At 71.2% G+C, this 57160-nt stretch carries 48 protein-coding genes (1 of these 48 cut by a window edge); 34 read left to right on the top strand and 14 right to left on the bottom strand.

Annotated elements, in window-relative coordinates; genetic code table 11:
- From HNQ09_RS06630 to HNQ09_RS06620, 3 genes are all read left to right on the top strand, one after another.
- Nucleotides 1-525 carry the 3' portion of a DUF1175 family protein gene (locus HNQ09_RS06630; RefSeq protein ID WP_184027068.1) on the top strand. 180 nt of this gene lie to the left of the window's left edge, so the window shows 525 of its 705 coding nt (coding positions 181-705); its start codon lies off the left edge, out of view; it ends in the stop codon at nucleotides 523-525.
- 83 nt (nucleotides 526-608) lie between these two features.
- Nucleotides 609-4997: an MG2 domain-containing protein gene (locus tag HNQ09_RS06625; protein WP_184027066.1), complete on the top strand. Its 4389-nt coding sequence runs from the start codon at nucleotides 609-611 to the stop codon at nucleotides 4995-4997.
- Nucleotides 4994-5596, top strand: coding sequence for a hypothetical protein (locus HNQ09_RS06620; protein ID WP_184027064.1), 603 nt, complete (start codon nucleotides 4994-4996; stop codon nucleotides 5594-5596). The genes HNQ09_RS06625 and HNQ09_RS06620 overlap by 4 nt, the downstream gene beginning before the upstream one ends.
- Before the next feature lie 163 nt (nucleotides 5597-5759).
- Here HNQ09_RS06620 and HNQ09_RS06615 read toward each other — a convergent pair whose 3' ends face one another.
- Together HNQ09_RS06615 and HNQ09_RS06610 are read right to left on the bottom strand one after the other, a co-directional pair.
- On the bottom strand, nucleotides 5760-6674 hold the full coding sequence (locus HNQ09_RS06615; protein WP_184027062.1) for a haloalkane dehalogenase: 915 nt from the start codon (nucleotides 6672-6674) through the stop codon (nucleotides 5760-5762).
- Nucleotides 6675-6684: 10 nt separating this feature from the next.
- Nucleotides 6685-8073, bottom strand: coding sequence for an MFS transporter (locus HNQ09_RS06610; RefSeq protein WP_184027060.1), 1389 nt, complete (start codon nucleotides 8071-8073; stop codon nucleotides 6685-6687).
- A 174-nt stretch (nucleotides 8074-8247) separates the two neighbouring features.
- Here HNQ09_RS06610 and HNQ09_RS06605 point away from each other — a divergent pair, with 174 nt between their 5' ends.
- Nucleotides 8248-8934, top strand: coding sequence for a hypothetical protein (locus HNQ09_RS06605; RefSeq protein ID WP_184027058.1), 687 nt, complete (start codon nucleotides 8248-8250; stop codon nucleotides 8932-8934).
- A gap of 41 nt (nucleotides 8935-8975) precedes the next feature.
- On the opposite strand, the gene HNQ09_RS06600 is transcribed toward HNQ09_RS06605, so the two are convergent.
- Genes HNQ09_RS06600 through HNQ09_RS06585 form a run of 4 tightly spaced genes read right to left on the bottom strand, consistent with a single transcriptional unit; the run spans nucleotide 8976 to nucleotide 12902 of the window.
- Nucleotides 8976-9986 carry a serine hydrolase domain-containing protein gene (locus tag HNQ09_RS06600; protein WP_184027055.1) on the bottom strand — a complete coding sequence of 337 codons (1011 nt, stop codon included), beginning with the start codon at nucleotides 9984-9986 and terminating at the stop codon, nucleotides 8976-8978.
- Nucleotides 9983-10927 (bottom strand): N-acetylmuramic acid 6-phosphate etherase, encoded by a 945-nt coding sequence (murQ, locus tag HNQ09_RS06595; protein ID WP_184027053.1) that lies wholly within the window; start codon nucleotides 10925-10927, stop codon nucleotides 9983-9985. Before murQ ends, HNQ09_RS06600 begins: the two co-directional genes overlap by 4 nt.
- A complete protein-coding gene (locus HNQ09_RS06590) occupies nucleotides 10924-12120 on the bottom strand; it encodes an anhydro-N-acetylmuramic acid kinase (protein ID WP_343057637.1) in 1197 nt (398 codons plus the stop codon). Before HNQ09_RS06590 ends, murQ begins: the two co-directional genes overlap by 4 nt.
- Nucleotides 12117-12902, bottom strand: a complete 786-nt coding sequence (locus HNQ09_RS06585; protein WP_184027050.1) for a GntR family transcriptional regulator — start codon at nucleotides 12900-12902, stop codon at nucleotides 12117-12119. The genes HNQ09_RS06590 and HNQ09_RS06585 overlap by 4 nt, the downstream gene beginning before the upstream one ends.
- Before the next feature lie 117 nt (nucleotides 12903-13019).
- On the opposite strand from HNQ09_RS06585, the gene HNQ09_RS06580 reads away from it, so the two are divergent.
- The 5 genes from HNQ09_RS06580 to HNQ09_RS06560 all read left to right on the top strand — a co-directional run bounded on the left by HNQ09_RS06580 (nucleotide 13020) and on the right by HNQ09_RS06560 (nucleotide 19538).
- Nucleotides 13020-14795, top strand: a complete 1776-nt coding sequence (locus HNQ09_RS06580; protein WP_184027047.1) for an ABC transporter substrate-binding protein — start codon at nucleotides 13020-13022, stop codon at nucleotides 14793-14795.
- A gap of 157 nt (nucleotides 14796-14952) precedes the next feature.
- Nucleotides 14953-15924: an ABC transporter permease gene (locus HNQ09_RS06575; RefSeq protein ID WP_184027045.1), complete on the top strand. Its 972-nt coding sequence runs from the start codon at nucleotides 14953-14955 to the stop codon at nucleotides 15922-15924.
- On the top strand, nucleotides 15921-17039 hold the full coding sequence (locus HNQ09_RS06570; RefSeq protein ID WP_184027042.1) for an ABC transporter permease: 1119 nt from the start codon (nucleotides 15921-15923) through the stop codon (nucleotides 17037-17039). The genes HNQ09_RS06575 and HNQ09_RS06570 overlap by 4 nt, the downstream gene beginning before the upstream one ends.
- A gap of 58 nt (nucleotides 17040-17097) precedes the next feature.
- Nucleotides 17098-18606, top strand: coding sequence for a family 10 glycosylhydrolase (locus HNQ09_RS06565; protein ID WP_184027039.1), 1509 nt, complete (start codon nucleotides 17098-17100; stop codon nucleotides 18604-18606).
- Nucleotides 18607-18647: 41 nt separating this feature from the next.
- Nucleotides 18648-19538 (top strand): BadF/BadG/BcrA/BcrD ATPase family protein, encoded by an 891-nt coding sequence (locus HNQ09_RS06560; protein WP_184027036.1) that lies wholly within the window; start codon nucleotides 18648-18650, stop codon nucleotides 19536-19538.
- 35 nt (nucleotides 19539-19573) lie between these two features.
- On the opposite strand, the gene HNQ09_RS06555 is transcribed toward HNQ09_RS06560, so the two are convergent.
- From HNQ09_RS06555 to HNQ09_RS06545, 3 genes are read right to left on the bottom strand one after another with little or no spacing between them, the layout of a single operon-like run.
- Entirely contained in the window at nucleotides 19574-20164 is a 591-nt protein-coding gene (locus tag HNQ09_RS06555) for a hypothetical protein (protein WP_184027033.1), read from the bottom strand.
- Complete coding sequence (locus HNQ09_RS06550) at nucleotides 20161-20673, bottom strand: GNAT family N-acetyltransferase (RefSeq protein ID WP_184027030.1); 513 nt, start codon at nucleotides 20671-20673, stop codon at nucleotides 20161-20163. The genes HNQ09_RS06555 and HNQ09_RS06550 overlap by 4 nt, the downstream gene beginning before the upstream one ends.
- Before the next feature lie 44 nt (nucleotides 20674-20717).
- Nucleotides 20718-21623 (bottom strand): C39 family peptidase, encoded by a 906-nt coding sequence (locus HNQ09_RS06545; protein ID WP_184027027.1) that lies wholly within the window; start codon nucleotides 21621-21623, stop codon nucleotides 20718-20720.
- Between the two features lie 198 nt (nucleotides 21624-21821).
- On the opposite strand from HNQ09_RS06545, the gene HNQ09_RS06540 reads away from it, so the two are divergent.
- The 12 genes from HNQ09_RS06540 (at nucleotide 21822) to HNQ09_RS06485 (ending at nucleotide 30496) form a co-directional block, all read left to right on the top strand.
- Complete coding sequence (locus tag HNQ09_RS06540; RefSeq protein ID WP_184027024.1) at nucleotides 21822-22598, top strand: SDR family oxidoreductase; 777 nt, start codon at nucleotides 21822-21824, stop codon at nucleotides 22596-22598.
- A 24-nt stretch (nucleotides 22599-22622) separates the two neighbouring features.
- Nucleotides 22623-23072: a MaoC family dehydratase gene (locus tag HNQ09_RS06535; RefSeq protein WP_184027021.1), complete on the top strand. Its 450-nt coding sequence runs from the start codon at nucleotides 22623-22625 to the stop codon at nucleotides 23070-23072.
- Complete coding sequence (locus HNQ09_RS06530; protein ID WP_184027018.1) at nucleotides 23069-23515, top strand: hotdog fold thioesterase; 447 nt, start codon at nucleotides 23069-23071, stop codon at nucleotides 23513-23515. Before HNQ09_RS06535 ends, HNQ09_RS06530 begins: the two co-directional genes overlap by 4 nt.
- Entirely contained in the window at nucleotides 23512-24600 is a 1089-nt protein-coding gene (locus tag HNQ09_RS06525) for an SMP-30/gluconolactonase/LRE family protein (RefSeq protein ID WP_184027016.1), read from the top strand. The genes HNQ09_RS06530 and HNQ09_RS06525 overlap by 4 nt, the downstream gene beginning before the upstream one ends.
- A complete protein-coding gene (locus tag HNQ09_RS06520; RefSeq protein WP_184027014.1) occupies nucleotides 24597-25031 on the top strand; it encodes a PaaI family thioesterase in 435 nt (144 codons plus the stop codon). The genes HNQ09_RS06525 and HNQ09_RS06520 overlap by 4 nt, the downstream gene beginning before the upstream one ends.
- Entirely contained in the window at nucleotides 25028-25363 is a 336-nt protein-coding gene (locus HNQ09_RS06515; protein WP_343057636.1) for a hypothetical protein, read from the top strand. Before HNQ09_RS06520 ends, HNQ09_RS06515 begins: the two co-directional genes overlap by 4 nt.
- Nucleotides 25360-26598, top strand: coding sequence for an acyl-CoA dehydrogenase family protein (locus tag HNQ09_RS06510; protein WP_184027012.1), 1239 nt, complete (start codon nucleotides 25360-25362; stop codon nucleotides 26596-26598). Before HNQ09_RS06515 ends, HNQ09_RS06510 begins: the two co-directional genes overlap by 4 nt.
- Nucleotides 26599-26745: 147 nt before the next feature.
- Nucleotides 26746-27300: a CbrC family protein gene (locus tag HNQ09_RS06505; protein ID WP_184027010.1), complete on the top strand. Its 555-nt coding sequence runs from the start codon at nucleotides 26746-26748 to the stop codon at nucleotides 27298-27300.
- Nucleotides 27301-27313: 13 nt separating this feature from the next.
- Nucleotides 27314-28117, top strand: coding sequence for an SDR family oxidoreductase (locus HNQ09_RS06500; RefSeq protein ID WP_184027008.1), 804 nt, complete (start codon nucleotides 27314-27316; stop codon nucleotides 28115-28117).
- The gene (locus tag HNQ09_RS06495) at nucleotides 28114-29208 is read left to right on the top strand and encodes a phosphotransferase family protein (RefSeq protein ID WP_184027006.1); all 1095 of its coding nucleotides are present in this window, start codon (nucleotides 28114-28116) and stop codon (nucleotides 29206-29208) included. The genes HNQ09_RS06500 and HNQ09_RS06495 overlap by 4 nt, the downstream gene beginning before the upstream one ends.
- Before the next feature lie 66 nt (nucleotides 29209-29274).
- Nucleotides 29275-29772, top strand: a complete 498-nt coding sequence (locus tag HNQ09_RS06490) for a DUF421 domain-containing protein (RefSeq protein ID WP_184027003.1) — start codon at nucleotides 29275-29277, stop codon at nucleotides 29770-29772.
- Between the two features lie 19 nt (nucleotides 29773-29791).
- A complete protein-coding gene (locus HNQ09_RS06485; protein ID WP_184027001.1) occupies nucleotides 29792-30496 on the top strand; it encodes a histidine phosphatase family protein in 705 nt (234 codons plus the stop codon).
- Between the two features lie 42 nt (nucleotides 30497-30538).
- Here the strand turns inward: HNQ09_RS06485 and HNQ09_RS06480 are convergent, their stop codons facing one another.
- The 3 genes from HNQ09_RS06480 to HNQ09_RS06470 all read right to left on the bottom strand — a co-directional run bounded on the left by HNQ09_RS06480 (nucleotide 30539) and on the right by HNQ09_RS06470 (nucleotide 36300).
- A complete protein-coding gene (locus HNQ09_RS06480) occupies nucleotides 30539-33475 on the bottom strand; it encodes a GAF domain-containing protein (protein ID WP_184026999.1) in 2937 nt (978 codons plus the stop codon).
- Nucleotides 33476-33593: 118 nt separating this feature from the next.
- Complete coding sequence (locus tag HNQ09_RS06475) at nucleotides 33594-35156, bottom strand: P-loop NTPase family protein (RefSeq protein ID WP_184026997.1); 1563 nt, start codon at nucleotides 35154-35156, stop codon at nucleotides 33594-33596.
- 79 nt (nucleotides 35157-35235) lie between these two features.
- Nucleotides 35236-36300, bottom strand: coding sequence for a glucose-1-phosphate thymidylyltransferase (locus HNQ09_RS06470; protein ID WP_184026995.1), 1065 nt, complete (start codon nucleotides 36298-36300; stop codon nucleotides 35236-35238).
- A 590-nt stretch (nucleotides 36301-36890) separates the two neighbouring features.
- On the opposite strand from HNQ09_RS06470, the gene HNQ09_RS06465 reads away from it, so the two are divergent.
- Nucleotides 36891-38702: an NPCBM/NEW2 domain-containing protein gene (locus HNQ09_RS06465; RefSeq protein ID WP_184026993.1), complete on the top strand. Its 1812-nt coding sequence runs from the start codon at nucleotides 36891-36893 to the stop codon at nucleotides 38700-38702.
- 139 nt (nucleotides 38703-38841) lie between these two features.
- Here the strand turns inward: HNQ09_RS06465 and HNQ09_RS06460 are convergent, their stop codons facing one another.
- Nucleotides 38842-41328, bottom strand: coding sequence for an AAA family ATPase (locus HNQ09_RS06460; RefSeq protein ID WP_184026991.1), 2487 nt, complete (start codon nucleotides 41326-41328; stop codon nucleotides 38842-38844).
- Nucleotides 41329-42177: 849 nt separating this feature from the next.
- Between HNQ09_RS06460 and HNQ09_RS06455 the strand changes: the two genes are divergently transcribed.
- From HNQ09_RS06455 to HNQ09_RS06400, 12 genes are all read left to right on the top strand, one after another.
- Nucleotides 42178-43245 carry an NAD-dependent epimerase/dehydratase family protein gene (locus HNQ09_RS06455; RefSeq protein ID WP_184026989.1) on the top strand — a complete coding sequence of 356 codons (1068 nt, stop codon included), beginning with the start codon at nucleotides 42178-42180 and terminating at the stop codon, nucleotides 43243-43245.
- On the top strand, nucleotides 43242-44060 hold the full coding sequence (locus HNQ09_RS06450) for a WecB/TagA/CpsF family glycosyltransferase (protein WP_343057635.1): 819 nt from the start codon (nucleotides 43242-43244) through the stop codon (nucleotides 44058-44060). Before HNQ09_RS06455 ends, HNQ09_RS06450 begins: the two co-directional genes overlap by 4 nt.
- A 97-nt stretch (nucleotides 44061-44157) precedes the next feature.
- The gene (locus HNQ09_RS06445) at nucleotides 44158-45102 is read left to right on the top strand and encodes an NAD-dependent epimerase/dehydratase family protein (protein WP_184026987.1); all 945 of its coding nucleotides are present in this window, start codon (nucleotides 44158-44160) and stop codon (nucleotides 45100-45102) included.
- A 216-nt stretch (nucleotides 45103-45318) separates the two neighbouring features.
- Nucleotides 45319-46716, top strand: a complete 1398-nt coding sequence (locus HNQ09_RS06440; protein ID WP_184027463.1) for a UDP-glucose dehydrogenase family protein — start codon at nucleotides 45319-45321, stop codon at nucleotides 46714-46716.
- Entirely contained in the window at nucleotides 46713-47705 is a 993-nt protein-coding gene (locus HNQ09_RS06435; protein WP_184026984.1) for a UDP-glucuronic acid decarboxylase family protein, read from the top strand. The genes HNQ09_RS06440 and HNQ09_RS06435 overlap by 4 nt, the downstream gene beginning before the upstream one ends.
- Complete coding sequence (locus tag HNQ09_RS06430; protein ID WP_184026981.1) at nucleotides 47702-48706, top strand: glycosyltransferase; 1005 nt, start codon at nucleotides 47702-47704, stop codon at nucleotides 48704-48706. The genes HNQ09_RS06435 and HNQ09_RS06430 overlap by 4 nt, the downstream gene beginning before the upstream one ends.
- 38 nt (nucleotides 48707-48744) lie before the next feature.
- Nucleotides 48745-49920 carry a glycosyltransferase family 4 protein gene (locus HNQ09_RS06425; RefSeq protein ID WP_184026979.1) on the top strand — a complete coding sequence of 392 codons (1176 nt, stop codon included), beginning with the start codon at nucleotides 48745-48747 and terminating at the stop codon, nucleotides 49918-49920.
- Nucleotides 49921-50049: 129 nt separating this feature from the next.
- Entirely contained in the window at nucleotides 50050-51000 is a 951-nt protein-coding gene (locus tag HNQ09_RS06420) for an NAD-dependent epimerase/dehydratase family protein (RefSeq protein ID WP_184026977.1), read from the top strand.
- Between the two features lie 225 nt (nucleotides 51001-51225).
- The gene (locus HNQ09_RS06415) at nucleotides 51226-52719 is read left to right on the top strand and encodes an oligosaccharide flippase family protein (protein WP_184026975.1); all 1494 of its coding nucleotides are present in this window, start codon (nucleotides 51226-51228) and stop codon (nucleotides 52717-52719) included.
- 38 nt (nucleotides 52720-52757) lie between these two features.
- Entirely contained in the window at nucleotides 52758-53342 is a 585-nt protein-coding gene (locus HNQ09_RS06410; RefSeq protein ID WP_184026973.1) for a hypothetical protein, read from the top strand.
- Nucleotides 53339-54364: a glycosyltransferase gene (locus tag HNQ09_RS06405; RefSeq protein ID WP_184026971.1), complete on the top strand. Its 1026-nt coding sequence runs from the start codon at nucleotides 53339-53341 to the stop codon at nucleotides 54362-54364. The genes HNQ09_RS06410 and HNQ09_RS06405 overlap by 4 nt, the downstream gene beginning before the upstream one ends.
- 114 nt (nucleotides 54365-54478) lie before the next feature.
- Nucleotides 54479-55732: a hypothetical protein gene (locus HNQ09_RS06400; RefSeq protein ID WP_184026969.1), complete on the top strand. Its 1254-nt coding sequence runs from the start codon at nucleotides 54479-54481 to the stop codon at nucleotides 55730-55732.
- Between the two features lie 75 nt (nucleotides 55733-55807).
- On the opposite strand, the gene HNQ09_RS06395 is transcribed toward HNQ09_RS06400, so the two are convergent.
- The coding region (locus HNQ09_RS06395) for a Kelch repeat-containing protein (RefSeq protein ID WP_184026967.1) at nucleotides 55808-57160 on the bottom strand (1353 nt) is incomplete at its 5' end.

Raw genomic sequence — 57160 nt, 5'->3', positions numbered from 1 at the left:
TGGAAGCGGGAGGATCAGGACTGCGCGGGGCTGGTGCGCTACGCCTTCGTGCAGGCGCTCTCCAGGCACGACGCGGCGTGGTGGGCCAAGTTCGCCTTTCTGCCCCGTCCGCGTCTGCCGGAGGTCCGGGGCCTCACGTACCCGGCCCCGCTGGTGTCCCGCTCGGTGTTCCGGGTGGCGCCCGGCCCCTACCGCGCGGGGGACGTGGACGCCGGGCGGCTGGTGGGGCGCACCTCGGCGCAGTTTCTGGCAAACCACTCGGCGGCCCGCGTCTCGCGCGATCCGGCGCGGGCGCAGCGCGGCGACCTGCTGTTCTTCCTGCGGCCGGGCCTGGGGGCGTACCACTCCATGGTCTTCCTGGGGGGCGGGCGCGTGGTGTACCACACGGGCGCGCGGCCCGGGGAAGGCGGCGAGGTCCGGCTGGTGACCCTCGCCACGCTGCGGCGTCACCCCGACCCGGCCTTTCACCCCACGCCCGGCAATCCGAATTTTCTCGGCGTGTACCGCTGGCAGATTCTGCGGTAGGGCTGGGCGGCAAGGCTCGGGGGCAAGGCGGGGCAGCCGGAGGGGTACGCTGAAGGGGTTCAGCTCCCCTGGAGGAACCCCCTGTGCGACCCCTTGCCCGTGCCGGTCTGCTCGCCGTCCTGCTCGCTGCCAGCCTCGCGCCCGCCCAGCCGCCCGTGGGGCTGTACGGCGGCGTCTTTCGTCCGGGACAGCCGGTCCGCGTCGGCGTCACGGCTCCGCCGCGCACGCCGCTGCGGCTGGAACGGGTGGTGGACCCGCTCGAGGTGTTGCGGGCCGCGCCCGATCCCCACCAGCCCCGCCTGCCGCCCGGCACCCGCACCACCCTGGCGCGGACGCTGAGCACCGGGGCCAGGAGTTACGGGGAGGTCAACCTCGGCCCCCTGCCCGCCGGGCTGTACGTGCTGCGCGCAGGCAGGGTGGGCACGCTGGTGCTGGTCACCGACCTGGGGCTGGTCGTGAAGCGTGACTCCGGCACGGCGGTGGTGTACGCGGCAGACCGGGAGACCGGGCAGACGCGGGCGGCCCGCATCTGGCGGCTGGGAGCAAGCGGCGCGGCCCCCACCCTCGCCAACCCGGACGGCCTCGCCAAGTTCACGGCCCCGGCGCGGGAGGGCGAATACTTTCTGGCCCGCTACGGCGAGGGATGGGCGATCTCGGGCGCGAATTGGAACGCCTACGCCCAGCCGCGCGTGAAGGGTTTCGTCTACACCGACCGCCCGGTCTACCGCCCCGGTCAGCGGGTCGAGTTCCAGGGCACCCTGCGCAGCGGCCAGACCCTGAAGCCCCTGGTGCGGCAGGCGGTGCGGGTGACCGTGTTCTCGCCCTTTGGGGAGAGCGTCTTCGCGCGCCGCCTGACCACCAACGGCTACGGCTCCTTCAGCGCGGGCTTCGACCTGCCCGCCGGGGCCAAGCCCGGGGAATACCGTTTCGAGGCGCGGGCGGCGGGGGGCGGCGACACAGCATCGGTCCCCGGCAGCTTCGCGGTCGAGGCGTACCAGAAGCCGGAATACGCGGTCACGGTCACGCCGGGCCGGGCGCGGGCCGTGCAGGGCGACAAGCTCAGCGTGACCGTCAGCGCCCGCTACCTCTTCGGCGGGGGGGTGGGCGGGGCGCGGGTGACCTACAACGTGACCCGCGCACCGTACTACCCGCCGGGCTTCGACGCCGAGGCGGACCTGCCGCCCGACCCCGGGGGCCGCGAGTACGGCTCGGACCTGGTGGTGCGCGAGGAGACCCGGCTGAATGCCTCGGGCGACCTCGACCTCACGCTGCCGCTGGAGCGGGACGCGAATGGCCGCCCGGTGAGCTACCGCATCGAGGCCGAGGTCGAGGACGAGGCCCGCCGCCCGGTCAGCGGCTTTGCCCGCGTGATCGCCTTTCCCGCCGCCCTGAACGTGGAGGCCAGCACCGACGCCTACGTCTACGGCGCCGGAAAACCTATTCAGGTGACCCTGGAGACCCGCGACCTGAACGGGGCGGGCCGCGCGGCGCCCGTGACCCTTGACCTGGTGCGCCAGGAGTGGGTGGGGGCGCGCGGGCGGGAGACGCTGCGCGAGACGCGGGTCGCCCGTGTGCCCGTCCGCACGAACGCGCGGGGGGTCGGGAGCGCGGTCCTCACCGCCACGCGGGGCGGCGGCTACCTGATCCGGGCGCGGGTGCGCGACCCGCAGGGCCGGGTCTCCACCTTCGAGAACTTCGTCTGGATTCTCAAAACCGGCGAGGACTGGGGCTGGACCTACCGCGACCTCACCGTGCGGCCGGACCGGCGTCTCTATGCGCCCGGCGACACCGCGACCGTGCTGGTCGGCAACCCCAACCCCGGCTCCCCGGTGCTGGTCACGCTGGAGGGCGACCGCCTGCGCCGTTCGGCGGTGCTGCGGGGGCGCGGGGCGGCGCTGACCTACTCGTTCCCGGTGACGCCCGACATGCGGGGCGACGTGTTCGTGGGGGCGGCGGCGCTGGGGGAGGGGAACTTCTACTCCAACGCCGCGCGGGTGCGGGTGCCAGTGCAGGACGCCGAATTGAAGGTGCAGGTCACGCCCGCCAAAGCGAAGTACCGCCCCGGCGAGACGGGCCGCCTGACCGTGCAGGTGCGCGACGCGGCGGGGCGCGGGGTGCCCGCCGAGCTGAGCCTGGGTGTGGTGGACGGGGCGATCTACCTGATCCGGCCCGACACCAGCCCGTCCATGCTGAACGTCTTCCACGCCCCGCGTGAGAACGCCGTGGGCACCGAGACCAGCGTGTATTTCTACTTCGAGACCGGCCGCCTGCCCGCCCCCACCGCCGCGATGACCGAGGCCGCTTTCGGGCAGGGCAAGGGGGAGGGCGTGGCCCAGGGGGACGCCCCGCGCGAGGACTTCCGCGACACGATCCTCTGGGTGCCCCAGCTGGTGACCGACGGCTCGGGCCGCGCCGAGGTCGGCGTGCGCTTTCCCGACAACCTCACGACCTGGGTGGCGACCGCCCGCGCCCAGACCGTCTCGCCGCGCTTCGGGCAGGCGGTGGCGACCACCATGACCACCCAGGACGTGATCGCCCGCCTGAGCGTCCCGCCCTTCCTGGTGCGCGGCGACAGGGTCACGCTCGCGGGCGTGGTGAACAACACGCTGGGGCGCCCACTGGAGGCAAACGCGACCGCGCGCCTGTCGGGCCTCACGGGGCTGGGATCGCCGCTGCTGGGACCTTCCGGCGCCCCGCTGAGGGTACCCGCCGGGAGCCGCGTTCGGCAGGACTTCGCGGTGCGGGCGGACGCGCCCGGCCTCGCCCGCGTGACTTTCGGCGCCCGCAGCCCGGCGGCGGGCGACAGCCTGCGGCTTCCCATTCCCGTCAAGGCGCGCGGTTACGAGAGCAGCGTCACGGCGGTGGGCACGGCGGGCCAGAGCGTGCCGCTGCGGCTGCCCCCGGAGGCGAACCTCAGCACGGCCCGGCTGCGCGTTTTCGTCACGCCGTCGCTGCTGGACGCCGTGGCTCCGGCGCTGGAGTACCTCGTGGGCTACCCCTACGGCTGCACCGAGCAGACCATGAGCCGCTTCCTGCCCGCCCTGCTCGCCCGCGAGGCGCTAGGGGAGGGGGCGCTTCCCGCCGAGGTACGCCGCGAACTGCCCCGCATCACCGACCTCGGCGTGGCCCGCCTGACCGAATTTCAGCATGAGGACGGCGGCTGGGGCTTCTGGCAGTTCGACGACTCCACCCTGGAGATGACCGCCTACGTGACGCGCGGCCTGCTGCGGGCCAAGGCGCTGGGGGTACGGGTGGAGAACCGCGTGCTCGACCGGGGGCTGGCCTACCTCGCGCGGCAGGTGGAGAGGGCGGGAGAACCCCAGGGCGCCCGCGCGACCGCCTACCGGGCGCTGGCGGAGGCGGGGCGGGCCAGTGCAGGAGCCGGGGCCGACCGCCTGGCCGCCTTCGCCCGCCGGGGCGACCTCGCGCCGTATGCGCTGGCACACACGGCGCTGGCGCTCGACCGGGCCGGGCAGCGGGGGGCGGCGGCGGACCTGCTCGACCGCCTGAAGGCCAAGCGGGTCGGCGTGCGCGGCGGCGCCCTGGTGCGCTGGGACGCCCCGCAGCGCGCGGCCTGGCAGTGGTACTGGGAAGACAATGACGTTCAGACCACCGCCGCCGCCCTGGAGGCCCTGGCGCGGCTGGAGCCGGGGAGTCCGCTGATTCCCCGCGCGAGCCAGTGGCTGCTGGCGAACCGCCGGGGGCCGCGCTGGGTCAGCACCCAGGACACCACCAGCGTGGTGCTGGCCGCGCTGGCGCTGGGGCCGGGGCAGAGCGGGCCTGCCGCCGCCGCCGCCGTTCGCCTCAACGGGCAGCGGGTCGGGGAGGTCCGGGGGGCGGGCGAGTTCACCCTCGCGGGCGAGCGGCTCTCGGCCCTGCTGCGCGGCACCAACGAGCTGCGGGTGGACGGACCGCGCGGCGCCTCCTTCTCCGCCGAACTGAACTTCGCCCGCGAACCGCGCGCCCTCTCCGGCGTCACGCGCGGCTTTCAGCTCACCCGCACCTACGAGCGGTTAGAGCCGAGTTGGGACAGGAAGGGCAAGCGGTACACCTTCCGCCGGGTGCCGCTGCTGCGGGGCGGACAGCTCCAGCCGGTCACGACCGGCGACCTGATTCTGGTCACCCTGACCGTGCGGCCCGGGCAGAAGGGCGCCCGCTACCTCATCGTCAGCGATCCCATTCCGGCGGGAACGCGGGCGCTGGACGACCGCTCGCTGGCGATCAGCGGTCTGCGAAGCGGCGAGGACGGTGAGGGGTGGAACGAGTGGTACGCGGGCCGCGACCTGCTCGACGACCGGGTGGACCTCTACGCCGACTTCATCTCCGGGCCGCAGAAGATGACCTACGTGCTGCGCGTCCAGACGCCCGGCACCTTCACGGCGCTGCCCACCCACGCCTTTTTGATGTACGACCCCGACGTGGAGGGCTACGCGCCCGCCGCCACGCTGACCGTGCGGGGACGCGGCGAATGAGGCGCGTCCTGGCCGTCCTGCTGGCGCTGGGCCTGGGGTCCGCCCCGGCCCTCACCGTGCGCGAGGGGCGGCTGAGCGTGACCGTCGGTGACCCGCGCGACCGCGCGCACCTCGGCGCCGTGTTCGGGGCGTGGCGCGGGGCCGAACGCGACCTGCGGGGGCTGGGCCTGACCGTGCCCGCAGTGCGGCTGGAGGCCTCGGCCAGCGCGGCAGAGTTCGCCCGCCGCACCGGGGAGGGGTGGCTCGTCGCGGCGACAACCCGGGGCACGGTGATCCACACCCAGCGCCTCGGCGCGCTGGCGGCGCGCGGCCTCCTGCCCCTGACCGTTCGCCACGAGGCCTTTCACGCGGCCCAGCCGGCGGCCCTCCCGCGCGGGCTGGCCGAGGGGCTGGCGCGGCTGTTCAGCGGGGAAGCGGCGCGCGATCCGGCGGGGCCGACCGGGCTGGAGGAGGTGCCGGACGCCAGACTCGGCGCCCTGCTGGCCGCGCGGTCCCCGGCGGGGCTAGAGCTGGACGCCGTCTACCGCGAGGCCACCCGCCGCGCCCGGCAACTCGTGGCGGCGCGGGGCTGGCGGGGGGCGCTGGCAATCCGCCGGTAAGGAGCGCCCCAGGGGGCCGGCAGGCCGTGAGGGGCCGTGACCCGGCGCCCGGTCGGTTCAGGGCAGGCCGGGATTTGCCCGAGTGCGCCCCCGACCCCCACCGGCAGAGGGGGCCAGCCTGGCTGGGGAAAGGGGCGGACCCTGTCTGCCGGGGGGGGCCGGGTCAGCCGCCAGCGGCGAGGCCGAAAGCCCGCAGGGCCGCCGCGGCGATGGCCTCGCCCGCGTCCTCCTGCACGAAGTGACCGCCGCGCGCGACCTCCAGCGGGGGCGGGCAGCCCCGGATCTGCTCACGCAGCTGCCGCATCGGCCCCGCGCCCAGGATGGGGTCGCGCATCCCGACCGCCATGAAACTCTGCATATGCAGTTGCAGCGCCCACCACTCGCGCGCCCGGCGGGAGACCCCGGCGCCCGGCGCGCCTGGGCGGGTGGGCACCAGCCGGGGAAAGGCGCGCACCCCGGCCTTGTAGCGCGCGTCCGGAAAGGGTGCCTCGTAGGCGCGGGCTTCCTGCGGCGTCACGCGGGCCGAGGCGCGGCGCAGCAGGGCGGCCACGTCCAGGTTCGGGTGGGCGTCCGAGTACGCCCGCCAGGCGTAAAAGGCGGGGCCAGGCCGCACGTCCCCGGTGGCGAGGGCCGTGTTCATGACCAGCAGGCGCGAGAATCTGCCCGGCATCTCCAGCGGCAGGGTCAGGCCCAGCAGCCCGCCCCAGTCCTGCACGACCAGGGTAATGTTGCGCAGGTCCAGCCGCTCGATCAGCCGCAGCAGCGACCCACGGTGGAAGTCGAAGGTGTACGCCCGGTCCTGCGCGGGCTTGTCCGAGCGCCCGAAGCCGAACAGGTCGGGGGCGATCACCCGGCCCCCGGCCCCCGTGAACACCGGGATCATCCGGCGGTAGAGGTAGCTCCAAGTGGGCTGGCCGTGCAGGCACAGGAACGTCTCGGCGGCGCCGCGCGGCCCCTCGTCGAGGTGGTGCATCCGCAGGCCGCCGTACCCCGGCAGGTCGGCGACGTACTGCGGCGCGAAGGGGTAGCCCGGCAGGCCCCCAAAGCGGTGGTCGGGGGTGCGGAGGATGTCAGGCATGGGGGTCCTTTCAGTCGGCGGGGCCGGAGGCGGCCGCCCCCGCCGCGAGCTGCGCGCGGGCCTGGGCGTGGTTCTGGCGGGTGATCGGGTAGCGCCACGCGCACACCAGGGCCGCGAGGTACAGCGCCGCCGGAACCGGACCCATCATCAGCGCGATGCCCCGCACCGTGTCGCTGCTCTGCACGGCGCTGCCCGCCACGTAGCCCAGCCCGCCCGTGACCAGGGCGTTGGAGAACACCCCCAGCGACCCGGCCGCCTTGAGACCCAGCAGCAGCAGCGCGTACAGCAGGCCCTCGCGCCGCAGGCCGCTGCGCAGCTCGTCGAATTCCAGCACGTCGGGCAACATCGCCCAGGGAAAGAGCGACACCGCCGCCAGCCCCAGGCCGTTGATCACGATGGTCCCGATCAGGAGGGGCGAGACCCCCCCGCGCGGCACGGCGTACACGTACAGCAGCAGGCTCAGCACCATCAGCGCCGAGCCGAGCATCACGCCCGCCCGCTTGCCGATTCGCCCCGAGAGCCAGCTCCACAGCCCGAACCCCAGGATGGCGACCGCGAACAGGCCGCCCAGCAGCGGGGCCTGAAGGCTGCCCGGCAGCCGCAGCACCGATTCCAGGAAGAAGGGCAGGATGGAGTTGGTGACCATCAGCGCGACCGTGATCAGCAGGAAGACACCCAGCAGCGGTCCCAGGCCGAAGGTGCCCAGCAACTCGCGCACCGCGCGCCACCTGAGGGGCGGGTGGGCTGCGCCGCTCAGGTGGCGCAGCGGTTCACGCACGCCCAGGCCCGTCACCAGCAGGGCGGCCGTGGCGGCCACGGCGGAGACGACGCCGACCACCAGCCATCCGGCGGGCGGACTCGAAGCGAGGTCGCGCGCGCCCGTCACCCCCAGCACGATCAGGGGCGGCAGCGCCACGCCGACCAGGGTCGCGAGCATCGAGAAGGCGAGGCGGTAGGAGTTCAGGCGGGTGCGCTCGTCGTAGTCGCGGGTGAGTTCGGGTCCCAGCGCGAGGTAGGGGATGGTCGCCAGCGAGTACAGCACCGAGAGCGTCATGAAGCCCAGGCAGGCCAGCAGAAAGCGGCCCGGGGTCCCGTCCACGTAGGGCACCAGCCACAGCGCCCCGAACACCAGCCCGGCGGGCAGGGCAAAGACCCGGGTAAACCACAGGCGGCCGCGCCTCACCCGCAGGCGGTCGGAAAGCGCCCCGATGGCCGGGTCCACCAGCGCGTCGAACAGCCGCCCGGCCAGAAAGGCCAGGCCCGCCAGCAGCGGCGGCAGCCCGGCGACATTGACGAAGTAGTACAGCAGCCAGGTGTTGCCCACCACCCCCACGAGGTTGCCCCCGAAGTCGGCCGGGCCGTACAGCAGCTTGTCGCGGGTCCGCAGGTGGGGCGTCATCGGGAACCTCCGGGGGCGCGGGGGTGGGCAGGCGGGCCAGCCGCAGGTGGGCCGGACCCCGGGGTGCCCACGGCGCTCGCAGGCACGTCTACCTCTGTCGCTGGGCACTTCGGTCTTCCAGGTTCTCGGGTCTTCCAGGTTCTTGCGGCCGAGCATAGGGGTAGAGTGCTTGAAATGGACAGGCCGGTTTTGATCAACGGTGTGCTGCATCACCTTGATCCGCAGAGGGCGCCCCGCCTGATCGACGGCTGGGAGATGCGCTATCTGGGGCCGTTCCTGGGCCGCGAGGCGACCCTGAGTGCGGCGGCCCGGCAACTCGGCGTGAGCCTGTCACGGCTGCACTACCAGGTTGGGCGGCTGCAAGAGGAGGGCCTGCTGGAGGTGACGCGCCTGGAGCGGCGGGGGCGGCGCGAACTCAAGGTGTACCGGGCGGTGGCGGACGTGGTGTTCGTTCCCTTCGAGCTGCTGCCGCTCGAGACGGTGGAGGTGGCGCTCGCGCGGGCCGACGCTCCCTGGCTGACCTTTTTCCTGCGGAGTCTGGCGCGGGTCTGGCGCGAGCATCCCGGTCAGTGGGGGATGCGTGTGGAGGGCACCGGGGACGGCGGGGTCCGGGCCAGCATCGTCGCGCACCCGGAGCGGGCCGTGGACCTCGCGGACGCCGGGATGCCCGCCGTGCATCTGGGCGGCTGGGTGACCGACCTGAGGCTCGACTTTCAGGAGGCCAAGGCCCTCCAGCACGAGCTGGGCGAGGTGCTCGCGCGGTACGTGGGGCGCCGGGGCGCCGAACGCTACCTGCTGCAAGTGCGCCTCGCGCCCCTGCTGGAAGACCCCGGCCGGGTCCCGAACGTGACCGTGCGCTGAGGCCGTGACGGCCACCCCCTTTGCGGGGAGTCCGGGAGGTTTTAGCTCCCGGCCCGCTGCGCCGCCAGCAGGGTGTTGCCCACCGCGCGGCGCAGCGCCTGGATATCGAGCGGCCCGTGGCGGCTGGGATGCACCCGGTGGGTCAGCAGCACCCAGGCCAGGCCGCGCGCCGGGTCCACCCACAGCCCCGTCCCGGTAAAGCCGGTGTGCCCGAAGGCCGCCGCGCTGCACAGGCTGCCGCCGCTCCAGCCCGGCTGCGCGGCCACAAAGGCGAGGGTGCGGCCCGGAGCGGCCGGGGCGAGGGCCGCCGCCTGCCCCGCCGGGGAGAGCCAGCCTCCGCGCAGCAGCTGCCCGGCCTGCGCCAGCACGCCCGCCAGGGTGCCGAACAGCCCGGCGTGGCCGGACACGCCGCCCAGCGCCCAGGCGTTCTCGTCGTGGGTCTCGCCGCGCAGCACCCGCCCGCGCCAGGGGCAGCGCTCGGTGGCGGCGGTGCGGGCGGGATCGGGCGCAAAGGTCAGCCCGGGGTCCAGGGCAAAGTCGCGCAGGGGCTGCCCCCGCACCCGCTCCAGCACGCTGCCCAGCAGCAGGTAACCCAGGTCGCTGTACAGCACCTCGCCGGGGTCGGCCAGCGGCCAGGGTTCCTGAAGCAGCCGCGCGCGGATGGTCGCCGCGTCTCCCCAGGTGTAGAGCGGCGCCCAGGCCGGAAGGCCCGCCGTGTGGGTCAGGAGCTGGCGCAGCGTGCGCGTCTGGAGGGCCGCGTCCTGCATCCAGGCCAGCTCGGGCAGGTGCGCTGCCAGGGGATCGTCGAGGTCGAGCAGGCCGTCTTCTGCGCCGCGCAGCACCTCGCGGGCGGTCAGCAGCGGCTTGGTGAGGCTGGCGAGGTCCCAGGCGAAATCCTCCTCCAGCGGCACGGGTTCGGGGTCGAGGGCGGCGTGGCCCAGCACCAGGGTCGCCTGCTCGCCCGCCGCGCTGACCACGCCCAACGCAGCGCCAGGAAGGTCGCCGCCCTCCACGGCCCGCGTGAGCAGCTCGCGGGTGCGCGCGGGAATCATCCCTCCTCCAGACCCTCGCCCAGCGCCGTCCGGGCGTGGCCGCCCGCCGCCGCGAGGCGGGCCTCGGCCTCGGGGGCGCCCAGGTCCAGGCGCAGCATCACCAGGGCCGTCTTGACGTGGCCGCCCGCCGCGTCCAGGGCGGCGCGGGCCTCGGCCTCCCCGGCGCCGGTCGCGTGGCGGGTCAGATGCAGGGCGCGGGCCGCGAGCTTGCTGTTGCTGGCCCGCACGTCCACCATCAGGTTGCCGTAGACCTTGCCCAGCCGCACCATCAGGGCGCTCGACAGCGTGTTCAGCGCGATTTTCTGGGCGGTCCCGGCCTTCAGGCGGGTGCTCCCGCTGATCACCTCCGGCCCGGTGTCCAGCAGGACCGGGCACTCGCAGGCGGCCAGCAGCGGCGTGCCGGGATTGTTCGCCAGCCCCACGGTCAGCGCGCCCGCCGCCCGCGCCGCGCGGGCGGCGCCCAGCACGTAGGGGGTGGTGCCGCTCGCCGCGACCGCGATCACCACGTCGCCCGGCCCCACCCCCACCGCGCGCAGGTCGGCCTCGCCCAGCGCGGGATCGTCCTCGGCGCCCTCGACCGCCTGGCGAATCGCGCCTTCGCCCCCGGCGATTAGCCCCAGGGCGCGCTCGGGCGGCCAGGAGAAGGTCGGCGTCAGCTCGGTCGCGTCGAGAATGCCCAGCCGCCCGCTGGTTCCGGCGCCCAGGTAGACCAGCCGCCCGCCGTCCGCGAGCCGGGGCAGCGCCGCCTCCACCGCCCGGGCCAGCGCCGGGGCCGCCGCGCGCACCGCCTCCACCGCCGCGCGCTGGTCGTCGGCCAGCACCTGCACCAGCGCCTGCACCCCCAGCCGGTCGAGGTCGGCGTGCCCCGGGTCAACGGCCTCGGTGCGGCGGGGGTCGGCGGGCAGGGCAGAGGGGCCAGGGACAGCGGGGGGCAGGGTCATGCGGGCGTCTCCGGAAGGGGGCAAGCGAGAAGTTTTCCGGCGCAGGCGGCGTGCCGGGCGCCCGTGGTCTGCGGGAGCGTGTTGGGCCAGCCCTGCGCCCGCGCGTAGCCCAGCAGCGCGAAGGCCGCCGCCTCGCGGGTGGCGTCGGTCAGGCCGTACTCGGCCCACCCCACCTCCCCGAAGGTCCGCACCGGCAGGGGCGCCAGGGCCGATCTGAGCGCCGCCATCAGGGTGGGATTGCGCGCCCCGCCCCCCGCCACCACGATCTCGTCCAGCCCGCGCGGCACGACCCAGCGGGCGTAGGCGTCCGCGACCGTGCGGGCGGTGAAGGCGGTGGCGGTCGCCGCGAGGTCGGGCACGCTGAGGGAGGCGGGGGAGGGGAGGCGCTCCAGCGTCCAGACCTCGCGCCCGCTGGCTTTGGGCGGAGTGATCTGCAACTCGGGGTGGGCCAGCCACGCGGCCAGCGTGGGCAGGTGGACCGTGCCCGCCGCCGCCAGCCGCCCGTCCTCGTCGCAGCTCTGCCCGGCCAGGGCGGCGACCTCGTCGAGCAGGCAGTTGCCGGGGCCGGTGTCGAAGGCGAGCACGTCCTCCCGGGCTGCACCCGGCAGGAAGGTCAGGTTGCTGATCCCGCCGAGGTTGTGAATCGCCCGCCGCACCCCCGCCTGCGCGTACAGCGCCCAGTCTGCGAAGGGCACCAGGGGCGCCCCCAGTCCCCCCGCTGCCAGGTCCGCCGGGCGGAAATCGGCCACGACGGGCTTTCCGGTTCGGGCCGCGATCACGGCCGCTTCTCCCAGTTGCAGGGTCGCGGGCCGCGCCCAGCCGCGCGCCGCATCCGGCCGGGGGTGGTGCTGCACGGTCTGTCCGTGCGAGGCGATCAGGTCGGCGGCCCCGGCCAGCGGGGCCGCCGCCCCCGCCAGCGCCTCGCCCAGCCCCCAGTGGAGCTGGGTCAGGTCCGGGGTCGTGGCCTCGCCCCGCATCGCCCGCAGCACCGCCGCACGCAGCCCCGGCGGGTAGGGGGTAAAAAGGTGCCCCACCACCCGGCCACGCGGCACGCCCCCCGGCAAGCCTGGAAAGCCCCCGCCCGTCCCCAGTGCGGGCCAGCCCGGCAGCTCCAGCAGCGCGGCGTCAATGCCGTCGGCGCTGGTCCCGCTCATCAGGCCCAGGACGCGGGGGGCGCGGGGGGGCAGGGTCACGCGCCCGCCTCGCCGTGCAGCTCCATCACGAAGTCGTAGCGGTCGCCCCGGTAGTGGGCGCGGGCGTGCTCGACCGGGCGCCCACCCTCCGCCCACGACACCCGCTCGGTGGCGAGCAGCGCCGCGCCGGGGGGCACGCCCAGCCAGCCCGAGAGGGGCGCCTCGGCATTCACCGCCCGCAGGTGCCGCACCGCCCGCACCGGGCTGAGGCCCCGCGCCGCCAGCAGGGCGTACAGGCTCGCGTCGGTCACGTCGGCCGCCGAGAGGGGTCCCACCGGCCCGGCGGGCAGGGTGCTTTCCTCGACCGCCAGCGGTTCCCCGTCGGCGGTTCTCAGGCGGCGCAGGCGGTAGACCCGGTCTTGCGGCGAGAGCGCCAGCGTCATCGCCTCCTGCGGCGTCGGGCGCCCCTGCTCGAAACTCAGGACCCGCGCGCCGGGCGTGCCCCCGCGCGAGCGCACGTCGTCGGAAAAGCCGGTGAGCAGCCCCAGCGGGCGCGGCGGGCGGGCCGGGTCGGCGGCGGGGTCCTGAGTGTTCACGAACGTCCCGCTGCCGTGGCGCCGGGTCAGCAGGCCCTGGCGCGCCAGCAGGGCGAGCGCCTGGCGCACCGTGACCCGCGACAGCCCCAGCGTTCCGGCCAGGTCGCGCTCGGCGGGCAGCGCGGTCCCGCCCTCCAGCGCGCCGCTCTCGATGCGGGCGGCCAGGCCCTGCGCCACCTGCAGGTAGGCGGGCGTGGCGCTCGCAGGGTCCAGCGGAATGACCCAGGGAGGAGAGGAGGCGGACATCGGCCCTACCGTACCACTTCCGGACCACTGGGCCGCAAGGCTTGCAGAGGTCTGCGATTGGTCTTATGCTGAGGCGTCATCTCAGCCACAATTCGCCCCGTTCCCGGGAGGTTTTCCATGCTCAAACGCGTCTCCACCCTCCGAACGACCGGCCTGCTCGGTCTGGTCACGCTGGCCCTGCTGGGCACCGCCGCCGCCGCCCCCAAGAAAGTCACCGGCTACGCCAGCCTGGGCGTGACCGAGGGCAAGCCCGGCGGCACCTACACGCTCGCCCTGGGCGACAGCCCCCAGAGCCTCTTTTATTACGGTGTGATCGACAACAACCTCGGGCTGGTCTCGCAGCAGCTGTTCGACGGGCTGGTCGAGTTCAACTACGCGACCTACAAGGTCGAGCCTGCGCTGGCCGAAAGCTGGACCGTCAGCCCCGACGGCCGCACCTACACCTTCAAGTTGCGTCAGGGCGTCAAGTGGAGCGACGGCCAGGCCTTTGACGCCGACGACGTGGTCTTTACCTACAGCCAGATCATCATGAACCCCGAGGCGCGGGCGGGAGACGCCGCGTCGTTCAAGCTCGACGGCAAGCAGGTCGAGGTCCGCAAGGTGAACGCGACCACCGTGCAGTTCGTGCTGCCGCGCCCCAGCCCAGCTTTCTTGCTCCAGATGCGCTCTTTCATCATGCCCAAGCACAAGCTGCTGAAGTTTTCGCAGGAAGGCGGCGCCAAGCCCGCCGACATCAACGGGGCGTGGCCCAGCAACGTCAAGGAGTCCGAGGTCGTGGGCACCGGGCCTTTTCGCCTGAGCAACTACACCGCCGGGCAGAAGGTCTCGCTGGTGAAAAACCCCAACTACTGGAAGGTGGACGCGCGCGGCACCAAGCTGCCCTACCTGGCCGGGTTGGACTTTTTGATCATCCGCGATCCGCAGGCGCAGGTCGCGCAGTTCCTGGCCGGAAACATCGACCAGCTCAACATCACGGGCGCCCAGTTCCCGGACCTCAAGCAGAGGGAAGTGGCGGGCGCGCCCTTCAAGGTCTTCCGCTCGACCGCCCTGTTCGGCAGCCCGCCCTTCGTCGCCTACAACTTCGACGCCAAGGACCCGGCGCTCGCCAAGGTCTTCAGCGACGTGCGCTTTCGCCGCGCGATGCAGGGCGCCCTGAACCGCGAGCGCATCATCGACACCGTCTACAACGGGCTGGCGGGCCTGCCGGGGCACGGGGTGGCGCCGGTCAACCGCGACTGGTACGCCAACACCCGCAGCCAGCTGGGCAGCTTCAACCTCGCGGCGGCGGGGCAGGCGCTCGACGCCCTGGGCATCCGCGACACCAACCGCGACGGCGTCCGCAACCTGCCCGGCGGCAAGAATCTGGAATTCGACCTGACCTACGGCACCGACTCCAGCGTCTACCCGGCCATCGCCACGATCATCCAGAACGACTTCAAGGCGCTGGGTGTCAAGGTCAACCTGCGCGGCATTCTCAGCTCCAAGCTGCTCTCGACCGGCCAGAGCGGCGACTGGGAGATGATCCTGCACGCTTTCGGGGACCAGCCCGACCCCGAACTGCGCAAGCCCATCTGGCAGCCGGGGGGTGCTTTGTACTACTGGCACCGCAGCCTCCAGCCCGCCCAGGACGGCGCCCGGCCCAACGTGGCCCGCATGGCCCCGTGGGAGCGCCAGATCTACGAGATCTTCGAGGACGCCGCCGTGACCACCAGCCGCAGCCAGCGCAAGGCGCTGTACACCCGCTGGCAACTGCTGTTCGCCCAGAACCTGCCAGTCACGCCCATCGCCAAGCCCGAGAACATCGGGGCCGTGAACAACCGCTACGGCAACTACATCTACAACCTCGGCGTGATTCCCGGCTACAACCCGGTGCCGCTGATCTACCAGAAGTAAGGGGCCGTGAGTGGGGAGTGGTCAGTGGTGAGTGGAGGTTGCCTGCCTCCCCGCAGCGCCTGACCCTTCCCCCTTTTTCCCCCTCCGCCTGACCCCACAGGGAGCCGCTGACCTTGTTTTTTCCCACTTCCCCCTCCCCACGCCCCACGCCCTCCCCATGCTGACCTACGCCCTGCGCCGCATCCTGGGCATGGTGCCCACGCTGCTGCTGATCTCGGTCGTGTGCTTCGTGGTGATTCGCCTGCAACCCGGCTCCTTCCTCGACCAGTACCTCGAAGACCCCCGGGTGACGCGCGAGACGGTCGAATCCATCACCCGGCAACTGGGTCTGGACCAGCCCGCCTACGTGCAGTACCTGACCTGGATCCGGGGCATCGTGACCGAGGGGGACTTCGGGTTCTCGTTCGTGAACGGGCGCCCGGTGAGTTCCCTGATCTGGGAGCGCCTGGGCTGGACCGTGTTCCTGGCGCTCTTGACCCTGCTGGTGAGCTGGGCCATCGCCATTCCGCTGGGCATCTACACGGCGCTCAACCGCTACGGCCCCGGCTCGACGGTGCTGAACTTCCTGGGCTATATCAGCCTCGCCACGCCGGACTTCCTGGTCGCGCTGCTGCTGATCGCGCTGGTGCTGAACTTCGGCGGGACCAACGTGGGCGGCCTCTTCAGCCCGCAGTTCATCGACGCGCCCTGGAGCGGGGCGAAGGTGCTCGACCTGCTGAACCACCTCTGGATTCCGATGATCGCCATCGGGCTGGAGGGGGTCGCGGGGCTGATGCGGCAGATGCGGGCCTCCATGCTCGACGTGATCAACCAGGATTACGTCCGCACCGCGCGGGCCAAGGGGCTGGCGCCCCGGCGGGTGCTGTGGCGCCACGCGGTCCGCAACGCGGTCAACCCCCTGATCAGCCTCGCGGGGCTGAGCCTGCCCAGCCTCATCTCGGGCACCATCATCGCCTCCATCGTGCTGAACCTGCCCACCATCGGCCCCTTCCTGTACGACAGCCTGCTGAACAAAGACCAGTACGTCGCCATGACCCTGCTGCTGTTCAGCGCGCTGATGCTGCTAGTCGGCAACCTGCTCGCGGACCTCGCGCTCGCCTGGGCCGACCCCCGGATTCGCTTCGAATGACGGCCCTGACTTCCCCCCCCGCCGCCGCGCCCCGGCAGGCCAGCCCGCTCGCTCTGGCGCTGCGGCGCTTTCGCCGCAACCGGGTGGGCGTGCTCAGCGCCTGGGTGCTGGCCGCGCTGTACCTGATGGCGCTGCTGGCAGGTTTTCTGGCGCCGTACTCGATCACCGCGCAGCACCCCGACTTTCCGCACCAGCCGCCGCAGCGGGTGCGCCTCGTTCACCAGGGCCAGCTCACCCGGCCTTTCGTGTATCCGGTGGAAAAGACCCGCGACCCGGTGACCTTTGCCAGCACCTTCGCGGAGAACCGCGAGCGCCCGCTGCCGATCCGATTTCTGGTGCGCGGCGACGACCCCGCCCGCTACGGCTACAGCTTTCTGGGCGTCTTTCAGAGCCAGTGGCACCTCTTCGGCGTGCCGGGGGGCACCGCCTTCCTGTGGGGCACCGACAAGTTCGGGCGCGACCTGCTCTCGCGGACGCTGGTGGGCGCGCAGGTCAGCCTGACGGTGGGCGTGATCGGCGTGCTGATCAGCTTCGCCATCGGCATCCTGCTGGGGGGGGTCAGCGGGTACTTCGGGGGCCGGGTGGACGGGCTGATCCAGCGCTTGATCGAGGTGCTGCTGAGTTTCCCGAGGCTGCCCATCCTGCTCGCGCTCTCGACCATCATCCCGGCGCGCTGGCCGAGCACCTGGGTCTACCTGGGCATCATCGCGGTGCTGGCCCTCATCGGCTGGGCGGGGCTGGCGCGGGTGGTGCGCGGGCAGGTGATGTCGGCGCGCGGGGTGGACTACGTGCAGGCCGCGCGGGCGGTCGGGGCGTCGGACCTGCGGGTGATCCTGCGCCACATCATGCCCAACCTCAGCTCCATCCTGATCGTGACGGCCACCCTGGCGCTGCCCGGCTACATCCTGGGCGAGAGCGCCCTGAGCTTTCTGGGCCTGGGCATCAAGGAACCCATGACGAGCTGGGGCCTGCTGCTGAGGGACGCGCAGAACTTCGAGACGCTGAGCCTCTACCCCTGGCTGCTGGCGCCGGGCCTCCTGATCGTGATTTCCGTGCTGGCCTTTAACTTTCTGGGCGACGCGCTGCGTGACGCGGCGGACACCCAGAGCCGCTGAAGGCGAGCCGCCGCCAGGCGTTCTTCCGTCCGCCCCCGCCTGACCCCAAGGAGCACCCATGACCCGGACCCTCAAGTTTGCCCCGCTGCTGCTGGCCCCCCTGATTCTCGCCGCGTGCGGGGGCGGCGGCCCGCGCGACACCACGCCCCGTGAGGTGCGCGGGCTGTGGGTGGACGCTTTCGGCCCCGGCCTGAAAACGCCCGCTGAAGTGGACCTGCTGGTCGCGGACGCGAGGAAGATGAACGTGAACGTCCTGTTCGCGCAGGTCGGGCGCCGGGGCGACTGCTACTGCAACAACGCCGCGATGCCGCGCACCAACGACCCCGCCGTGCCCGCCGGGTTTGATCCCCTCGCCGACCTGCTCACCAAGGCGCACGCGCAGGGCATCCAGGTTCACGCCTGGATCATCACGACCGCCCTGTGGAACAGCGCGGTGGTCGCGCCGCCGCCCGGCCACGCCTTCCACGCACACGGTCCCACGGCGACCGGGCGCGACAACTGGCTGACCCTCAAGGCCGACGGCACCGTGAAGGCGGGCGCCGACTGGGTGATGGACCCCGGGCATCCCGACGCCGCCGAGTACATCAAGAACATGTACGTCAGTGTCGTGAAGAACTACGACGTGGACGGCATCCAGTTCGACCGGGTGCGTTACCCCGACTTCAACCCGGTGGGCGGCCCGGTGCAGTGGGGCTACAACGAGACGGCGCTGGAACGCTACCGCGCCGAGTCGGGCACCTCGGGCACGCCCGACCCCGCCGACCCCGCGTGGAGCGCGTGGCGCCGCCAGCAGGTCACCAACCTGGTGCGCGAGACGGCGCTGGCGGTCAAGGCCGTGCGGCCTGACGTGAGCGTGAACGCCGCGACCATCACCTACGGGGCCGGGCCTGCGGACGAGGCCGCCTTCCGCACCTCGCGCCCCTACGCGGAGGTCGGGCAGGACTGGCTGACCTGGGTGGAACAGGGCTACCTCGACCTCAACGTGATGATGAACTACAAGCGCGATTTCGTGGCCGATCAGGCGCTGTGGTTCGGGCAATGGAACGCCTTTGCCGCCGGTCTGCTCAGGAAGTATCCCGACGTGGGACAGGTCAGCGGGGCGGCGATCTACCTCAACGATCAGGCCAGCAGCGTGAACCAGATTCGCCAGACGCAGGCGGCGGGCCTCAGCGGCTGGGCCGGGTACTCCTACCGCACGCCCGACCGCGACGTGAACGAGGCCAAGCGCACCAAGGAGGAGGTCATCCCCGAGCTGGCCGCGAAGCTCAGCGGCGAGGGTGGCCCCTTCGAGAAGCCTGCCCGCTGGGACCGCCCCGACCCCGCCAAATTGCGGGCGGTGGGTGGCCGCGTGACGGTGGCGAGTGGCCCGCTAGGCGGCCGGACCGCCGTGCTGCTGAATGCCCAGGGAAGCGAGGTCGCCCGCACCCAGACGGACGGCAACGGACGCTACGGCTTCCTGCGGGTGCCGGAGGGCGAGCTGCGGGTGAAGATCGGGGACGTGACGAGCGCCGCCTTGACCGCTCCGGCCCGCCGGGTCACCGCCGTGCCGGACCTCGCGCTGCCTTGACACCCAGGGCCGAACATCATGAACCGGACACCGTGTTGGACGTGACCGGGCCGCCCCTCGCCCTGGGGCTGGACGCGGGAGGCAGCGGCACCGGCTGGGCGCTGGTGGGGGGCGGGGCGGTGGTCGCGCGCGGGCAGGCCCGGCCGCTGACCGCCGCGCTGCTCGCCCGCGCGGAGGGGGAAGCGGCGCTGGCCCAGCTCACGCGGGCGCTTCCGGGCGTGCCGGACACCGTCCACGCCGGGGTGCCGGGCCTGCACTCCGGCTCGGCGGCGGCGGACACGGTGCGCGCGGCGCTGGCGCGGGCGCTGGGGGTCCCCCCCGGGCGCGTGACCGTTGAGGGGGACCTCGACCTCGCCTACCGGGCGCACCTCGCGCCGGGAGAGGGCATCTTGCTGTACGCGGGGACCGGGAGCATCGCCTACCACGTCTCGGGGGACGGCGGCGCGGTCGTCCGGGCGGGCGGGCGCGGCTACCGCCTGGGCGACGACGGCGGCGGCTTCAGCCTGGGCCGCGCGGCGCTGCGCTGGCTGACCGACACGCTCGACGCCGGAGAGGTGCCGTCCTCGCCGCTGGCCGCCGAGATCGCCGCCCTGACGGGCGGCCTCGACTGGCCGGCGCTGCGGGCCTTCGCCTACGGGGGGCCGGGCGCCGCCGCCATCGCCTCGCTCGCCCCGGCGGTGGGCCGCGCCGCCGACGCCGGGGACCCGGTCGCGCAGGCGCTGCTGGACGGGGCCGCCGCGTCCCTGGCCGACCTCGCCCGGCGGGTGCAGGCGCGGGTGGGGCCGCTGCCCGTCCGGGCCACCGGGGGCGCCCTGCGCGTCAGTCCACGGTTGCCTGCCGCCCTGGCCCGGCAGCTGCCCGGCGTGATCGTCGCCTGGATCGACCACGCGGAGGCGGCGGCGCGGATGGCGGCGGCGCATCAGCCTGGGTGAAGAAAAGCAGCTCTGGCCCAGCCGTCTTTACCCCCTCAGGCCCCCGGCCCAGCGCCGAGGTCGGTGACGGCCAGGTCGGTCGGCAGGGGGCAGGCGGTGACGGCGCCGTGCGGCGAGACGGCGAGGACCCGGCGTTCTGCGAGGGTCCACAGGGCGCGGTGGACCGGCATCTCGGCCTCGGGGCTGCCCGAGGGGGCCAGGCGGTCGAGCAGGCCGGTGTACCGCAGTTCGCCGGGTTGTCCACCCGCCCAGGGGGTGACTTCTGCCAGCAGCGTCAGCACCCGGCGCTGCTCGGCCGTCTCGCCCTGAGCGAGCAGCGCGGCCCGTGCCCGTGCCTGGGCGGCCCGCGCCTCGCGCTCGTGGCGGCGGCGGGCCAGCACGGCCGCCACGTCGTCCGGAACGGGGTCACCCGACCGGGTGTGGGCGCGCTCGATCAGCCGTTCGAGGTGCGAGTCGGCCTGGCTGCGGGCCGCGCCGCCGAATTCCTGGGCGCGGGTTCTCAGCCGTGCGGCGGTGTCCTGCACGCGGGGGTCCTGGCGCAGGGCCTCGGCGGCCCGCCGGGCGGCGTCGCCCACGCTGCCCGCTTCCCGGCGGGCGGCAGTGCGAATCAGGGTGCGGAGCTTCATGTCTGGGGGTACGGGTCTGGGGGAAGCCGGGTTCCCGATGGGGCCTCCGCCTCCAACTGCAACCCGTAGCAGAGGCTGTTTTCCATGCCGACGTAGTAGCCGTAATTGGGAATGCGGACAAAGCCCGCCGACCCGTACAGCCGCAGCGCCTCCGCCTGAAGGTCACCCGTCTCCAGCACCAGCCGGGCGTACCCCAGCGCCCGCCCCCGCTCGATCAGCGCCCCCAGAACCCGGCGCCCCAGGCCCTGGCCGCGCGCTTCCGGCACGGTATACATGCGCTTGATCTCCGCCGTGTCGTGGCTGAGGCATTTGAGCGCTCCGCACGCCAGCAGCGCTCCCCCTTCCTCGACCGCCACCAGCGCGCTGCCCTCGCCCGCCAGGGTGGCCGGGTCGAAGGGTTCGGTGCGCTCGTCGGTGTCGTTGTACAGGGCGCGCAACTCGCGCTGCTGGGCCTGCATCAGGCTGGCGACGCGCGGATCGTCGGGGGAGGCGTCCAGCAGGGTGGGCATGGGGGGACGCTACCACGCGGCCCCGCTCGCGGCGGGCGGCCGCCTTACCCGCCCAGCGCCGCGCGGGCCAGGTTGCGAAACCTCAGCAGTTCCTTGCTGGCCGGGTCGATTCGCAGCGCCTGCTGCGCGTACTTGAGTGTCTGGTCGTGGTCGCCCGACTGGGTCCAGGCCTCGAACGCTTCCTGGCGGTACAGGTAGTACAGCGTGGGCACGCCCAGCGAGGCGGCCCGCTCGAAGTTGGCGGCGGCCGCCCGGACATTGCCCAGCCGCAGGTTCGCCTTGCCCAGCGCCCACCAGTTGTACGGATCGTTCGGCCTGGCCTTCACGTTGCTCTCGCCCACCCGCCGCAGCGCCTGCCAGTTGGCCGCCGCGCTGAAGTTCTCGCCCAGGGCCGCGCGCACCTCGCTTTCCTTGCCCGGCGGGTAGGCCACCATGTATTCGCCGTTGTAGTAGTGCCAGAGGTCCATCAGCTCGGCCTCGCTCAGCCACAGGGCCGGGCCGCGCAGGGGGTCGGAAGTCAGGAAGCGGCCCCGGTCATAGCCGTACACCGTGCGGAAATGCGCCACCGGGCTGCCGGGTTGCAGCCGCTGCTGCACGATCACCGGCAGCCCGCGCGACACCAGGCCCCGCAGCAGCTGCGGCGTCCCCACGTAGCGAATCACGCTGCGCAGCCCGAAGCGCCCCAGGTACGCCGCCAGCTCCAGACTGGTGACCTGCGGGTCGCGCGGCGAATCTTTCAGCGCACTCGCCGCCTGCGCCTGCGTGATCCGGGTGCCGTGGTAGCCCGCGACCGTCAGCGCCGTGACCGGGCCGCAGTTGTCCCGGCCCTGAAGTTCGTGGCGGATGTTTTTCAAGGTCACGCTGGCAGGCTGGGCGTGGGCCGCCGGGGTGGGAGCGGTCCCCAGCAGGACCAGGGCGGACAAGGTGGGCAGAAAGTGGCGCCTGGACATGCCCCAGCGTGCCCACTGGCCGCGCTGCGCTGGGCCGAACTTGCATGAAGGCCCGTTGGGCAACCCTCCCTTGCGCCGGCGGCCGGTGCCGGATACGGGCGGGCACAATATCCGCTCACGTTCAGAATTGACGCGCACGTACATTTCTCCTTATGGTGGGGCGGACAAGCGTCACAACCCACCCCGGAGGCACCCCGCATGGCACTCAAGGAACTCTTCGACCTCACCGGCAAAGTCGCCCTGATCACCGGAGGCTCGCGCGGCCTCGGCCTGCAAATCGCCGAGGCGCTGGGCGAGTACGGGGCGACCGTCGTCCTGACCGCCCGCAAGCAAAACGAGCTGGACGATGCCAGGGCACACCTCACCGGGATGGGCATCACCGCGCACGTCTACCCGCACGACCTGTCGCAGTTCGAGACCATCGAGCCGCTGGTCGAGCGCATCCACGCGGAGGTCGGCCCCATCCACATCCTCGTGAACAACGCCGGGGCCACCTGGGGCGCGCCCGCTGAGGACCATCCCTTCGAAGCGTGGCAGAAGGTCATCAACCTCAACGTGAATGGCCTCTTTCTGCTCACCCAGGCAGTCGGGAAGCGCTGCATGATTCCGGCCAGGGCAGGCCGCATCATCAACGTCGCCTCGGTCGCCGGGCTGCGCGGCAACAGCCCCCGCATGGCGGGCACGCTCGCCTACAACACGTCCAAGGGTGCGGTCGTGAACCTTACCCGCACGCTGGCCGCCGAGTGGGCCAAGTACGGCATCACCGTCAACTCGATCTGCCCCGGGTACTTCCCCACCAAGATGACCAAGGGCACCCTCGCGTATGGCGAGGAGACCATCCTGGGCTACACGCCGCTGGGCCGACTCGGTAACGACGAGGACCTCAAGGGCCTCTCGCTGCTGCTCGCCTCGGACGCCTCGGCCTACATGACCGGGCAGAACATCGCGGTGGACGGCGGCATCACGGCGATCTGAGAGCTGTCCCCCAAAGGAGTCTCCATGCACCTCGACGACCTCCGCGCCCGCCTCGGCGGGGAACTCGCCCTCTCGGAGTGGGTGACCGTCTCGCCGGAGATGGTGGGGCAGTTTGCCGACGCGACGGGCGACCATCAGTTCATCCACGTGGACCCCGTGCGGGCCGCGCAGACGCCCTTTGGGGGGCCGGTCGCGCACGGTTTCCTGACCCTCTCGCTGCTGGCGGGGCACTTCATGACCGGCGGCGGCTTTCCCGCGCTGGAGGGCGTGCGGATGGTGGTGAACTACGGCCTGAACCGGGTGCGCTTCATTGCGCCCGTGCCGGTGGGCGGCCGCCTGCGCAACCGCGCCACATTGCTGAACGTGGAAGACGGCCCCGGTTACGCCCAGCTCACCGTCGCCAACACCATCGAGCTGGAGGGCAGTGAAAAGCCCGCCGCCACCGCCGAGACCGTGATGCGGGTGTACCTGTGACGGCGCTGGAGGGGCCGCAGGCGGTCGCCTTCGCGCAGAGCGTGCTGGATTCACAGCCCTTCAGCGTGCTCGTGGGGGCGCGGGTAGAGCACATGGCGCCGGATGGGGTGGTCGTGCGCGTGCCCTTCCGGGCGGAGCTGACCCAGCACCACGGCTTCGCGCACGGGGGCGTGCAGGCGGCGCTGGCCGACATCGCCCTCACCTTTATGGGGGCGGCGGCGCTTGGCCCCAGCGTGTTGACCTCGGAATTCAAGATCAACTTTTTGCGGCCCGGCGTGGGTGACGCGCTGGTCGCGCGGGGCAGTGTTATCAGCGCGACCCGGCGGCAGGCGGTGACCCGCTGCGACATCTTCGCCGTGCAGGGCGGGCAGGGAAAGCTGGTCGCCACCGCGCTGGGCACCATCGTCGTGGCGGACGTGGCCCCGGCGGGGGGTGGGGCGTGAGGCTCCGAACGCTCCTCGGCCTGACCCTCGGCGCGGGCCTGGGCTGGCTCCTGCTCGCGCCCACACGGGTGCGCCCGGTCGCCTGGGAGGGGCCGGGCCTGGCCCCCTCGCGGACGGGCGGGCCATACGCGGACAACGGGCGGCTGGACACGGCGGAACACTTCGCCCCGGTGCCCGGTCAGACCTCGCCGGAGTCGGTCGCGGTGGATGCCCAGGGACGCCTCTACAGCGGCTTCGGCAGCGGGGCCATCGTCCGCTTCGCGCCGGACGGCTCCCGGCCCGAGGTCGTGGCGAACACGGGCGGGCGGCCTCTGGGCCTGCGCTTTCACCCGGACGGCTCGCTGCTCGTCGCGGACGCGCTGCGCGGGCTGCTGCGGGTGCGGCTGGACGGGGGAGAGCCAGAGGTCCTCGCCACCGGGGCGGAGGGCGTCCCCTTCCGCTTCACCGACGACCTCGACGTGGACCGGGCCGGGCGCTTCGTCTACTTCACCGACGCGTCGAGCAAGTACCCCTGGCCGCATGAACTCCTCGACCTGCTGGAACACGGCGGGCACGGGCGGGTGCTGCGGCACGACCTGGAGACGGGCGACACCGCCGTCCTCGCACGCGGCCTGAACTTTCCCAACGGGGTCACGCTGGGGCCAGAGGAGGCGTATCTGGTCGTCACCGAGACGGGGGGACCCAGGGTGCACCGGCTGTGGCTGGTGGGTGAGCGGGCCGGAACGCTGGAGGTGTTCACCGACCACCTCCCCGGCTACCCCGACAACGTACGCTGGGACGGCGTGGACACCTTCTGGGTCGCCCTGCCCAGCCGCCGCTCGCCGCTGCTGGACGCCACCGCGCGTCAGCCCTGGCTGCGGCGGATGATTGCCCGGATTTCCGAACGAGTGAAGCTCCCGCTTCCCGAGGAATCCATGCTCGTCGCTCTGAATTTGGAGGGCCGCCCGGTCGCCTTCGCGCAGGGAAGCGGGCCGGGGAGTTACGGCTATATCACCCAGGTGTTGCCCCACGGCGAGCACCTGATCCTGAGTTCCCTGCACGGCGAGACGCTGGCCCGCGTGCCCGTCGCGCAGGTGCAGTCATGACGGCCCCGGACCTCACCGCCCTGCGCGAACGCCTGGAACGGGCCGCGCAGACGAGCGGCTTTACCTGCTTCATGGGCACCCGGCTGCGGCGGCTGGAGGCGGGCGTGGTGGAGATCGAACTGGAATTGCGCCCCGACCTGACCCAGCACCACGGCCACGCGCACGGGGCGGTCGTCGGTTACCTCGCGGACACGGTGAGCGCCTGGGCCGCTGCCTCGGTCGCCGGGGACGTGGTGACGGCCGAATACAAGCTCAACCTGCTGGCCCCGGCGCGGGGAGAAGTGCTGTGGGCACGCGGCGAGGTCCTGCGGGCCGGGGGCCGTCAGGTCGTCGTGCGGGCCGACGTGTACGCCCGCAGCGGGGGAGAGGACGACACCCACGTCGCGGCGGCGCTGGCGACCATCGCCCCGGTCGGGAGGGGAGCGCCGTGACCACCTACCTGCTGGAACGGGACGGCGTGCTCCTCGCGCGGCTGCCGCTCCTGCACACGGATTCGTTCGCCCTCCACTGCGACTTTCAGCCCACCGAAGCCTTCGCCCCCTACCGCGCCGTCTTCGACGAGGAAGCCCGCCTGACCGACGAGCTGGCCCACGACGCCGACCCTACCCTGATGACCCGCGCCGAGGCGCTGCTCGACGAGATTCTCGCGCTGGGCCTGACCGTCCGGCGCGAGGACGGCGGCCCCGCCCACGAAGTGCTGCTGGGCATCGAGGGCAATGCGGCCACCTTTCGTCCCCTGCATCTCCAGGAGGAACTGCCATGACCATGTTCGACGTTTCCCCGCGCACCACCGACCTGCACGCCCGCCTGACCGCCTTCATGGACGAGTACATCTATCCCAACGAGGCCGAGTTCCACCGCCAGGTGAACGAGGGCAACCGCTGGGAGCACGTCCAGCTCATCGAGGACCTCAAGCCGAGGGCGCGGGCCGAGGGCCTCTGGAACCTCTTCCTGCCGCCCGCCAGCGACCCCCGGGGCGAGTTCGGCCCCGGCCTGAGCAACCTCGAATACGCCCCGCTGTGCGAGGTGATGGGCCGGGTCTGGTGGGCGCCCGAAATCTTCAACTGCAACGCGCCCGACACCGGCAACATGGAGGTCCTGGCCCGCTACGGCACCCCCGAGCAGCAGGAGCAGTGGCTCGTGCCCCTCCTGAACGGCGAGATTCGCTCCGCGTTCTCCATGACTGAGCCGGAGGTCGCCTCCAGTGACGCGACGAACATCCAGGCCAGCATCACCCGCGACGGCGACGACTACGTCATCAACGCCCGTAAGTGGTGGACCAGCGGGGCGGGCGATCCCCGCTGCGCGGTCAGCATCTTCATGGGCAAGACCGATCCCAACGCCGAGCGCCACCTCCAGCAGTCCATGATTCTGGTGCCGATGGACGCGCCGGGCGTGACCACCGAGCGGATGCTGACCGTCTTCGGCTACGACGACGCCCCGCACGGCCACGCCGAGATGACCTTTCAGGACGTGCGCGTGCCTGCCTCCTCCATCCTGCTGGGCGAGGGCCGGGGCTTCGAGATCGCGCAGGGGCGCCTGGGGCCGGGCCGCATTCACCACTGCATGCGGCTGATCGGTCAGGCGGAGCGGGCGCTGGAGCTGATGGTGGAACGCAGCGGCCAGCGCGTCGCCTTCGGCAAGCCGCTCGCCGGGCACCAGCACGTGCGCGAGGCCATCGCCCACAGCCGCATGGAGATCGACCAGGCCCGGCTGCTGACCATGCAGGCCGCGCACATGATGGACACCGTGGGCAACAAGGCCGCGCGGGGCCAGATCGCGGCGATCAAGGTGGTCGCCCCCAACGTCGCCCTGCGGGTGATTGACCGCGCCATTCAGGTCTTCGGCGGCGCGGGCGTCAGCCAGGACACGCCGCTGCCCATGATGTATGCCCAGGCCCGCACCCTGCGCCTCGCCGACGGCCCCGACATCGTGCACACCGAGACGGTGGCGAAGGAGGAGCTGCGGGCGCATGGGGTGGACCTGCGGCGGCGGTAGGGTGAAGAGGCCACACTTGACCGTGCTGGGGCGGTGCGCTTCCCCTCTGATCCCTCCCCGCTATTTCCGTACAAATTTTGCCAGGGCGGCAGATCGGCTGTTCCGGGAGAAGGGCGAGCTTCTGCGCCGCCTGAGTAACGTGTAATCATGCCGCTTCAAGACGAGTCCGCTTCAGCCCTTCCCGCTTTCCCTTATTACGCTGACCCTCTGGCTGATGGCTGTTTCGAGCAGCGGCCTATTGCCTGCGAAGTTTGTGGTCAGGCACGCGAGTGGGCGTATGTCGGCGGGATGTATGTAGAGGACGACCCCGAAACTATCTGCCCCTGGTGCGTGGCCGATGGTCGCGCGGCTGCTAAGTTTGAAGGCACCTTTCAGGATGTGGACTTTTCGGAGACAGCCAGTGCGGAAAGCGTGACGGCTGTTCTCAACCGCACGCCACGCGTGATTCTCTGGAATCCCATTCACTGGCCGGACCACTGCGGCGAATGCTGTACCTACCTGGGAACCCTCACGCCCTCGGGGCAGCCAGAGATCACGTCTCACGAAAGCGTTCAGCAAGAAGCCGCTGTAATCGCACGGTCCATGTCCCGCACTTGGACCAATGAGGACGCGCTGGACTGCGCCGAGCAGGGCACCCTGACGCTCCACCTCTTCCAGTGCCGCACCTGTCAAACCTACCGTCTGTCCCCAGACGGAACTTGAAGGAGAACCCCGCATGAACCTCCAGAACAAGATCATCGTCGTCACCGGCGCCGCCTCCGGCATCGGCCTCGCGCTCGCCACCCGCTTCGTGCAGGAGGGGGCGACCGTCATCGCCTCCGACCTCAACGCGGACACCGGCGCGCAGAAAGCCGCCGAGATCGGTGCCCGCTTTGTGCCCGCGAATGTGGCGAAGGAAGAGGACCTCCAGGCCCTGATCGCGGACGTGCTGGGGCAGGAGGGCCGTATCGACCTCTTCTGCTCCAACGCCGGAATCGCCATCGGGGAGGGGCCGGAGACGCCCGACAAGCAGTGGGACCTGATCCACCGGGTCAACGTGATGAGCCACGTCTGGGCCGCCCGGCACCTCCTCCCGCACTACCTGGAGCGCGGCGAGGGGTATTTCCTGAACACGGCGTCGGCGGCGGGCCTGCTGACCGAACTGCACTCGGCCCCCTACGCGGTGACCAAGCACGCGGCGCTCGCCTTTGCCGAGTGGCTGGCGATCACCTACGCCGACCGGGGCGTCAAGGTGTCGGCCCTCTGCCCGGAAGGCGTCTGGACGCCGATGATCCAGAACGCGCCGATCCTCCAGCAGACGGCGATCACGACGGACGAACTCGTGGAGAAGACGCTGGAGGTGCTGCGGCAGGACGGCTTCCTGATCACCACCCACCCCACGACCCTCCAGTCCTTCCAGAAGAAGGCCGCCGACTACGACGGCTGGATCGGCGGGATGCGGCGCCTGCGGGAAAAGGCGATGGCGCTGCTGGCCGCGCACGGGGGCCGGGCTTTCGAAGCGGGAGAGCAGACCCGATGACCCGTCCCGACACCGCCTCCGTCCGTCCCGGCGAGGAGCTGCCGCTGGACACGCTCAAGGAGGCCCTGCGCGGAAGGGTCGAGGGGGACGTGGACGCGCTGGAGGTCGAGCAGTTCCCCGGCGGCTTTTCCAACCTGACTTATCTGTTACGGCTGGGCCAGGCGTCTGAGGGAGGGCAGGAATACGTGCTGCGCCGCGCTCCCCTCGGCCCGGTGGCGGCCAAGGCGCACGACATGCCGCGCGAGTACCGCCTGCTTTCGCGGGTGCATCCGGTGCTGCCCGTCGCCCCCGAACCCGTGCTGCTGGTCGAGGACGCCGCCGTGATCGGAACGCCCTTCTACCTGATGGAGCGGCGGCGCGGGGTGGTCGTGCGGACGAAGTTGCCGCCCGAATACGCCGCCCTTCCGGATGCCCCCCGGCAACTCTCGGAGGCGCTGGTGGACACCCTGGCCGACCTGCACGCGGTGGATATCGGCGCGGCGGGCCTGCGCGACCTCGGCAGGCCGGAGGGCTTCAACGCCCGGCAGGTCGAGGGCTGGGCCGGACGCTGGCGCCGTGCCCGCACGGATGACCTACCCCCGGTGGAGGAACTGCACGACGAGGACGTGATCGCCTGGCTGACCGCGAACACGCCCGCCGAATCCGCTCACACCCTGGTCCACAACGACTTCAAGCTCGACAACCTGATGCTCGACCCCGCCGACCCCTCGCGCGTGGTCGCCCTGCTCGACTGGGAGATGACCACCGTGGGCGATCCCCTCGCCGACCTGGGCCTGACCCTGACCTACTGGACGATGCCCCAGCAGCCGGGCGGCGCCGAGAACCGCGTCGGGGCGGCGGCGCCCGGCTTCCTGAGCCGCGAGGAATTTCTGGAGCGCTATGCCGCACGCAGCGGGCGCGACGTGGCGAATGTCGCCTGGTACGAGGTCCTGGGGCACTTCAAGCTCGCCGTGATCGTGCAGCAGATCTACGCCCGCTACCGCGCCGGGCAAACGAAAGACCCCCGCTTCGCGCCGCTGGGTCAGCAGGCCGCTTGGTTGATCGGGGAGGCGTGGCGGCGGATTCGGGAGGTCGGCGGTGGGGCGGCGTGAGCGGGAGGTGGGGGCATGACCCTTTCCTGAACGGCATTCCTGCTGCCCGAGGCCTACGCTGCCTGCATGGAACTGTTCTGGTCGGTGCTGACGGACATCCTGACGCCGCAGGGGGGCTGGTCGCTGCGGCTGATCGTGCGGATCGTCCTGAGTTCCCTGCTGCTGGGGTACGTGATCGTCCTCGCTCGGACTTTCGGCTCGCGGACCTTCGCGTCCTTTACCTCCTTCGACTTTCTGGTCAACATCGCGGCGGGGTCGCTGGTCGCCAGCGCCATTCTGGGCAATTCCATCGTCGAGTCGGCGCTGAGCCTGCTCGTGCTGGTGCTGGCGCAGTGGGGCATCTCGGCGTGGGGGGCGCGGTCGGAGGCGGTGCAGGAGACCTTCGACAATTCCCCGGTCGTGCTGGTCGAAAACGGGCAGGTGCGGGAAGGCGCGATGCGCCGCTCGCGGGTGGCCCGCACCACATTGGAAGGCAAGATGCGCGAGGCGGGCGTGACCGAGGTCTCCGGCGTGAAATTCGCCGTGCTGGAGTCGGGCGGCACCATCAGCGTGGTCAAGGCCTGAGCGAGTGCCGGGGGACCGCGTGAGCACCCTCATCCTCGTGCGGCACGGGCAGGCCACCCCCTTCGAGGCCGACACCGACCGCCTCTCTCCGCTGGGCGAGGTACAGGCCCGCGCGGTGGGCGACTATCTGGCCGAGTCTGGCCTGGACCCTACCGACGTGATCTCCGGCCCATTGGTTCGCCAGCGCGAGAGCGCCCGCCTCGCCTCGGAGGCGGCGGGAGGCGCCTGGCCCGACCCCGCCACCGACCCCCGGCTGGCCGAGTACGACGGGGACGGGTTGATTCGTACCCTCGCGCCGCTGCTGGCCGCCCACGACCCCGGCTTCGACGCCCGGCTGCGGGCGTGGGAGAAAGGGCAGCATGACCCGGACCGCAACCGCTACCTTCAGCGGATGCTTGAACCCCTGGCCGCCGCTTACCTGCGGGGCGAGGTGGCCCACGCGGACGTGGAACCCTGGACCGAGTTCCGCGCCCGCGTCCACGCCTTCTTGCGGGGGCTGCTGGCCGGGCCGTCCGGGCGCACCGTGGTGGCCTTTACCTCCGGCGGCGTGATCGGGGTGACCGTCGCGGCGGTCCTGCGTGCCCCCGACGAGTCGGCCCTCACCCTCAACTGGCGCGTCCGCAACGGCAGCCTGACGCGGCTGACCTACGGCGCGGGGCGGGCCAGCCTCGACTCCTTCAACGAGACCGCGCACCTCACCGAAGACCTCTCGTCCTGGCGATGACCCCGGCGCGGGGAGGCGGTACCGGGGGCGCCTGGCCGGAACCTACGCTCCGGGCAGGGTGAAGAAGAAGGAGGACCCCTGTCCCGGGGTGCTTTCCAGCCACAACCGGCCGCCGTGGCGCTCGACGATCTTTTTGCACACCGCCAGCCCGATGCCGGTGCCCTCGAAGGCCTCGCGGCCGTGCAGGCGCTGGAAGATCACGAAGATGCGCTCGAAGTACTGGGGTTCGATGCCGATGCCGTTGTCGGTGACCTGAAAACGCCATAGTCCGTCCCCGTCGCGCTCGGCCGTCACGCGGACCTGGGGCCGCACCCCCTCGCGGTGGTACTTCAGCCCGTTGGAAATCAGGTTTTGCAGCAGCTGGTCGAGCTGCTGCGCGTCGGCCTGCACCCGGGGCAACTCGCCGCGCGTGATCTGGGCGCCCAGCGCCTCCGCCGCGTCGTGCAGGCGCCGCGCAACTGCGTCGAACACGGCCGCGCTGTCCACCGGCAACAGGTCGCGCTGCTGGGTATGCACCCGCGAAAAGGCCAGCAGGTCGTCGACCAGCCGCTTCATGTGCTCGCCGCTGTCCACGATTTGGCGCAGATAGAGCCGCCCGCGTTCGTCGAGGTGCTGGCCGTAGCGGTGCTCGATGATGCCCGCGAAGCTGGTCACGGCCCGGATGGGGGCTTGCAGGTCGTGCGAGGCGATGTAGGCGAACTGCTCCAACTCGGCGTTGCTGCGCGCGAGTTCCACGTTGCTGTGCTCCAGTTCGCGGGTGCGCTGGGCCAGCAGCGCCACACTCTCGGCGCGCTCCAGCGCCAGCCCCAGGCTGCCCACCACGGTCTCCAGCACCACCTTGTCGGTGCGGGTCCAGACCCGGTTTTCGAACAGCACGGCGATAAAGACGCCGACGACCTCGCCGTGCCGCAGCACCGGCAGGGACGCGGCGGCGCTGACGTGCTGAACCATCTCCTCGGGGGTGTCGCTGCCCCGCGCGTAGCTGTCCTGATAGTAGGGGTGCCGGGTGGTCCAGGGCACGTCCACGCTGGGCGTCACGCCGACCAGCGGCCCCGCGTCGATAAAGGCTTGCAGCTCGGCGTTGCGGACCTCTCCGACCTGCACCCGGTTGCGCCAGCGCTCGCCCTCGCGCTCGTAGTACAGCGCGTAGCCGGGCGGCAGCAGCGAGAGCACCACCTCCTGCGCCCGCAGCACAAAGGCGCCCGGATCGCTCTGGGCGGCCAGGTCCTGGGTGAGGTGGGCAAAACCTTCCAGCGCGCGGGTGCGGGCTTCCAGCTCGGCGTTCTGGGTCTCCAGGCGGGCTGTCACGTCCGCCCGCTCCAGCGCGAGGCCCAGGCTGCGGCCCACCGCGCGGAAGACGGCCTTCTCGCGCTCGGTCCAGACCCGCGCGTCCTGGGTGCCCACCACGAACAGGCTGCGGGGCTTGTCCCCCACGAACAGCGGAAAAAAGGCGACCGCGCCGTAGCTGCCGGTGCTCCCGACGTGGTTGGCCTCCGCGTCCCAGCCGTCCACATACACCCCTTCCGGAGACAGCACCGCCTGCGCGAAGTCCGGCGCGTCTTGCGGCACGCCCGCCTCAATCTGGGCGGCGACCTCGGGCGCCACGTCGTCGGACCAGACCCTGGCCCGCCATAGCCCGGCTTCCAGTTCGTAGTAGGCCGCGCTGACGTGTTCCAGGTTGGCGCGCACCACCTGCGTCGCCCGCCGGGCCAGCGCCAGCACCTCGCTCTGGCTGCCCACGACCTCGCTGAACGCCACAAAGGCGTCGAGCGCCGCCGCGCGGTCTTCCAGCTCCTGGGTGGCCGCCGCGAGTTCGCGCGTGCGCGTCTCCACCCGGCGCTCCAGGTCGAGGTTGAGGTCGCGCAGGCGCTGCTCGGCTTGCTGGCGCCGCGTGAGTTCGTCCTGCGCGGTCTCGTACAGCCGGGCGTTTTCCAGGCTGATTGCCGCGAGCTGCGCGAGCTGCACCAGCACGCTCTCGTCTTCGGGGGTAAAGTCGCCGGTCAGGCGGTCACTCAGCTGAATCAGGCCGATGTTCTGCCCGTCTTGGCCCACCAGCGGCACCGCCAGCCAGCCGCGCAGGGGCAGGTGCTCGGCGGCGTGCTCGCCAAAGCCGCGCCAGGCGGGGTGCGCTTCCAGCTCGGCCTGGGTGAGCCGCAGGGGCCGGTTCATCCGGCAGACCAGCGCGTAGATCCCGCTGCCGCCAGGCTGCCCGGCGTGCTCCCGCCACGCGGCGTACTTGTCGCTCAGCGACACGGCGTTGATCGACTGCGCCCAGTCGTCACTGATGGTCGAACTGACCACCGCCTGATGCGCCCCGATCAGCGCGCGGGCCTGCTCGGTGATCACGGCCAGCGTGGCCTGCACCCCGCGCGCGGCGTGGATTTGCAAGGCGGCCTGCGCCAGCCCGCGCAGCTGCTCGGCGCCGCGTTCCTGGGCCGTGTGCGCGCAGACCCGGCCCAGGCCCAGGGCGCACTGGGCGGCCAGCGTTTGAAGAAAGCGCCTTTCCTCAGGCGTGAAGGTGCGCGGTTCCTCGAAGTCGAGGATCAGCACCCCCAGCGGCTGCCTGTCCAGGGACATCGGCACCACGGCGGTGGCGACGGCGCCTACGCCGCCGGTGCGGGTTTCCAGCTGGGGATAGGCCCGCACCAGGTCGCCCTCGTGCTCGAAAAACAGCGCCTCGCGCCGCTTCAGGGCGTCTCCGCCCGGCGTGCCGTCGCCGAGCGGGCCGTCTTGCCAGCGCGTCTGCGCCTGCTCGGTCTGGCCCTTGACTGCGGCCAGCCGCAGGTGCTGGCCCGTGTCGCCGACCAGCAGCACCGCCCCGGCATCCGCCTTCAGCGCTTCCAGCGCGGAATCCAGCACCACCCCAAACACCTCCCCGCGCGTGCGGGCGGCGGCCAGGGCTTCGGTCACGTTCTGGAGCTGTGCGCTCAGCGAGGAAGAAAAAAGCGGTGGGGTCGCCGCCGCGGGCTGGCTGGACATTCGGACAGGATACCCGCTGCGGGCCGCTCAGGCCGCCGCCCCGGGCCGGGAGAGCCACGAGGCGGCGCGGCGCTTCTTGGGGGCTTGTTGGGAAAACGGGACCGGAGGCGCCGGGATCTCAGCGGGCCGTCACCTCGCCCGGCTGGACGCCGGACTCGGCCAGGGGGCGCTGGCTGCCGGTCAGCCGCCGGGGGCCTCCGGAGGAGGGTCTCTCGCTCAGCACGGCGCCCAGCACCCGCACCCGCGCCAGCCCGGCGCTCTGAAGCGCCCGCTCGACCTCGTGCGCGCTGCTTGCACCCGCTTCCAGCACCAGCACCAGCCCCGCCGCGCCCGCGCCCCACAGCAGCGCGTCGGAACGGCGCAGCAGGGGCGGGGTGTCGATCAGGGTCAGGTCGTACCCGGCGCTGAGGCGCTCGACCGTGGCGCGGGCATGGGTGGGATCGCCGCCGCCCAGGGGCAGCAGGTCCACACCCTCGGCCACCCGGCGGGTGGGCACGCTGCCCGCCTGCTCGAAGCTGCCCGCCCCGGCGCCCGGCAGCGGCGCTTCCTGTGGACCCCCCTGCCCCTGAGTGCGCGGCGCCTGGCTGTCCACGATCAGCACGCGCTGGCCCGCCCTCGCCAGGCTGGCGGCCAGCGCCGTCACGACGTTGCCGCTGCCCGCCGGGTCCTGTACCCCCGCGACCACGAGGCGGCGCGGCCCCTCTTCCGGCAACTGCGAGAGCACGTTGACGCGCAAGAATCCCACGCTGTCGGGCAGCGCGCTCCCCTGCAAGACCCCGGCCCCCAGCGGCGGCAGCTGCCCCAGCAGCGGGAGACCCAGGTCGCGCAGGCCACGCTCGTCGTAGACCCGGCGGCGCCAGGCCTCGAACAGCAGCACGGCGGCTGAGGCCGCGAACAGGGTCAGCAGGGCGGCCAGCGCGGCACGCCGCAGCGGACTGGCCCCCGAAGCCTGGTCCGGTTCGGGCGCGCGGGCGACCACGTTCAGGGTGGCGATCGCCGCCGGGGCCAGCACCTCCGCCCGCGCAAGCTGGCCCAGCAGCCGGGCCTGGGTGGCCTGGAAGGTGTCCCAGCGCAGGTCGCTGGCCTCCAGATCCGGCTCGTTGCGGCCCAGCGCCGTGAGTTGGCGCGCCAGGCTGGTGCGGGCCAGCGCGATGCGCTCCTGGGCGCGCTGCTGGTCCCAGGCCTGCAAGGCGTCCACGCTGGCGTTCACCAGCACCTGGGCGGCGGCGGGCGTCCCCGCGCTGCCCCAGACCTCGTACAGGTTCGAGCGGCTGCCCTGCGGGGTGACCGTGACCAGCTCGAAGACCGTGTTGTCGCGCTGCGCCCGGACCGCCTGCGCCAGCGCCTGGGCCTGGCTGGGGGCCAGCCCCGACGCCAGGACCCGCCCCGCGATGCCCTCGATCACGCTCTCGTCACGCAGGGCTTCTTGCAAGACGCCCGGTTCCAGCGGGGGCGCCGCGAACAGGCCCTCGGTCACCAGGCTGTCGTCGCCGTTGTCGACGGCGACCACGCTGCTCATGGTCTGGTACACCGGGGCCTGCCGCGCCGCCAGCACGTAGGTCAGGGCGCCCGCCAGCAGGGCGGCCGAGAGCAGCGGCAGGGCGTGCCGCCGCAGGGGCTGCGTGAGGCGCGGAACGTCAACCTCGTCGGTCTGGGGTCTGGGCAGAGGGGTCTGGAGCATGAAGGCACCTTTTGAACGTCTGGGGGAATAAGGAGGCTTGGGGGAAGGCTGGGCAGCAGGCAGGCTCGGGCGGGGAGCCTCAGCAGCCGAATTCCAGCAGGCTGGTGTCGGAGAGGACCAGGCGGTGGACCCGGGGCAACTCGCCGTGGCCGATCACCCGGGCGTGCAGGCCGATCAGACATTCCTGAAGCCGCACGCTCATGTCGCGGATCTCGGCGCCCTCGTCGATCACGCTGTATTCGACCTCGGCGTTCTCGATCACGCTGCCGCGCCCCACAGACGTGAAGGGGCCGATGTAGGCGTTGTCGATCCTGGCTCCGCTGGCGATGGTCACCGGTCCCATAATCACGCTGTTCCGGACCACGGCGCCGGGTTCCACCACGACCCGGCCCGTCAGCCTTGAGCCGCTGACCTCCCCCAGCACGCCGGGCCGCAGGCCTTCGAGGACCAGCCGGTTGGCTTCGATCAGGTCCAGCGGCCGCCCGGTGTCCTTCCACCAGCCGCGCACGCGCTGACCCGCTACCCGGCCTCCCTGCTCGATCAGGCGCTGGATCGCGTCGGTGATCTCGTACTCTCCGCGCGCGCTGGGAGACAGCGTCTCCAGAATGCCGAACACGCTCGCCCGGAAGCAGTACACCCCCGCCACCGCCAGATTGGAGAGCGGCAGCGCCGGCTTTTCCACCAGCCGCGTGATCTGCCCGCGTCCGTCCACCACCGCCACCCCGAAGGCGCGGGCGTCGGGCACCTCGACAAGCGCCACGGCGGCGTCGGCCTGCTGCTCCTCGAAGGCGCGGCGGAAATCCAGCACGCCGTGCTCGAAGAGGTTGTCGCCCAGATACACGCAAAAATCGCTCTCGCCCACGAAGTCGCGCGCCACCATCACGGCGTGCCCCAGCCCCAGCATTTCGGGCTGCTCGATGAACTCGATGCACACCCCTTCTAGGCCCAGCACCGCCGCCTGAATGGCCTCACGCGTCATCGGCGACACCACGATGCCGATCTCACGGATGCCGGCGTCGGCCAGGTTCTGGACGGCGTGGCAGATGATCGGGCGGTTGCCCACCGGCAGCACGGGCTTGGGGCGGGCGTAGGTCAGCGGACGCAGCCGTGTGCCGAACCCCGCCGCCGGGATGACCGCCTTCACAGCGCCCCGGTCCGGCTGAACCGGGAGCCGCGCGCGGCAGGCGGAAAGGAGAGAACGGATACGGGCATAGGCGGGCCACCTTTCGATGAGATCAGGCCGCAAGGGCCGGGAGCGGAACTTCAGAACCTCCCGGGCAGGGGAGGCGCGGGCCTTGTTTGAGACGAGTATGTGGAGCCGGGCGTTACAACATCGCCAACACCGGCCGGCGGCTTGTGTCCCGCCCTGGCGCCCCAAATCATGGCCTGGGTCACCAAGAAAGAGGCACGTTCAAATGTTCCTTATGAAACAAATTCCCACAGCCTGACTCAGAAATTAAGACTTTTTAACAGAAACTTATAATTTAGTCCGGTTACCTTAACCGAGTGCAGAAATTTTCAGGCGGTCAGATGGCAGTGATGAGTTAGCTCCTCATCTCCTTGCGGTAGAGCTGCCCCTTCCAAAGCTCAGCCCCCATCCCCACGAGATCGGTGCGGCGCGCCCGCACGGACAACGTCGCCCTGTCTGACGGCTGGGCCTCACCGCTCTCGTGGCCTGCCGCCTCCACTCTCCGCCCCTCCGCCGACCTCAAGTCCCCCCGCCTCAGGAGATCCATGACCCAGCAACCTCTTTCCCCTCTCCGTCTTCCCCTTGCTCCTCTCGGCCTCCTGGCACTGACCCTCGCGCTCTCGGCCTGCGGCGGCGGCCCAGCCTCCAAGGCGCCCGCCCAGGCGGCGGCGCAGCCGCCAGTCGATTTCGTGTACGACGGCAAGGACCACAGCTGGAGCAGCGACGGCCGTCAGGGGGGCATCAAGGCCCAGGCGATCAACTCCGGCGACAACACCCTGAGTTATGAGGGCTGGACCGCCGCGACCAATGCCTGGGGTCCCATCGAGGTCAACCGCAGCAACGGCGAGAAGAACGCCGGGGACGGCCGCACCCTCAGCATCGGCGGGCAGACCTTCGCCAACGGCTTCGGCGTTCATGCGGGGTCGAGCATGACCTTCCAGATCGGCGGCCAGTGCACGAGCTTCACGGCGACCGTGGGCATGGACGACGAAGTCGGGGACCGAGGCAGCGTCGTCTTTCAGGTGTACGCCGACGGCGTCAAGCTGTACGACAGCGGTGTGGTGCGCGGCTCGGACAGCGGCCGGGCAGTCAACGTGAACGTGGCAGGCAAAAACGAGCTGAAGCTGGTCGTGACGGACGCGGGCGACGGCCTGAACTACGACCACGCCGACTGGGCCAACGCGATGCTGCGCAGTTGCGGCGGGACGGCCTCCATCGCCCCCGCACCTCCCGTCAGCGGCAACGTGCAGTACAGCGGCAAGCTGATCATCACCAAGGGCGGCACCTACTCGGGCAACTGGGAGAGCCAGGACACGGGCGCGGCGGTCAGCATCCGGACCAGCGAGCCGGTGATCATCGAGAATTCCAACATCCGTGGCCGGGGCCACCTGATCCACGGGTTCCGCAACCGCGTGACCATCCGCAACACCCGGGGCTACGCCCTGAACCCCAACGTGGCGGGCCGCACGCACGGGTACGCGGTGGCGGCTGAAGAACTGATGAGCCTGCGGATCGAGAACAGTTATTTCGAGAATACCGGCGGCATCTACATCCGGGAATTCTGGGGCGACCCCAACCGCGGCGACACCATCAAGATCCTGCGCAACCAGATTCGCAACGTCAACGGCACCAAGAGTGACGGCAACGGGGGCTACCAGAACGCCTCGCACATCGTGCAGGCCCTCCACATGAACGCCGTGCGCCGGGTGCCGAACGTCGAGGTCGCCTGGAATGAGATCATCAACGAGCCGGGCAAGAGCGCCACGGAAGAGAACATCAATATCCTCGCGAGCAGCGGCACGCCCAACAGCCCGATGCTGATTCACGACAACTATATCCAGGGCGCCTACCCGGTCAGCCCGGCGACCACCACCAACTACGCGGGCGGCGGGATCCTGCTGGGCGACGGCAAGGTCAGCGATCCTCTGGACTCCGGCTACACCCGGGTCTACAACAACCAGATCGTGGGCACGACCAACCACGGCCTGGCCATTGCAGGCGGCGTCAGCCACCAGATGTACAACAACCGCGTGGTGGGCAGCGGCCGCCTGCCCGACGGTACCCGTCTGCCCGCCGCCAACGTGGGCCTGTACGTCTGGGACCCCTACGGCGCGGGCAAGCTGACCCCTCCCACCTTCGCCAACAACGTGATGCGCGACAACGTGGTCGGGTGGACCCGGGTCGGCTCGGACGGCCGCACCTCCAACAACCCCATGTGGTTTCCCAACTGCGGCCTGAACAACACCGTCTGCACGGGCAACCAGGATCTGGGCACCGTGACGCTCGACATGGAGCGTCAGGAATTCACCCGCTGGCAGAGCAAGCTGTCGTCGGCCGGGATCAAGGTCGGTCCCTGAGTCAGGACCCTCCCCTCACCAGCTGACCGCAAGCGGGCGCACCGATGAAGGTGCGCCCGCTTCACTTGCCTGGCTGGGACAGGGGAGAAGGCGGCTCCTCCAGGAGGGCAGGGCATCGAGCGGCCCCGCCCCTCAGCGCTCAGCGCAGCGTGGGGGCTGGCGTCTCGGCGCGCATCTCCCTGGAGGGGGGGGCGCTGGGAGGCACCTGCGTCTCTCCACGTTGCCCACCGGAAACGCCAGACACCAGCGGGAGGAGGTCGCGGCCCTGCCAGCTCAGGGCACCCAGGGTCAGCGCCACGTCGAGGGCGCGCACGCTCAGCTCCAGCGTGGGCGCGCTTCCAGCGCGGCAGGTCAGGGTCACCCGGTGCTCCATCCAGTGGCCCTCGGTGGCGCCTGCATGCACGGTATGGCGCACGCCGTCTTCCAGATAGTCGGGGGTGGGGGCGCGGGTCAGCACGTGGGCCAGCGGAGTGTCCACCAGCCGCAGCCGCAGCGGGAAAGGCAGGCGGGGCGGTCCCAGTTCCTCGCCGCCGCTGAAGACGTCGAGACGCCAGACCAGCCGCAGCTCGGCCGTTACCTCCGCTCCCTCCTGAGCGCCCGGCCCGGCGCCGACAACCGGCAACGGCAGATGCAGGCGCAAGGTCTGGGGATGCCCGTATTGCCCGATGCTGGAGATGTCGAGCCAGCCCCGGTCGTCTTGCGTCACCAGGTAACCCTGGCAGGCCAGGGGGGGCTGCGGCGGTACCGGCAGGCGCCGGGGTTCAGCCACCAGCTGCGGCCGGGCCAGTCCGGCGTCCGCCGCGTCGCCGCTGCCCCCGGGCAGCTGTTGGCGGTGCAGCCCCGCCCGGTAGAGCCGCTGGAGCCGCTCGGCCTCGTCGGTCAGGCCGGCGCGCCGCGCGTAGTGGGCGGCCAGACCCGGCGCGGTCTCGCCCAGCACGGCCGCCAGGCGCCGCCGCACATCCTGGCGGACCAGCTGGGGCGAGCGGCTGGCCAGCGCGATGCGCAGGCCCTCGCTGGCAAAGGCGTACAGCGTCTCGGGGCGGTCGGGGTCCGGAAGGGTCCGGAGGTCGGGCAGCGAGAGCGCTCCGCCCGGCTCCACCTCGCGCAGAATCTGTCTGTCCAGCGCCGTGTAAAGCAGCGTGTCGGCGGAGTCGGCCAGGGCCTCGCCCAGCGCGGCCCCCGCGACCTGCCCGTCGAAGGGACCGTAGATGGCGCTCAGGCGGCCCATCGCCTCCATCAGGGCGGGCGGCCACTGGTCGATCTCGGCGTGATAGATGTCGCGCACCGCCTGGGGAAAATGGGTGCCGCCCCCCTGAGGGCCGCCCTGCTGCTCGTCGAGCAGGCTGAGCAGGTGCAGCGGGTTGCCCTCGCTGCGTTGCAGCAGCCGCGCCGCGTCGCTGTGCCGCCCCGAGGCCGCCTCCGACGGAAAGCGGGCTTCGAGCACCTGCTGCACGCTGGCCTGGGTCAGCGGCGGAACCTCCAGCTCGGCGTACATGCCCGGCGCGCGGCCCCGCAGCGCCCGGGTCAGCGGCGCCTGGGCCGGGCGCTGACGGCTCAGCAGCAAAAAGAGCCGGGGGCCGTCTGCCGGAACCTCCAGCAGGTAGCTGATCAGGGGCGCGAGGTCAGCCGGGGCGGCGTGCGCCTGATCGAACACCAGCAGGGCCGGGCGGCTGAGTTTGCCCAGCGCCACCGCCACCTTGACCAGGTCCTCTTCGAGGCTGGTGGGGGCCAGCAGCATCCGCCGCAGGGCCTCGCTGCATTCGGGGTCGCAGTGACCGATCAACCCCTGGGCCAGCGAGGCGAGGACCAAGCGTCCCGAACGCATGCTGGGCACGCGCAGGGTCAGGCCCGAATGCTGATCCGCCAGCCGGTCGGCCAGGTAGCTCTTGCCCACGCCGGGGGGACCGTGCATCACCACGACCTGCGGCGCCCCGGATTTCTGAAGCAGGTCCCGCAGAATCTCTTCCTCGGGGCCGCGCCCGAAGTGCAGCTCGCGCGCCCGAAGCTCGGCCGCTGCCGGGAAGACGGGCACGGCCGCCGGCGCCGCAGCAGCGGCGGGGGCAGGAACGGCAGCGGACAAAACCGGCGCGTCCCCCAGTTCGTAACCCAGGGTGTCCGCCCGCGCGGCGATCAGGCGCATGGCCCAGGTCTGCTGGCGCTGCGCGTACTGCCAGTACATGCGGCTCAGGCCGTCCTCGATCTGCTGGCTGATCACCCAGCGCTGCTGGTCTACCCATTCCTGAAAAGTCGAGCTGCCCAAGTCTTCCAGGCCGCTGAGCGGAAACCCGCGCAGCATGGCGAGCCACTCGGCCAGCTGGGCCTGGTTCAGGTCCTGCCCCAGCCTTGAATGCCACAGCTCGAAATCGTTGGTGACGTTTTCCAGATACAGCAGCTGGCGGCTGGCGGGAAAGAGGTTGAGGCCCGCCGTGCGGATGCGGGCCAGCTCGACGCGCAGGTTCTTGCGGGCCTCGGCGGTCGTCCAGAGCAGGTCGGCCAGCCGCTCACGGTGCTGGGGCAACTTCTCGATGGCGAGGTAGGAGATCAGCGCGACGGCCTTGGCAGAGACCGGGACAGGTTGCTGGTTGCGGCTGATGTGCGCGTGTCCCAGAAGGTGGATGGTCAACACTTTATGACCTCCGTCCGAATTTGCCCTGCGGCCATTTCGCTGCACTTGCACCTGAAGATGGCCTGGCGGGCGGGCTGGCGGACGAGCTGAACATTGGACAGTCCGCAACGTGGCGGGAAGGCTCGCGGGAGAAGGCGGCTGCGGGAAAATTTGAAACCGCGACGGCGGGGCCGTGATCGGAAAGCTGTCACAGTGGGCAGGCAATCGTCGGATACCCCACCACCTTACTTCATTCTCATGCGCTGACCTTGGAACGGAGCTTCCTTTTAAGCCTGTATTAACCTTCATGAATCGGTCAGCTGACGCGCCCCCTCCCCAACCCGGCCTACCTTGCCCGCCGGAATCCTGATCGACCATGTGTGACAGCTAAGCCAAAGCGAGTGCTGTCCGACGGGTTCTCCTGTCGAGTCCAGCGCGAGGTTAAAGAGGATCTAAAGTCCGCCGCCTGCCCGGGTGCTCTCTAGCAGTATGTGTGTCTTGTGAGCAAGCTGACGCTGGCCTTCGTTTTTTAGGTCTGCCCCTCGCTGGAGCGGTAAGGCTGTGAAAGACTTTACAGACAGTCCGCCAGGACAGACTAGAACTCTTCCGCCGCGCTCCTGCGGGGGCACGCCTGGGGGCGGGACCACTGCCCGCTGGCCCTGGGCTTTGGGGTTTGGCGGGGGTTTAGCGAGGAGTTAACGCAGGGCCGCGCACCATGGCCGCACCCTTCCGGCTTGCTGGAATGTGGCGTGGGGAAGTGGCGGGGGCCAGGCAACGGCCGGTCGCCGGGGCCTGTGCAGGGCCGCTCCCCGCGTCTGAGGCGTGATCCTTCATTCCCCCCGATCCAGAGTTCTAGGCGAGGTAACAGGCATGAGTGTTGCAGTGATTACAGGGTCAGCTGGGTTGATCGGCTCCGAGGCCGTCCGTTTCTTCGCGGGGCTGGGGATGCAGGTCGTGGGGATCGACAACGACATGCGGCAGTTCTTCTTCGGGCCGGAGGCCTCGACCCGCTGGAACCAGCAGCGGCTGGAGCGCAGCGTGCCGGGCTATGTCCACCACGACCTCGACATCCGCGACTTTCCCGCCATCGAGCGTCTGTTTTCCCAGTACGGCTCTGAGATCTCCCTGATCGTCCACACCGCCGCGCAGCCCTCGCACGACTGGGCCGCCCGCGACCCCTTTTCCGACTTCTCGGTGAACGCGACGGGGACACTGAACCTGCTGGAAGCCGCGCGGCAGCACTGCCCGCAGGCGCCCTTTATCTTCACCTCCACCAACAAGGTGTACGGTGACACGCCCAACCGCCTGCCCCTGATCGAGCGCGAGACCCGCTGGGACGTGGAGGCCCCGCACCCGGCGGCGCAGGGCATCGACGAGCACATGAGCATCGACCAGAGCAAACACTCGCTGTTCGGGGCGTCCAAGGTGGCCGCCGACGTGCTGGTGCAGGAGTACGGGCGCTATTTCGACATGCCGACCGTCTGCTTCCGGGGAGGGTGCCTGACCGGCCCCAGCCACTCGGGCACCCAGCTGCACGGCTTCCTGGCCTACCTGATGAAATGCACCATGACCGGCCAGCCCTATACCGTCTTCGGGTACAAGGGCAAGCAGGTGCGCGACAACATCCACTCGGCCGACCTGATCGCGGCCTTTTACGAGTTCTACCAGCGGCCCCGCGCGGGCGAGGTCTACAACATCGGCGGCGGGCTGGAGAGCAACTGCTCGATGCTGGAGGCCATCGCCCTGTGCGAGGAGATCACCGGGCGCCCCTTGACGCACAGCTACGTGGACGACAACCGCAGCGGCGACCACATCTGGTATGTCAGCGACCTGCGCAAGTTCAAGGCGCATTACCCCGGCTGGGGCATCTCCTACGACGTGCCGCGCATCCTGCAGGAGATGCACGCCCTCAACCAGGACCGCTGGGTGGGCGCGTGATCCAGCGCGGCATCAATGGGGGCAAGCACGCGGTGCTGGGCGTCAACGTCCACGCGGTGGACTACGACTACGCGGTGCACGCGATCATGGAAGCGGCGCGCCAGCAGCGGCCCTTCGCGGTCAGCGCGCTCGCGGTGCACGGGGTCATGACCGGCTTTCAGGACCCCGAACACGCCCGGCGCCTCAACGGCCTGGACCTGGTGGTGCCCGACGGCCAGCCGGTGCGCTGGGCGCTGGGGTGGCTGTACGGTCAGAAGTTGCCCGACCGGGTGTACGGTCCCGAGCTGACGCTGCGCACCGCCGAGGCGCTGGCGAAAGAAGGCCTCAGCGTGTACCTGTACGGCAGCCAGCCGCCGGTTCTGGCGCGCTTTGCCGCCGACCTCCAGCGCCGCTTTCCGGGTCTGAGAATCGCCGGGATGGAGGCGTCCAAGTTCCGCCGCACCACCCTCCCGGAGCGCGAGGAGATCGCCGCGCGCATCCGCGAGTCGGGGGCGGACGCGGTGTTCGTGGGGCTGGGGTGTCCCCGCCAGGAGGTCTGGGCCTTCGAGTACCGCGACCTGCTCTCGCGGCCGATCCTGGCGGTCGGGGCCGCCTTCGACTTTCACGCCGGAACGCTGGCGCAGGCGCCGCGCTTCATGCAGGACCGGGGGCTGGAGTGGCTTTTCCGGCTCTCGCAGGAGCCGGGGCGGCTGTGGCGGCGCTACGTGCTGCTCAATCCCCTTTTCCTGGCGAACCTGCTGCTGCAATACACCCGCCTGAGAAGCTTTCACGCGCGGCTTCCCGACGGCACTGAACGTCACGAACTGTACGGATAACGGATAGGAGTCTCCGCGTGCCCATAACGTACCCACGTCGCTTTTCCCCCTGGCGTTCTCCGCTGCCGCGCCGCGCCCGCGCCGCCGTGGCCCGCCCATGAATCTCGCTCCCGAGACCAAGATCTTTGTGGCCGAGTCGGGCGGGTTTGTCGGCCAGGCCATCGTCCGCAGGCTGGGGGAGCTGGGGTACCACAACGTCGCCCGCGCGGGCGGCGGCCTCGATCTGCGCGAGAAAGACGAGGTCAATGCCTTTTTCGAGCGCGAGTTGCCGGACTACGTCTTCGTGCCCTCGGTGCGGGTGGGCGGCTCGGTCACCGACTCGATGTACCCGGCGCAGTGGCTGCGCGACAACCTGATGGTGATGACCAACGTCATCCACGCCTCTTACCTCTATGACGTGGAAAAGCTGCTGTGCCTGGATTGCAGCTCGACCTACGCCGACCTGGGCGCCCTGCCACTGAACGTGAGCTACCTCCAGGCCGAACTGCTGGAAGAAACCCAGCGGGTCTGCACGGTGGTGAGCCAGACCACCGCCGAGCTGTGCGACAGTTACCGCCGCCAGTACGGCTGCGACTTCGTGAGCGTGGTGTTCAGCAGCCTGTACGGCCCCCATGCCGACGAGGACCTCCAGCGCAGCAGCGTGGTGTTCGCGCTGCTCGGAGACCTGCTGCGGGCACGCGAGACGGGCGCGCCCTCCGTGCGCTGGCCGGGCGGCACCTGGAGCCGCGACCTGCTGTACGTGGGCGACATGGCCGACGCCTGCCTCTTTCTGGCCGAGCAGCCTGCGGGCGCCGGGGCCGTGCAGGTGGGCAGCGGTGTGTCCACCAGCCTGCACGACCTCGCGGGCGCGGTCCGGGCGCTGACCGGCTACGTGGGCCACTTCGAGGCCGACCCACGGGTCCCCCCGGTCGCGGCGCGGGGAGCTTTTACGGGTGACACCCTGCGCGCCCGGGGCTGGGCAGCCTCCACGGCGCTGCGGGCGGGGCTGGAAGAAACCTACCGCTGGTACCTGCGCCACCGTCCCCTGACCCCCTTGCGCTGAGACGTTCCCCCCGCTTGGGGGTGTTTCAGAGAAAGGGGGCCACCACTGGCCCCCGATTTATTTTCCTTTAGCGCCCGGCTTTCTACGGTGTGCCCACAAAGCGGCGCCCAGTCTGAAGAGTGGGCCTGACGATGACCGGCCAGAGGGGCCAAACACGACAGTTCGCCCGACCGGCACCGCCAGGGAAGGTCAGGGAAGGGAAGGGAGAGAAGCATGATGCAGGACACCAGAGCGTTGCAGGTCGCCGTGGTCGGAACCGGATATGTGGGCCTGGGCACGGCGATCATGCTGGCTTACCTCGGCCATCACGTGGTCGGGCTGGATGTGGACGAGAACAAGGTAGCGATGCTGCGCCGTGGGCAGCTCCCGATCTACGAGCCGCATCTCGATCAGCTGATGCTCGACAGCGGCGACCGCCTGCGCTGGACCACCAGCTACGCGGAAGCGATTCCGGATGCGGACGTGATCTTTATCTGCGTGGGCACGCCGCCGCTGCCCAGCGGTCAGCCCAACCTCAGCTACGTGGCCGACGCGGCCCAGAGCATCGCGGGGCACCTCAACGGCAAGCTTCAGGTCGTGGTGAACAAGAGCACGGTGCCCATCGGCACGGGCGACTGGGTGGCCCGGATGCTCGAGGAGCACGCCCCCGACTACCACGAGGGCCGCTACCTGGTGGTCAGCAACCCCGAGTTTCTGCGCGAGGGCACGGCCATGCACGACAGCCTCTATCCCGACCGCATCGTGCTGGGCAGCGACAGCCCGGTGGGCATCGCGCAGCTCGTGCGGCTGTACGAGCCGCTGCTCGACCAGAGCTTCGAGGCGCCGGGGTACGTGCCCCGGCCCGCCGGCTACACCCGCCCCGAACTCGTCACGACCAGCCTCAGCAGCGCCGAGATGATCAAGTACGCGGCCAACGCTTTCCTGGCGCTCAAGATCAGCTTCGCCAACGAGATCGCCGGGCTGTGCGAGTGGGTGGACGCCGACATTGCGGAAGTCACGCGCGGCATCGGACACGACCAGCGCATCGGACCTCGTTTTCTGGAGGCGGGCGCGGGGTGGGGCGGCAGCTGCTTCGGCAAAGACACCTCGGCGCTGATCTCCATCGGGCGCGAGTACGGCTACGACATGCCGATCCTGGCGGCGGCGGTGGAGATCAACCGGCGCCAGCGCCAGCTGGTGATCACCAAGCTCCAGCAGCACCTGCACCGGCTCAAGGGCAAGCGCGTGGCGGTGCTGGGCATGGCCTTCAAGCCCAACACCGACGACCTGCGCGACTCGCCCGCCCACGACTGCATCGCCCGCCTGGGAGAACTCGGCGTGCAGGTGGTCGCCCACGACCCCATCGCGATGCCGCGCGCCCGTGAGGAGTGGCGTCACCTGCGCTACCACGAGGCGGCCTCGGCCGAAGCGGCCCTGCACGGCGCGGACGCGGCGATCATCATGACCGAGTGGAATGAGTACCGCCAGCTTGACTGGGCGGGTGCCCTGCGCCGGATGCGCAACCCCCTGGTGATCGACACCCGGCGCGTGATCACGGCGGCCCTCCCCGTCGGGACGGTCGAGCAGATCGGCAAGCGTGCGCCCGGCGTGCTGGTCCACGAGGCGTCGGCATGAACATCCTGCTGACCGGCAGCGCGGGGTTCGTGGGCAGCCACCTGGCCGAACGCTTTCTGAAAGACGGCCACCGCGTGGTCGGCGTGGACAACTACCTCAGCGGGCAGACGCGCAATACCGAGCTGCTGGGCGGGTACCCGGCGTTCCGTTTTGTGGAGGCCGACGTGAGCGTGGGGCTGCCCGAGGGGCTGGCGGACGAGGAGGGGGGCTTCGGCGCGGTGCTGCACTTCGCCTCGCCCGCCAGCCCGCCGCACTACCAGCAGCACCCGGTGGACACGCTGCGGGTGGGCGCCCAGGGCACCGAGAACACCCTGGAGCTGGCCCGGCGCTGCGGGGCGCGTTTCATGCTGGCGTCCACCTCCGAGGTGTACGGCGATCCGCAGGTGCATCCCCAGCCCGAGAGCTACTGGGGGCACGTCAACCCCAATGGCCTGCGCAGCTGCTACGACGAGGCCAAACGCTACGCCGAGGCGATCACGATGGCCTATCACCGTCACCACGGGGTGGACACCCGCATCCTGCGGATCTTCAACACCTATGGCCCCCGGATGCGCGCCGACGACGGCCGGGTGGTGACCAACTTCATCAACCAGGCGCTGGCAGGCCGTCCCCTCACCGTGTACGGCGACGGGGCGCAGACCCGCTCCTTCCAGTACGTGGACGATCTGGTCGAGGGCATCGTGCGGCTGCTGGAAGCGCCCCACCACGGTCCGGTGAACATCGGCAACCCCGACGAGTACACCATCTTGCAGTTCGCGGAGCTGATCCGCGACCGCATCAACCCGGGCCTCCCGATCATCCACGAACCCATGCCCGAGGACGACCCCCGCCAGCGCCGCCCCGACATCACCCTGGCCCGTGAGCGGCTGGGCTGGGCGCCGCAGGTGACCCTGGAGCAGGGCCTGGACCGCACGGTGGCGTATTTCCGCGAGCTGAGCCGTGGGACCGGGCCGCAGGAGGTCCGCTCGCCCGCGCAGGTGGGCGCGTGACCCAGCCTGCACCTCGCCCCGCTGGGGTGCCCGTTCCCCTGGTCAGCGTGGTCGTGCCCACCCGGCACCGTCCGGAGCTGCTGCTGAGCCGGGCGCTGAGGACGGCGCTGGCGCAGACGCTCGGCGAGATCGAGGTGATCGTGGTCGTGGACGGTCCCGACCCCGCCACGCTGGCGGCCCTGGCCGGAGTGGCCGACCCCCGGCTGCGGGTGGTCGCCCTGCCGCAGAACGTGGGGCCTTCCGAGGCGCGCAACATCGGGGTGAGGCACGCCCGCGCCGAGTGGGTCGCCCTGCTCGACGACGACGACGAGTGGGCGCCCGCCAAGCTCGCGCGTCAGCGGGAAGCGGCGCTGGCCTCGGGGCTGCGCCACCCCATCGTGGTGTGCCGCTACGACCTGCCCGAGGGCCAGACGACCCGGCAGGAACCGGCCCGCTTTCCGCGAGAAGGCGAACCTCTCGCCGACTACCTGATGGCCCGCGAGAGCTGGTTGAGTCCCAACCTCACCCTGATGAGCACCGTGCTGTTCGCCGGGCGCGACCTGTTCGAGAAGATGCCCTTCCGTTCGGGGCTGTACCGCCACGAGGACTGGGACTGGCTGATCTGGGCTTCCCGGGTGCCCGGCGCGGGCGTGGTGGGCGTGGGCGACGTGCTGGCGACCTACCATTTCCACGAGGCGCGGCCCCACCTGGGCACCTCGGTGAGCTGGCGGCCCTCGCTGGCCTGGGCGCGCGACCTGAGGGCGCAGGGCCTGATGAGCGACCGCGCCTTCGTGGGCTTCGTGGTTTTTCACGTCGCGCATTTCGCGGCCCAGAGCGGGCAGCCGGGCGCCCTGCGCGAGACGGCGGCGGCGGTGCTGGGCGCCCGGCCCCGCGCCTTCGAACTCGCGCGCTTTGCCGCCACCTGGCTGCTGCCGCAGGAGCGGCGCCGTCACTGGCGCCTGACCGCCGAGCGGCTCCTGACGCGGCTGCGGCCGTCGGCGGCCCGGGGAACGGCGGCCTGAGGCGGCCTTCCGCCGGGGCCGCGAGGAGAGAAGCTGCCATGTCACCGGACCCACCGCTGCGCGTCACCTTTGTCGTCTACACCTTGCAAGCGGCTGCGGGCGTGGAGCGCGCCACCACCCTGATCGCGGGCGGCCTGGCCGCACGTGGGCATCAGGTCCGGGTGGTGACCACCTGGGGCGGGGAGAGTCATTTTCCCCTGCATCCCGCCGTTCACCTCCACGCCCTGCGGCGTGAGAAGGGGTCTTTCAAGCAGACTTTCGTGCGCGATGTGCTCGCCCTGCGTGCCCACCTCCAGCGCCACCCCACCGACCTCCTGATCGGGGCCGAGACCAGCGTGATGCTGCTGGCGCTGCCGGCCGCCGCCGGGCTGGGGGTGGCCTGCGTGGCCTGGGAGCACTTCAACTTCAACACGGTGTTCAACCGGCCGCGCGGGGCCTTGAACCGCTGGCGGCTGGCCCGCCGCCTGACCGCCCGCCTGGCCCGGGCGGTGGTCGTCCTGACCCGGCGCGACGCCGAGCTGTGGCGGGGGGGCTTGCCGGGATTGCGCGCCCGGCTGGAGGTGATCGCCAACCCGCTGCCCTTTGCGCCTGAGCCTGCCAACCCCTACGACCCCGAGCGGCGCGTCGTGCTGGCTGCCGGGCGCCTGACCGAGCAAAAGGGCTTCGACCTGTTGATCGACGCCTGGACCCGGCTGGAAAAGGATTTTCCCGACTGGACCTTGCGAATCGTCGGCGGCGGCGGCGAGGAGGAGGCCAACCTGCGGGCACAGGTGGACCGCGCCGGGCTGCGGCGGGTGGTGTTCGCCGGACAGGTGCAGGACATGGCCGCCGAGTACCGGGCGGCGGGCCTGTATTGCCTCAGCTCGCGCTACGAGGGGCTGCCGATGGTGCTGCTCGAATGCCAGGCGCACGGGCTGCCGGTGGTCGCCTTCGACTGCGAGACTGGCCCGCGTGAGGTGATCGAGCACGGGGTGAGCGGCCTGCTGGTCCCGCCCCAGGACCCGGCGGCGCTGGCCGCTGCCCTGCGGGACGCCATGAGCGACCCGGCCCGGCGCGTCCGCCTCAGCGGGCGCAGCCACGCGGCGGCGTCCCGCTTCCGCCCCCAGCAGATCGTGGCCGAGTGGGAAGGGCTGCTCGGTTCGCTGGGACCGCCCACCCACAAGACGGCGCCCGCGTCCCGCCACGGCGCCTTCCAGCCTGTGCTGAAGCGTTGAGACGCGGGCGAGACTGGGAGGCCGCCGTCTCCCGGCCGGTGGGCGCGGGGTGACCCCCCGGGCCGCTAGAGTGGGCGGCGAGCTGCCCAGGGCCGCTGGCCCCGGCGCCAGCTCATCAGGAGGTTTCCCATGCGAATACTCGTGACCGGAGGCGCTGGTTTTATCGGCAGCCATATCGCCGACCTCGCCCTGCACGCAGGGCACGAGGTCGCGGTTCTCGACAACCTGTCCAGCGGCTCGCGGGCCAACGTGCCCGGTGGCGCGGCGCTCCACGTCGCCGACCTGCGTGACCGGGAGGCGGTGCGCGCAGTGATGGCGGACTTCCGGCCCGACGTGGTGAACCACCAGGCGGCCCAGGCGAGCGTGTCGGTCAGCGTGCGCGAGCCGCTGCTCGACGCCGAGACGAACGTGCTGGGCACCCTGCACCTGCTCGAAGCCTGCCGCGAATTCGGGGTGGGACGGTTCGTGTTCGCCTCGACCGGGGGGGCGATCTACGGCGACCTTCCGGAAGGCGAGCGCGCCGACGAGCACCGCAGTCCGCGCCCGTACAGCCCCTACGCGACGAGCAAGCTGGCCGGGGAGACTTACCTGGCCACCTACCGCGCCCAGTACGGTCTGGACTACAGCGTGCTGCGCTACGCCAACGTGTACGGCCCGCGCCAGAATCCGCACGGCGAGGCGGGCGTGGTGGCGATCTTTTGCGAGCGTGCCCTGGCAGGAGAGGCCCTGCGCATCCACGGCATGCACGCGCCTGGCGACGGCGGCTGCGTGCGCGACTACGTGTATGTGGGCGACGTGGCCCGCGCCAACCTGCGCGCCAGCCTGGGCGAGTTGTCGGCGCAACTGCTCAATATCGGCACCGGCCAGCCCACCACGACCGCTGAACTCGCCGCGCGGCTGACCCGGGTCAGCGGGCACAGCGTGCCCATCCACGACGCCCCCCCGCGCCCGGGGGACGTGGCCCGCTCCCTGCTGGACCCCGCCGCGTACCGGGCGCAGTTCGGTGACCCGACCCCGCTGGACGAGGGCCTGGCCCAGACGGTGGCCTGGTTCGCCCAGCGCCTGCCTGAAAAAAGCTGAGGCCGGGGCGGGGGACAGGAGCCGTTGCCTCAGCGCTGGCCCCCGGGTGGCTTCCCGGATTCAGGCCGGGCAGAGTCCCTCTGACAGGCGCGAAGCCGGGGTTTACCTTCGTGTAACGGCGCAGCTTCTAGCCTGGAGGCCTATGAGCTTCTCCCGGTGCCCGCGCACAGTCTTTCTGCCCGCCGCCGCGGGTCTTGCCCGGCACCTGGCCCGTGGAGCTTCGCTGTGACGGAACTGCGGGACAAGACCGTCCGCGCCCTGAAATGGAGCTACCTGGGGTTCTTCGTGAACCTGGTGTTCACCCCGCTGTCCACGGCGCTGCTCTCGCGCCTGCTGACGCCCGGCGAGTTCGGCGTGGTGGCGATCGCCTCGGTGCTGGCGACCTTCGGGGCGGTGGTCACGGAGCTGGGCGTGGCCAACGCCCTGGTGCAGCGGCGCGACCTCACCCCCGAGCACATCCGCGCCGCGTTCACGTCGTCGCTGGTGCTGGGTGTGGTGCTGACCGCCGTGATGTGGTGGGCCGCGCCGCTGGTGGGGAACTACACCGGCAATCCCGACGTGGTGCCGGTGTTCCGGGGCTTCGCGGCGACTTACGTGGTCGCGTCGCTGGCGCTGGTGTCCACCAGCCTGCTGCGCCGCGAGCTGCGCTTCAAGCCGCTGATGGCCGCCGAGGTGGGCGGGTACGTGATCGGGCACGGGGTGCTGGGCATCGGCGCCGCCTACCTGGGCTTCGGGGCGATGAGCCTGGTCATCAGCGCGGGGGCGAGCTGGGCGATTCAACTGGCCGTGAGCTACGCCTACGTGCGCCACCCCTTTGCGCTGACCTTCCGGCTGGCGCCGTACCGCGACCTGTACAGCTTCGGGGTGCGGGCCTCGGTGCTGCGGCTGCTGGAGTTTTTCAGCGGCAACATGGCGGTGTTCGTGATCGCGCGGGTGTTCGACGCGGCGGCGCTGGGCCTCTACCGCCGGGCGTTCGACGTCGCCGGAATGCCGGTGATGCGGCTGTCGGGGGGGCTGCTGCGGGTGCTGGTGCCGTCTTTCAGCGCCCTTCAGGACCAGCCTGGGCGGCTGCGCCGGGCCTACGGGTCGAGCCTGCTGGCACTGTCCAGCGTGCTGTTCACCTTCTCGGCGGGGCTGTTCGTGTGCGCGCCCGAGATCGTGCGGGTGCTGCTGGGCGAGCGCTTCCTGGCGGCTGTCCCCATCGTGCAGGCGTTCGCGCTGTACGTGCCCTTCCCGATTCTGGCCAACGTGGCCGCCATCGTGGCCGAGGCGACCGCCAAGCTCGACATCAAGATCGCCCTTCAGGTCGCGCAGATGCTCTTTCTGGCGGCGGCGTTCTGGGTGGTCACCCGGCTGGGCCTGGGGGTCGTGGCCTTTGCCTGGGTGCTGGTGGCGGGGGCCGTGCTCAACAGCCTGGCGTACGTGGGGGTGGCGGCCCGGATTCTGCCCGGCAGCGGCCGCGAGAGCCTGCGCGCCTACGGCCTGGGCCTCACGGCGGGGCTGGGCGTGGGGGCGGTGCTGTTTGCAGTCGTGGCGGGCCTGCGTGCAGCCGGGACCGGGGTCTTCGTGCTGTTTGGGCTGGAACTCGTCGTCGGCGGCCTGCTGGTCGCGCTGGTGGTGTTCCTGGGTCCCGATACCGAACTGCGGCGCTACGCCCTGCGGGTGTGGCAGCCCGCCGCCGCGCGCCTCGCCGCCTGGCGCGCGCAGGGGCACACGTGAGTCCTCCTTCTCCTCTCCCGCCCTTCCCTGGAGGCATCATGCTGAGATCCAGACGTCCCCTCACCCTGCTCGCCGCCGCCCTGCTGACGCTGCCCGGTGTGGCCGGGGCGCAAGCTGCCCCGACGCAGCCCGTTCCGGCCCAGGCCGCCCTGGCCCAGGCGGCCGACGGCGCGGCCCTGTACCGCACCCGCAACTTCTATTTCGTGTTCAAGCTCGCCACCACCCTGCCGCTGACCGTGCAGGACACCCCGGAGTGCCTGGGCGTGGGCGCAGCGGGGACAGACCGGCAGGCGGCGTCCAGCGAACCGCCCCCCGTCTCAGGGCGGCTGATCCGCTACAGCTTCGTCAGTTCGCTGGACCGCGCGGCGCTCGCAGAGGCGCTGGACGCCTTTTTGCGCGAGCACACTTTTCAGGCCGCCGGGCCGCCTCCCGGGGAAGGTGACCGCCCGGAGAGCGCCCCGGGGGCAGTGCGCACGTTGACCGACCCCGAGGCCCCCGGCTTCAGCTACACCGTCCGGCTGCTTGAGCGGTCCGCCGGAGCCTCGGCGCTGTGCGTGACTCTGCGGATGCCGCCCGCAGCGCCGGCTGATCCCGCTTCCCTTTTCTCCCAGGAGACTTCATGACGACCCCCACGCTTCCGGCCCGACCCCTCCTCCCCCCGCGTCCCGCCAGCACGCCGCCGGGGACCGCACTGCCGACCCCGCTGGGGCTGACGCTGCCGCGTCCGGAGGAGCGCTGGGCCGGGGACGGCGAGTTGCGCGGCACCGCCGCCGTGGTGGTGACCTACAACCGCAAGGCGCTGCTCGCCCGCTGCCTCGACACGCTGCTGCGGCAAAGCGAGCCGCTGGCGCGCATCTACGTGATCGACAACGCCTCGACCGACGGCACCGCCGACGTGGTTCCCGACCACGAGCGCGTCACCTACCTGCGGCTGGAACACAACCTGGGCGGCGCCTACGGCTTTGCCTACGGGGTCCGCGAGGCCCTCAAAGGGCCTTACCGCCACGTCTGGGTGATGGACGACGACTGCTTTGCCGAGGAAGACGCCCACGCCGAACTGATGAAATGGACGGGCCACAGCGAGGCGCTGTGCGGCGCGGTGGTCGCCCGCGACGGCGGGTACGACGTGGGTCACCGCCGCAACTTCGACCCCGTCTCGCTGGTCGAGTCCTGGGTGCCTGCCGAGCGCTACGCTCTGCCGTCCACGCCCATCGACCTGTTCACCTTCGTGGGGGCCATGATCCACACGGACGCGGTGCGCCGGGTGGGCCTCCCGGTGGACGACTTCTTTTTCATGTCCGACGATTCGGAATACGCCCTGCGGCTCGGCGCACACGGGATCGGCATCCGGCTGATTCCGGCCAGCCGCATCTGGCACCACGGCAGCCTGTCGGGCAAGCCGGGCCGCCATCCCTACAACCCGCAAAAGCACTACTACCACATCCGCAACGGCCTGCTGATCCGCCGGCGCTACGGGACCTCACCGCTGTGGTTCGCGGTGCGCTTCTGGTCGTTCGCGGTGCGCGGGTACGCAGGCCTGGCCAAACACCGCAACCTCAACTGGGCCTCGGCCCGGCTGACCGCCGAAGCGCTGCGGGACGCGCTGCTCGACCGCGCCTACATCAAGGAGTTCGGGAAAGCCTAATCAGGACCCCTGGCCTGGACCGGGGTGGCGGCGGCGGGAATCCTGGAGGCTGGCCGGGCCACCTAAACGCTGCGTTTACACTTCTGAAACGGCCCCTGCGGCAAGCTCCAGGGCATGACAAAAGCCCGTTGGCGTCCTGCCGCTGCTCTGTCGCTGCTGGTCACGGCCGTGCTGGGGGCCAGCGCGCAGAAAGCGCCCGACCAGTTGACCTATGACGGCCCGATCGTTATCCGCAAGGGCGGCACGTACCGGGGCAACTGGCAGAGCCTCGATCCCAAAAAGCCCGCCATCGAGGTGGCGACGCGCGAGCCGGTGATCATCGAGTATTCCAACATCCGGAGCCGCGGCACCCTGATCCGCAGCGCCTACGTCCGCGCCAACCTGACGGTGCGGCACACGCGCGGTGTGGGGCTGAATCCGGGCGTGCCGGCCAGCGAGAAGCGTCACCCTGGCCGCTTTCTGCTGATCGATGAATTCGAGAGTGCCGTGATCGAGAACAACGAACTGATCGGCACCTCTGGGATGCACTTCCGCAAGTATCTGGGCGACCCCGCAAAAGGGCAGACGGTCAAGATCCTGCGCAACCGGGCGCGCAACATCGACGGCCGCTTCAGCGACGGCGAGGACCGCTTCTCGGACACCGGATTTCAGATTGTGCAGTTTGTGCAGTTCAACGCGGTGCAAGACATTGCCGGCGCCGAGATCGCCTGGAACGAGATCATCAACGAGCCGGGCAAGAGCCGGGTCGAGGAAAACATCAACATGTACGGCGCCCGGGGCACCGCCAAGAGTCCCATCAGCATTCACAACAACTACATCCAGGGGGCCTACCCGGCCCAGCCCACCAGCGACAAGTATTCCGGCGGCGGCCTGATGCTGGGCGATGGCGGTTCCAAGGACAAGGAGGGCGCCGTCGCCTACATCCGCGCCTTTCGCAACCAGATCATCGGCACCTCCAACCAGGGCATCGCCATTGCGGCGGGTTACAACGTCCAGGCCTTCGAGAACCGGGTGATCTCCAGCGGCCTGCTGCCCGACGGCCGTCCGATTCCCTCGCAGAATGTCGGCGTGTACGTCTGGGACATGCACGGGGATAAGAAACACGGCACCTTCTACAACAATGTCATCCGCGACAATCTGGTGGGCTGGGCCAGGCCGCTGATCTCCAAGACGGCGCAGCACCCCACCTGGTTTCCCGACTGCGCCGAGAACGACAAGGGCAAGAGCCTGTGTACCGGCAACCGCATCTTCAAGGGTCCCATCACCCTCCAGACCGAAAGGCAGGAGTTCTTGCGCTGGCAGAACAAGGTTCGTGACGCCAAGATCGTGCTGGGTCCCCAGGAGGCGGCGGTGGCCCAGGGCCGCTGAACCGTACCGGGGAACAAGAAAGAGGCCACCCCAGTTCAGGGGGTGGCCTCCTGCGTAACGCTGTGGCGGGGCGTCTCAGGGCAAGACGGGCACCGCCCGCCAGCCTGAGCGGCTGCTGTTGCCCGTGACGTACACGAAGCCGTTGCCCAGTGGCCCCGCCACCCCGGAAGCCCGGGCAGCCGGCAGAGGCGTCAGGGCGGCCCAGGTGTCGGTCGCCGGGTCGTAGGCATTGACCGCCGCGATGGGCTGGCCGTGCGCCTGCTCGCCGCCCGCGACCACCAGCCGCCCGCCCAGCACGAAAGTCGAGCTGGAGATGTGCCCGCGCGCCGAGGGCAGGTCACGCCGCGCGGTCCAGGTGTTCGTCGCCGGGTCGTAGGCGTGCACCGACGCCTGGGTGACCAGGCTGCCGTCGTGGCCGTGCTGGCCGCCCACGGCGTAGATCCGGCCCCCCAGCACCGCCGACCCCATGTGGTGCCGGGGGTTGGGCAGCGGCGCGGCGGCGGTCCAGCTTGGCGCTCCAGCGGCAAGATCGAGCACGTAATGGTCACCGACATCCTGGGTACGCGCCAGGTTGGTGCCGCCGAAATAGTGCAGCTTGCCATTCAGGTATTCGAGCTGCCCCCCGGCGCGCTCGACCGGCAGATCGGGCAGGCGGACATATCGCCTGCTGGCGATCTCGAAGCGCCAGGCAGCGCGGGTGCCGAAAACCTGCCCGGTCCACGCGGCATTCGCCACGTAGCCGCCCGCGTAATAGATGTTCACCCCGTCGGTGGTCATGCCCGCGTGGGTCGCGCCCCTGTCGGGCATGGGCGGCAGCGGGGTCCAGGTGTTCGCGGCGGGTTCGTAGACGTAGGCGCGGTCGGTCGGCGTGCAGCAGCCCTTGAGGCTGTCGAAGCCCCCGAAGGTGTACACCTTGCCGTTCACGGTGCGGCCCTGTGCCTCCGAGACCCCGTAGGGCTGGCTGGCGACCGGCGCATAGGTCAGGCTGTTCGCCGCCGGAGCGGGGGGCCGCGCCGCGCTGCCCGTCGCCGCCGCCGAGGCGTTGCCGCTGGTGTCCACCGCAACCACCCGGTAATGCGAGGTGACCCCCTCCGGCGCGAAGGTGTCCTCAAAGGTGGTGACCGTCAGGAGCTGGGGTGTCACCGCCAGGAACGGCCCTTGCGGTGTGGGCGCGCGCTCCAGCCGGTAGCCCGCGAGGTCGGGGGCTGCGGCGGCGCCCCAGCCCAACGTGATGCCGACGCCGGTCGCGCTGGCCGTCAGCCCAGCGGGTGCGGGAGGCGGGGTCGTGTCGCCGCTGCCCGAACACGTGACCCTGGCGCCCGCCCAGTCGGCGTGGTCGTAGTTGAGGCCGTCGCCGGCGTCGGTGACCACCAGCCGCAGCTCGTTGACCCCACTGACATCCACGCTCAGCGCCAGTGGACCGTCGGT

It is taken from the genome of Deinococcus budaensis (genome assembly GCF_014201885.1).
Classification (GTDB): domain Bacteria; phylum Deinococcota; class Deinococci; order Deinococcales; family Deinococcaceae; genus Deinococcus; species Deinococcus budaensis.
Note: the sequence above shows the minus strand (reverse complement) of the source record. Positions and strands in the feature narration are given on the sequence as shown.

What these genes read in the sequence shown, in the direction of transcription:
- HNQ09_RS06445 (WP_184026987.1), top strand. Translation starts at nt 44,158, where the DNA reads ATGAATCTCGCTCCCGAGACCAAGATCTTTGTGGCCGAGTCGGGCGGG.
- murQ (WP_184027053.1), bottom strand. Translation starts at nt 10,927, where the DNA reads ATGACCCTGCCCCCCGCTGTCCCTGGCCCCTCTGCCCTGCCCGCCGAC.
- HNQ09_RS06440 (WP_184027463.1), top strand. Translation starts at nt 45,319, where the DNA reads ATGCAGGACACCAGAGCGTTGCAGGTCGCCGTGGTCGGAACCGGATAT.
- HNQ09_RS06435 (WP_184026984.1), top strand. Translation starts at nt 46,713, where the DNA reads ATGAACATCCTGCTGACCGGCAGCGCGGGGTTCGTGGGCAGCCACCTG.
- HNQ09_RS06575 (WP_184027045.1), top strand. Translation starts at nt 14,953, where the DNA reads ATGCTGACCTACGCCCTGCGCCGCATCCTGGGCATGGTGCCCACGCTG.
- HNQ09_RS06520 (WP_184027014.1), top strand. Translation starts at nt 24,597, where the DNA reads ATGACGGCCCCGGACCTCACCGCCCTGCGCGAACGCCTGGAACGGGCC.
- HNQ09_RS06585 (WP_184027050.1), bottom strand. Translation starts at nt 12,902, where the DNA reads ATGTCCGCCTCCTCTCCTCCCTGGGTCATTCCGCTGGACCCTGCGAGC.
- HNQ09_RS06455 (WP_184026989.1), top strand. Translation starts at nt 42,178, where the DNA reads ATGAGTGTTGCAGTGATTACAGGGTCAGCTGGGTTGATCGGCTCCGAG.
- HNQ09_RS06495 (WP_184027006.1), top strand. Translation starts at nt 28,114, where the DNA reads ATGACCCGTCCCGACACCGCCTCCGTCCGTCCCGGCGAGGAGCTGCCG.
- HNQ09_RS06465 (WP_184026993.1), top strand. Translation starts at nt 36,891, where the DNA reads ATGACCCAGCAACCTCTTTCCCCTCTCCGTCTTCCCCTTGCTCCTCTC.
- HNQ09_RS06500 (WP_184027008.1), top strand. Translation starts at nt 27,314, where the DNA reads ATGAACCTCCAGAACAAGATCATCGTCGTCACCGGCGCCGCCTCCGGC.
- HNQ09_RS06510 (WP_184027012.1), top strand. Translation starts at nt 25,360, where the DNA reads ATGACCATGTTCGACGTTTCCCCGCGCACCACCGACCTGCACGCCCGC.
- HNQ09_RS06420 (WP_184026977.1), top strand. Translation starts at nt 50,050, where the DNA reads ATGCGAATACTCGTGACCGGAGGCGCTGGTTTTATCGGCAGCCATATC.
- HNQ09_RS06620 (WP_184027064.1), top strand. Translation starts at nt 4,994, where the DNA reads ATGAGGCGCGTCCTGGCCGTCCTGCTGGCGCTGGGCCTGGGGTCCGCC.
- HNQ09_RS06580 (WP_184027047.1), top strand. Translation starts at nt 13,020, where the DNA reads ATGCTCAAACGCGTCTCCACCCTCCGAACGACCGGCCTGCTCGGTCTG.
- HNQ09_RS06605 (WP_184027058.1), top strand. Translation starts at nt 8,248, where the DNA reads ATGGACAGGCCGGTTTTGATCAACGGTGTGCTGCATCACCTTGATCCG.
- HNQ09_RS06410 (WP_184026973.1), top strand. Translation starts at nt 52,758, where the DNA reads ATGCTGAGATCCAGACGTCCCCTCACCCTGCTCGCCGCCGCCCTGCTG.
- HNQ09_RS06600 (WP_184027055.1), bottom strand. Translation starts at nt 9,986, where the DNA reads ATGATTCCCGCGCGCACCCGCGAGCTGCTCACGCGGGCCGTGGAGGGC.
- HNQ09_RS06545 (WP_184027027.1), bottom strand. Translation starts at nt 21,623, where the DNA reads ATGTCCAGGCGCCACTTTCTGCCCACCTTGTCCGCCCTGGTCCTGCTG.
- HNQ09_RS06550 (WP_184027030.1), bottom strand. Translation starts at nt 20,673, where the DNA reads ATGCCCACCCTGCTGGACGCCTCCCCCGACGATCCGCGCGTCGCCAGC.
- HNQ09_RS06505 (WP_184027010.1), top strand. Translation starts at nt 26,746, where the DNA reads ATGCCGCTTCAAGACGAGTCCGCTTCAGCCCTTCCCGCTTTCCCTTAT.
- HNQ09_RS06570 (WP_184027042.1), top strand. Translation starts at nt 15,921, where the DNA reads ATGACGGCCCTGACTTCCCCCCCCGCCGCCGCGCCCCGGCAGGCCAGC.
- HNQ09_RS06475 (WP_184026997.1), bottom strand. Translation starts at nt 35,156, where the DNA reads ATGCTCCAGACCCCTCTGCCCAGACCCCAGACCGACGAGGTTGACGTT.
- HNQ09_RS06480 (WP_184026999.1), bottom strand. Translation starts at nt 33,475, where the DNA reads ATGTCCAGCCAGCCCGCGGCGGCGACCCCACCGCTTTTTTCTTCCTCG.
- HNQ09_RS06405 (WP_184026971.1), top strand. Translation starts at nt 53,339, where the DNA reads ATGACGACCCCCACGCTTCCGGCCCGACCCCTCCTCCCCCCGCGTCCC.
- HNQ09_RS06565 (WP_184027039.1), top strand. Translation starts at nt 17,098, where the DNA reads ATGACCCGGACCCTCAAGTTTGCCCCGCTGCTGCTGGCCCCCCTGATT.
- HNQ09_RS06615 (WP_184027062.1), bottom strand. Translation starts at nt 6,674, where the DNA reads ATGCCTGACATCCTCCGCACCCCCGACCACCGCTTTGGGGGCCTGCCG.
- HNQ09_RS06400 (WP_184026969.1), top strand. Translation starts at nt 54,479, where the DNA reads ATGACAAAAGCCCGTTGGCGTCCTGCCGCTGCTCTGTCGCTGCTGGTC.
- HNQ09_RS06540 (WP_184027024.1), top strand. Translation starts at nt 21,822, where the DNA reads ATGGCACTCAAGGAACTCTTCGACCTCACCGGCAAAGTCGCCCTGATC.
- HNQ09_RS06535 (WP_184027021.1), top strand. Translation starts at nt 22,623, where the DNA reads ATGCACCTCGACGACCTCCGCGCCCGCCTCGGCGGGGAACTCGCCCTC.
- HNQ09_RS06610 (WP_184027060.1), bottom strand. Translation starts at nt 8,073, where the DNA reads ATGACGCCCCACCTGCGGACCCGCGACAAGCTGCTGTACGGCCCGGCC.
- HNQ09_RS06490 (WP_184027003.1), top strand. Translation starts at nt 29,275, where the DNA reads ATGGAACTGTTCTGGTCGGTGCTGACGGACATCCTGACGCCGCAGGGG.
- HNQ09_RS06555 (WP_184027033.1), bottom strand. Translation starts at nt 20,164, where the DNA reads ATGAAGCTCCGCACCCTGATTCGCACTGCCGCCCGCCGGGAAGCGGGC.
- HNQ09_RS06425 (WP_184026979.1), top strand. Translation starts at nt 48,745, where the DNA reads ATGTCACCGGACCCACCGCTGCGCGTCACCTTTGTCGTCTACACCTTG.